The 57,671-nt window shown below is 52.9% G+C and carries 47 protein-coding genes (2 of these 47 running past the window's edge); 42 read left to right on the forward strand and 5 right to left on the reverse strand.

The window, feature by feature from the left end; genetic code table 11:
- Positions 1 to 1,362: the 5' portion of an Rqc2 family fibronectin-binding protein gene (locus PGRAT_RS12820; protein ID WP_025705663.1), read on the reverse strand. The gene continues 561 nt to the left of window position 1, outside the view; 1,362 of the gene's 1,923 nt are visible here — the first part of the coding sequence; its start codon is at positions 1,360 to 1,362; the stop codon falls past the left edge of the window.
- 192 nt (positions 1,363 to 1,554) lie between these two features.
- Between PGRAT_RS12820 and PGRAT_RS12825 the strand changes: the two genes are divergently transcribed.
- The 5 genes from PGRAT_RS12825 (at position 1,555) to PGRAT_RS12845 (ending at position 9,417) form a co-directional block, all read left to right on the forward strand.
- The gene (locus tag PGRAT_RS12825; protein ID WP_042266705.1) at positions 1,555 to 4,374 is read left to right on the forward strand and encodes a calcium-translocating P-type ATPase, SERCA-type; all 2,820 of its coding nucleotides are present in this window, start codon (positions 1,555 to 1,557) and stop codon (positions 4,372 to 4,374) included.
- A gap of 70 nt (positions 4,375 to 4,444) precedes the next feature.
- Positions 4,445 to 5,281, forward strand: coding sequence for a diaminopimelate epimerase (gene dapF, locus PGRAT_RS12830; RefSeq protein ID WP_025704308.1), 837 nt, complete (start codon positions 4,445 to 4,447; stop codon positions 5,279 to 5,281).
- A gap of 155 nt (positions 5,282 to 5,436) precedes the next feature.
- On the forward strand, positions 5,437 to 7,101 hold the full coding sequence (locus PGRAT_RS12835) for a spore germination protein (protein ID WP_025704309.1): 1,665 nt from the start codon (positions 5,437 to 5,439) through the stop codon (positions 7,099 to 7,101).
- Positions 7,091 to 8,296 carry a Ger(x)C family spore germination protein gene (locus PGRAT_RS12840; protein WP_025704310.1) on the forward strand — a complete coding sequence of 402 codons (1,206 nt, stop codon included), beginning with the start codon at positions 7,091 to 7,093 and terminating at the stop codon, positions 8,294 to 8,296. Before PGRAT_RS12835 ends, PGRAT_RS12840 begins: the two co-directional genes overlap by 11 nt.
- Positions 8,297 to 8,316: 20 nt before the next feature.
- A complete protein-coding gene (locus PGRAT_RS12845; protein ID WP_025704311.1) occupies positions 8,317 to 9,417 on the forward strand; it encodes a GerAB/ArcD/ProY family transporter in 1,101 nt (366 codons plus the stop codon).
- Here PGRAT_RS12845 and PGRAT_RS12850 read toward each other — a convergent pair.
- Positions 9,390 to 9,647 (reverse strand): hypothetical protein, encoded by a 258-nt coding sequence (locus PGRAT_RS12850; protein ID WP_025704312.1) that lies wholly within the window; start codon positions 9,645 to 9,647, stop codon positions 9,390 to 9,392. The two genes, PGRAT_RS12845 and PGRAT_RS12850, sit on opposite strands and share 28 nt — an antisense overlap.
- Before the next feature lie 168 nt (positions 9,648 to 9,815).
- On the opposite strand from PGRAT_RS12850, the gene PGRAT_RS12855 reads away from it, so the two are divergent.
- The 16 genes from PGRAT_RS12855 (at position 9,816) to spoVM (ending at position 27,428) form a co-directional block, all read left to right on the forward strand.
- Positions 9,816 to 11,690, forward strand: a complete 1,875-nt coding sequence (locus PGRAT_RS12855) for a bifunctional homocysteine S-methyltransferase/methylenetetrahydrofolate reductase (protein WP_025704313.1) — start codon at positions 9,816 to 9,818, stop codon at positions 11,688 to 11,690.
- A gap of 38 nt (positions 11,691 to 11,728) precedes the next feature.
- Positions 11,729 to 12,619, forward strand: coding sequence for a YicC/YloC family endoribonuclease (locus tag PGRAT_RS12860; protein ID WP_025704314.1), 891 nt, complete (start codon positions 11,729 to 11,731; stop codon positions 12,617 to 12,619).
- Positions 12,620 to 12,670: 51 nt separating this feature from the next.
- On the forward strand, positions 12,671 to 12,931 hold the full coding sequence (gene remA / locus PGRAT_RS12865) for an extracellular matrix/biofilm regulator RemA (RefSeq protein ID WP_006209218.1): 261 nt from the start codon (positions 12,671 to 12,673) through the stop codon (positions 12,929 to 12,931).
- An 18-nt stretch (positions 12,932 to 12,949) separates the two neighbouring features.
- Complete coding sequence (gene gmk, locus PGRAT_RS12870; RefSeq protein WP_025704315.1) at positions 12,950 to 13,519, forward strand: guanylate kinase; 570 nt, start codon at positions 12,950 to 12,952, stop codon at positions 13,517 to 13,519.
- Between the two features lie 54 nt (positions 13,520 to 13,573).
- Positions 13,574 to 13,774: a DNA-directed RNA polymerase subunit omega gene (rpoZ, locus tag PGRAT_RS12875; protein WP_025704316.1), complete on the forward strand. Its 201-nt coding sequence runs from the start codon at positions 13,574 to 13,576 to the stop codon at positions 13,772 to 13,774.
- Positions 13,775 to 14,076: 302 nt separating this feature from the next.
- Positions 14,077 to 15,309 carry a bifunctional phosphopantothenoylcysteine decarboxylase/phosphopantothenate--cysteine ligase CoaBC gene (coaBC, locus tag PGRAT_RS12880; protein ID WP_025704317.1) on the forward strand — a complete coding sequence of 411 codons (1,233 nt, stop codon included), beginning with the start codon at positions 14,077 to 14,079 and terminating at the stop codon, positions 15,307 to 15,309.
- Entirely contained in the window at positions 15,309 to 17,840 is a 2,532-nt protein-coding gene (priA, locus tag PGRAT_RS12885) for a primosomal protein N' (protein ID WP_042266708.1), read from the forward strand. The genes coaBC and priA overlap by 1 nt, the downstream gene beginning before the upstream one ends.
- Before the next feature lie 133 nt (positions 17,841 to 17,973).
- A complete protein-coding gene (gene def, locus PGRAT_RS12890; protein WP_025707141.1) occupies positions 17,974 to 18,459 on the forward strand; it encodes a peptide deformylase in 486 nt (161 codons plus the stop codon).
- Between the two features lie 5 nt (positions 18,460 to 18,464).
- Positions 18,465 to 19,403 (forward strand): methionyl-tRNA formyltransferase, encoded by a 939-nt coding sequence (gene fmt / locus PGRAT_RS12895; RefSeq protein ID WP_025707142.1) that lies wholly within the window; start codon positions 18,465 to 18,467, stop codon positions 19,401 to 19,403.
- 38 nt (positions 19,404 to 19,441) lie between these two features.
- Positions 19,442 to 20,911, forward strand: a complete 1,470-nt coding sequence (rsmB, locus tag PGRAT_RS12900) for a 16S rRNA (cytosine(967)-C(5))-methyltransferase RsmB (RefSeq protein ID WP_081954791.1) — start codon at positions 19,442 to 19,444, stop codon at positions 20,909 to 20,911.
- Between the two features lie 406 nt (positions 20,912 to 21,317).
- The gene (rlmN, locus tag PGRAT_RS12905) at positions 21,318 to 22,361 is read left to right on the forward strand and encodes a dual-specificity RNA methyltransferase RlmN (RefSeq protein ID WP_025708249.1); all 1,044 of its coding nucleotides are present in this window, start codon (positions 21,318 to 21,320) and stop codon (positions 22,359 to 22,361) included.
- A gap of 6 nt (positions 22,362 to 22,367) precedes the next feature.
- Positions 22,368 to 23,144, forward strand: a complete 777-nt coding sequence (locus tag PGRAT_RS12910; protein WP_025708250.1) for a Stp1/IreP family PP2C-type Ser/Thr phosphatase — start codon at positions 22,368 to 22,370, stop codon at positions 23,142 to 23,144.
- Entirely contained in the window at positions 23,141 to 25,372 is a 2,232-nt protein-coding gene (pknB, locus tag PGRAT_RS12915) for a Stk1 family PASTA domain-containing Ser/Thr kinase (protein ID WP_025708251.1), read from the forward strand. The genes PGRAT_RS12910 and pknB overlap by 4 nt, the downstream gene beginning before the upstream one ends.
- A gap of 119 nt (positions 25,373 to 25,491) precedes the next feature.
- Positions 25,492 to 26,397 carry a ribosome small subunit-dependent GTPase A gene (rsgA, locus tag PGRAT_RS12920; RefSeq protein WP_025708252.1) on the forward strand — a complete coding sequence of 302 codons (906 nt, stop codon included), beginning with the start codon at positions 25,492 to 25,494 and terminating at the stop codon, positions 26,395 to 26,397.
- 4 nt (positions 26,398 to 26,401) lie between these two features.
- Positions 26,402 to 27,070: a ribulose-phosphate 3-epimerase gene (rpe, locus tag PGRAT_RS12925; protein WP_025708253.1), complete on the forward strand. Its 669-nt coding sequence runs from the start codon at positions 26,402 to 26,404 to the stop codon at positions 27,068 to 27,070.
- Positions 27,071 to 27,347: 277 nt separating this feature from the next.
- Entirely contained in the window at positions 27,348 to 27,428 is an 81-nt protein-coding gene (gene spoVM, locus PGRAT_RS12930) for a stage V sporulation protein SpoVM (RefSeq protein WP_020431362.1), read from the forward strand.
- A gap of 199 nt (positions 27,429 to 27,627) precedes the next feature.
- Here spoVM and rpmB read toward each other — a convergent pair whose 3' ends face one another.
- Positions 27,628 to 27,816, reverse strand: coding sequence for a 50S ribosomal protein L28 (gene rpmB, locus PGRAT_RS12935; RefSeq protein WP_019911441.1), 189 nt, complete (start codon positions 27,814 to 27,816; stop codon positions 27,628 to 27,630).
- 191 nt (positions 27,817 to 28,007) lie between these two features.
- Between rpmB and PGRAT_RS12940 the strand changes: the two genes are divergently transcribed.
- From PGRAT_RS12940 to PGRAT_RS12960, 5 genes are all read left to right on the forward strand, one after another.
- Positions 28,008 to 29,795: a DAK2 domain-containing protein gene (locus tag PGRAT_RS12940; RefSeq protein WP_025708254.1), complete on the forward strand. Its 1,788-nt coding sequence runs from the start codon at positions 28,008 to 28,010 to the stop codon at positions 29,793 to 29,795.
- A gap of 105 nt (positions 29,796 to 29,900) precedes the next feature.
- Complete coding sequence (locus tag PGRAT_RS12945; RefSeq protein ID WP_025708255.1) at positions 29,901 to 30,761, forward strand: DegV family protein; 861 nt, start codon at positions 29,901 to 29,903, stop codon at positions 30,759 to 30,761.
- 13 nt (positions 30,762 to 30,774) lie between these two features.
- Complete coding sequence (gene recG / locus PGRAT_RS12950; RefSeq protein WP_025708256.1) at positions 30,775 to 32,826, forward strand: ATP-dependent DNA helicase RecG; 2,052 nt, start codon at positions 30,775 to 30,777, stop codon at positions 32,824 to 32,826.
- Between the two features lie 67 nt (positions 32,827 to 32,893).
- Positions 32,894 to 33,181: a stage VI sporulation protein F gene (locus PGRAT_RS12955; RefSeq protein WP_025708257.1), complete on the forward strand. Its 288-nt coding sequence runs from the start codon at positions 32,894 to 32,896 to the stop codon at positions 33,179 to 33,181.
- Positions 33,182 to 33,529: 348 nt separating this feature from the next.
- Complete coding sequence (locus PGRAT_RS12960) at positions 33,530 to 36,229, forward strand: cation-translocating P-type ATPase (protein ID WP_025708258.1); 2,700 nt, start codon at positions 33,530 to 33,532, stop codon at positions 36,227 to 36,229.
- A 136-nt stretch (positions 36,230 to 36,365) separates the two neighbouring features.
- On the opposite strand, the gene PGRAT_RS31605 is transcribed toward PGRAT_RS12960, so the two are convergent.
- Positions 36,366 to 37,316, reverse strand: coding sequence for a C40 family peptidase (locus tag PGRAT_RS31605; protein WP_025708259.1), 951 nt, complete (start codon positions 37,314 to 37,316; stop codon positions 36,366 to 36,368).
- 327 nt (positions 37,317 to 37,643) lie between these two features.
- On the opposite strand from PGRAT_RS31605, the gene PGRAT_RS12970 reads away from it, so the two are divergent.
- The 12 genes from PGRAT_RS12970 to PGRAT_RS13025 all read left to right on the forward strand — a co-directional run bounded on the left by PGRAT_RS12970 (position 37,644) and on the right by PGRAT_RS13025 (position 52,410).
- The gene (locus PGRAT_RS12970) at positions 37,644 to 38,666 is read left to right on the forward strand and encodes an ABC transporter substrate-binding protein (RefSeq protein WP_025708260.1); all 1,023 of its coding nucleotides are present in this window, start codon (positions 37,644 to 37,646) and stop codon (positions 38,664 to 38,666) included.
- Positions 38,667 to 38,734: 68 nt separating this feature from the next.
- A complete protein-coding gene (locus PGRAT_RS12975) occupies positions 38,735 to 39,661 on the forward strand; it encodes an ABC transporter permease (RefSeq protein WP_025708261.1) in 927 nt (308 codons plus the stop codon).
- Positions 39,648 to 40,442: an ABC transporter ATP-binding protein gene (locus tag PGRAT_RS12980; protein ID WP_042268047.1), complete on the forward strand. Its 795-nt coding sequence runs from the start codon at positions 39,648 to 39,650 to the stop codon at positions 40,440 to 40,442. Before PGRAT_RS12975 ends, PGRAT_RS12980 begins: the two co-directional genes overlap by 14 nt.
- A 220-nt stretch (positions 40,443 to 40,662) precedes the next feature.
- A complete protein-coding gene (locus PGRAT_RS12985; protein ID WP_036705359.1) occupies positions 40,663 to 42,459 on the forward strand; it encodes a sensor histidine kinase in 1,797 nt (598 codons plus the stop codon).
- On the forward strand, positions 42,434 to 43,993 hold the full coding sequence (locus PGRAT_RS12990) for a response regulator transcription factor (protein WP_025706185.1): 1,560 nt from the start codon (positions 42,434 to 42,436) through the stop codon (positions 43,991 to 43,993). Before PGRAT_RS12985 ends, PGRAT_RS12990 begins: the two co-directional genes overlap by 26 nt.
- A gap of 148 nt (positions 43,994 to 44,141) precedes the next feature.
- Positions 44,142 to 45,467, forward strand: coding sequence for an ABC transporter substrate-binding protein (locus tag PGRAT_RS12995; protein WP_025706186.1), 1,326 nt, complete (start codon positions 44,142 to 44,144; stop codon positions 45,465 to 45,467).
- Between the two features lie 114 nt (positions 45,468 to 45,581).
- Positions 45,582 to 46,478, forward strand: coding sequence for a carbohydrate ABC transporter permease (locus PGRAT_RS13000; protein WP_036705361.1), 897 nt, complete (start codon positions 45,582 to 45,584; stop codon positions 46,476 to 46,478).
- A gap of 3 nt (positions 46,479 to 46,481) precedes the next feature.
- Complete coding sequence (locus PGRAT_RS13005) at positions 46,482 to 47,321, forward strand: carbohydrate ABC transporter permease (protein WP_025706188.1); 840 nt, start codon at positions 46,482 to 46,484, stop codon at positions 47,319 to 47,321.
- Between the two features lie 156 nt (positions 47,322 to 47,477).
- Positions 47,478 to 48,269 (forward strand): SDR family oxidoreductase, encoded by a 792-nt coding sequence (locus PGRAT_RS13010; RefSeq protein WP_025706189.1) that lies wholly within the window; start codon positions 47,478 to 47,480, stop codon positions 48,267 to 48,269.
- 314 nt (positions 48,270 to 48,583) lie between these two features.
- The gene (locus PGRAT_RS13015; RefSeq protein WP_025706190.1) at positions 48,584 to 49,306 is read left to right on the forward strand and encodes an MgtC/SapB family protein; all 723 of its coding nucleotides are present in this window, start codon (positions 48,584 to 48,586) and stop codon (positions 49,304 to 49,306) included.
- An 83-nt stretch (positions 49,307 to 49,389) separates the two neighbouring features.
- A complete protein-coding gene (locus PGRAT_RS13020; RefSeq protein WP_025706191.1) occupies positions 49,390 to 50,379 on the forward strand; it encodes an aldose 1-epimerase in 990 nt (329 codons plus the stop codon).
- 225 nt (positions 50,380 to 50,604) lie between these two features.
- A complete protein-coding gene (locus PGRAT_RS13025) occupies positions 50,605 to 52,410 on the forward strand; it encodes an LTA synthase family protein (protein ID WP_025706192.1) in 1,806 nt (601 codons plus the stop codon).
- 155 nt (positions 52,411 to 52,565) lie between these two features.
- Here the strand turns inward: PGRAT_RS13025 and PGRAT_RS33205 are convergent, their stop codons facing one another.
- Positions 52,566 to 52,898: a hypothetical protein gene (locus PGRAT_RS33205; protein ID WP_156124065.1), complete on the reverse strand. Its 333-nt coding sequence runs from the start codon at positions 52,896 to 52,898 to the stop codon at positions 52,566 to 52,568.
- 173 nt (positions 52,899 to 53,071) lie between these two features.
- Between PGRAT_RS33205 and PGRAT_RS13035 the strand changes: the two genes are divergently transcribed.
- The 4 genes from PGRAT_RS13035 to chvE all read left to right on the forward strand — a co-directional run.
- The gene (locus PGRAT_RS13035) at positions 53,072 to 54,085 is read left to right on the forward strand and encodes a substrate-binding domain-containing protein (RefSeq protein WP_025706194.1); all 1,014 of its coding nucleotides are present in this window, start codon (positions 53,072 to 53,074) and stop codon (positions 54,083 to 54,085) included.
- Between the two features lie 24 nt (positions 54,086 to 54,109).
- Positions 54,110 to 55,972: a cache domain-containing sensor histidine kinase gene (locus PGRAT_RS13040; protein WP_042266715.1), complete on the forward strand. Its 1,863-nt coding sequence runs from the start codon at positions 54,110 to 54,112 to the stop codon at positions 55,970 to 55,972.
- Positions 55,973 to 55,999: 27 nt separating this feature from the next.
- Entirely contained in the window at positions 56,000 to 57,238 is a 1,239-nt protein-coding gene (locus PGRAT_RS13045; protein ID WP_025706881.1) for a response regulator, read from the forward strand.
- Positions 57,239 to 57,497: 259 nt separating this feature from the next.
- On the forward strand, positions 57,498 to 57,671 hold the 5' portion of the coding sequence (chvE, locus tag PGRAT_RS13050; protein WP_025706882.1) for a multiple monosaccharide ABC transporter substrate-binding protein. It continues 921 nt past the right edge of the window; the window shows 174 of its 1,095 coding nt (coding positions 1-174); it begins with the start codon at positions 57,498 to 57,500; its stop codon lies beyond the right edge, outside the window.

Genomic DNA, 57,671 nt, shown 5'->3' on the forward strand with positions numbered 1-57,671 from the left:
CAGGCTGTTTTTGTATTTGTTGTATTTTTTGAAATAGCGCTGCGCATTGTCCGATGGGTTAAGCAGCGGATCAAGCGGGATGGTGATTTCCGCCTGGTCCTCATCATAATAATTGACAAGCTTGGCTTGTTTGTCACCTTTGGATACGGCATGAAGGGAAGCGAACAGCAGCTCGCCCCAGATCCGGAATTGATCGGCATCCTGGGCTTCGTCCAGGTCCTTTTGCAGGTTGGCCAGCTTTTTGACGTTTTTGCTGCGTTCATTGCTGAGGAAGCGGATCAGGTCGCTGACCCGCTGCTTCACCGTATCGCGCTCGGCTTTATCCCCGTAATAATCCTCCAGACAGCTGCTGATGGAGCTATAGTGCTTCACATGCTCATCCGGAAGGGTCAGGGGAATCGCCGAGAAGACAGGCTTGCCTTTGGCATTTGCTCCGGATACCGGAGAGAATCTGCATTCCCGCACCGGTTCAAGCACCGTATTGAAGGCTTGCCATAATGACGCTATTTCTTCCGTCCAATGGTCAGTCAATACAGTGGAATCGGCTTGCCCGTTCCCTGAGAGCCCTTCGGACGTAACAGATCCGCCGCCGCGCTGCCGCACAATTTCTCCGGCGATCAGCGGACTCATTCCGCTGAAGGCATGGACCATCCAGCCGGCAGGGTCGGCTGAGGGCGCGGGACCGCCGGAGCCGTCCGCCTTCGGCTCCTCCAGCGACTTCAGGAGGTCGGCCAGCTCGCCCTCGATGATCTCCTCAGGCTCCTGCTCTTCGCCGGAGTCAGCCAGCAGCGCCGCTTCTTCTGCCGCCGCTGCAAGGCTCACAAAGGCCTCTTTTCCGATGTCAAGAGGGTTCAGCTTATGCTGCTGCGGCGGCTCGATATAGGCGATGCCGGGCATTACGTTCCGGTAGCTGCTGATCGTCGGAGTGACATGATGAATGCCGTCGATAATGGTGCCGGTCGCAAGCTCCGTCAGAATGATATTGCTGTGCCGGCCCATCAGCTCAATAATGATTTTTTTGGCGGATACATCTCCTAACTCATCCCGGGTCCGCACCTGGATATGAATGATGCGCTCCATGCCGACCTGGCTGATGCTCTCAATAGTTCCGCCTTCACAGTGCTTGCGCATCAGCATGCAGAACATCGGCGCTTCCGCCGGATTAATGCTGTTCCTGTCGGTCAGATGAACCCGGGGGTAGGTCGGATTGGCTGACAGCAGCAGCTTGCCGCCGCCGCCGGAGCCGCGCAGGATGAAGATCAAATCGTGTGTGCTGGGTTGATATATTTTGCCGATGCGTGCACCAATAAAGGGTTGAAGCTCATGCACGATCGCTCGGGTTACAATGCCGTCTAATGCCATGATCATGTTCTCCTGTCGCCTGATAATAATGTACTACTCTCTATGATGCCATACTTTGACACATTTGCGCAAAAGGAGAAGCCGGAGGGAGGTGATATTTTGGGACGACCATGAATACACTTGGACATGAACAGGTGGAAAAGCTGTGCGCCGCCGGAAGTCAAGAAACGACCGGGAGGGGAAAGAAGAAATATGGAACAAAAAAGTTGGCACCGGCTCGGTGCAGAGGAACTGCAGAAGATGTTCGGCGTTCATCCGGGATCGGGCCTAAGCGGAGAGGATGCCGCGCAGAGGCTGAAGGAGAAGGGCCACAATGAGCTGTCCGAAGGGAAGGCGATATCCCCGCTGACCCTGCTGCTGAACCAGTTCAAGGATTTTATGGTGCTGGTGCTGATGGGGGCGACACTGATATCCGGCCTGCTCGGTGAATATCTCGACGCGATAACGATTGTCGCCATCATTATCCTGAACGGGGTACTGGGATTTGTGCAGGAATTCCGCGCCGAGCGATCGCTTAGAGCGCTCAAGCAGCTCTCGGCACCGGCTGCGAAGGTGCTGCGCGATGGCAGGGTTGAGCACATTCCCGCCAAAATGCTCGTACCTGGCGACATCGTGCTGCTCGAGAGCGGTGACCGGATTCCGGCAGATGTCCGCTGGCTGCAGTGCAGTGCGCTGTACGCTGAGGAATCCGCCTTAACCGGGGAATCGCTGCCTGTCTCCAAGCATTCGGAAGTGATTCATACCGAGGAAATCCCGCTTGGCGACCAGAAAAATATCGGTTTCATGGGGACGATGGTCACCCGGGGGACTGGCCGGGCGATCGTGGTCAGAACAGGCATGGATACCGAGATGGGCAAAATCGCCGATCTGATTCTGAATACCGAATCTCAGGAAACCCCGCTGCAGCACCGGTTAGAGCAGCTCGGCAAAATTCTCATCTATGTCTCGCTGGGTCTGACCATTGTAGTTGTCATTGCAGGCATCCTGCACGGGCAGCCTGCGGCTGCCATGTTCCTGGCTGGCGTGAGCCTTGCCGTTGCGGCTATTCCGGAAGGGCTGCCGGCCATTGTGACCATTGCTCTTGCGCTCGGCGTCCAGCGGATGATCAAGCGGAAGGCGATTGTCCGCAAGCTGCCTTCAGTGGAAACCCTCGGCTGCGCATCGGTCATTTGCTCCGATAAGACGGGAACGCTGACCCAGAATAAGATGACGGTAACACGGCTGTGGAATGCCGGACGGATTCTGGAAGTCACTGGTGAAGGCTATGCCCCAAGCGGACATGTGCTGGAAAAAGGCAGGCCCATTGACCTGAAAAATGATCAAAATCTGCGGCGCATGCTCCAGATCGGTGCTTTGTGCAACAATGCCGAGATCATTGAGACGTTTCCCGGTGAGATGCGCGCCAAGCGCAAAGGGAAGGAAAAAGTAAGTGAGGCGGACAAGGATGTTGGCAGCCAGCCGGTCTGGGAACTGAAAGGTGATCCGACAGAAGGAGCGCTGGTCGCCTTATCCGCAAAAATGGGACTGACTGCGCAGTCGCTGGGTGTAACCTACGCAAGAGAGACGGAATTTCCGTTCGATTCCGAACGAAAGCTGATGTCTGTGGTTGTGAGCCATCCCGGGGGACGGATGATCTGCACCAAAGGCGCGCCGGATGTTCTCCTGAACAACTGTACCTACATGCTGTGGGAAGGTGCAGTCGTGCCTTGCACACCTACCTTGCGCCAGAAGGTCCTGGAGGCTAATGAAGCAATGGCGTCAGGCGCGCTGCGTGTGCTGGGGATGGCTTATCGTGATATGCGTTCAGGTGAGGTTGCGGGCAGCGAAAAGGAAGCGGAAAGCCAGCTGGTATTCGCTGGACTGGCCGGGATGATCGATCCGCCGCGGCGTGAGGTGCGTGATGCCATCAGCCTCACCCGCCGGGCTGGAATCAAGACCGTAATGATCACCGGGGATCATGGCACCACAGCGGAAGCGATTGCCCACCAGTTGGGCATTCTGCAGCGCGGCGGGACGGTGCTTACCGGCAGCCAGCTTACACGGATGGACGACGATGCTCTGGATAAGGTGTCGGATAATGTATACGTGTATGCCCGGGTCTCCCCTGAGCATAAACTGCGCATCGTCAAGTCCCTGCAGCGTCACGGGCATGTGGTGGCTATGACCGGCGACGGCGTTAACGATGCTCCGGCGATCAAAGCGGCGGATATCGGCATCTCCATGGGCATCACGGGCACGGATGTAACCAAGGAAGCGTCGGCGCTCATCCTGGGCGACGACAATTTCTCGACGATTGTAGCGGCCATTGAGGAGGGCCGGAACATTTACGAGAATATCCGTAAATTTATCCGTTACCTGCTCGCTTCCAACGTCGGAGAAATTTTGACGATGTTCTTCGCCATGATGCTCGGGCTGCCGCTGCCGCTGGTTCCGATCCAGATTCTCTGGGTTAATCTGGTAACCGACGGGCTGCCGGCAATGGCCCTGGGCGTGGACCAGGCTGAGAAGGATTTGATGGAACACAAGCCCCGCGGCGCCAAGGAGAACATCTTTGCCCGCCGCCTCGGCTGGAAAATCATCAGCCGCGGATTGCTGATCGGCCTGTGCACATTGGCCGCTTTCTGGATGACGCTCCGTATTGACCCAAGCAGCCCCGTGCAGTTGATCCGGGCGCAGTCGGTTGCTTTTGCCACATTAGTCATGGCCCAGCTGATTCATGTCTTCGACTGCCGTAGCTCCCGCTCGGTGTTTCACCGCAATCCGCTCCAGAACAAATATCTGGTGCTTGCTGTGCTCTCATCCATACTGCTGATGCTGGTTGTGATGTATCTGCCGGTTCTCCAGCCAATCTTCAAGACCGTACCGCTCAGTTTCCGCGAATGGTGTCTGGTGCTCGTCATGGCAGGCATCCCTACCTTCCTGATGGGGGCGGGCAGCGTATGGGGGGGCAAGAAGAACCGCAGCCGCAGCGGAGGGCGGACGATGATAAAAAGTACAAAAATTTCGGCATAAAATCAATAGCTTAAACCCATTCCTTAAGGTATGCTTGGTTCACAATACGTCCTTTAGGAGTGGAATCACAATGGAATTTACCAAAATGCACGGCCTGGGCAATGACTTTATTATTGTTTTCGGCGAGCAGGAGCTGCCGGGGAATGCCTCTGAGCTGGCAGTTACACTATGCAACCGGTTCTTTGGCATCGGTGCCGATGGACTGGTGTATATCCTTCCGTCGGAACGCGGCGATTATATGATGCGCATTATGAATTCAGACGGCTCCGAAGCAGAGCAATGCGGCAATGCGATCCGCTGTGTGTCCAAATATGTCTATGAGCACGGACTGGTCAGCTCAGAGCAGATAGTAATTGAAACGATTGGTGCGGGTGAACAGAAGGTAAGCTTGCAGGTGAAGGATGGAGTGGTGGAGACGGTTACGGTCGATATGGGCGAGCCTGTATTGTCGGGAACACAGATTCCTGTAGCCATTGATGCCGAGCCGGTGCTGGACCAGCCGATTGAGGCGGATGGAAGAGCGTTCAAATTCACTGCCGTATCCATGGGCAATCCCCACTGTGTAATCTATGTGGACGATGCCGTAGGTTTTGATCTGGCCACCTGGGGGCCGAAGCTCGAAGTCCACCCGTTGTTCCCGAGAAAAGTAAACGTTGAATTCGCCACCGTGCTGGACCGCAGCCATGTCGATATGCGTGTCTGGGAACGCGGAGCAGGGCCTACATTGGCCTGTGGAACCGGTGCTTGCGCCACGCTCGTTTCCTCTGTGCTGAACGGTCTGACTGACCGTTCAGCAACGATCAGCTTGAAGGGCGGCGATCTCTTTATTGAATGGAATGAACAAGACAATCATGTCTACATGACGGGTCCCGCACAGGTTGTTTATACGGGTTCTGTTGAGCTCTAAAGCTGTTACTTAGCGTATTGGGAATATTGAAATGGAAGCCCTGCGGCGAAATGCCTGCAGGGCTTCCTTGTGTTATGTCAAATGTGGAACCTCAGCCGAATAATGGCAGGACTTAATGCAAATAATACCACCCAGTACTGGATAGGGGGCCTGAGATGGAGACGAAGGGTCAATGGAAGCGCAGTGCCAAAGCGGCACATACGGATCAAACGGTATCTCAGACCGGAAGACTGTCGGGGCTGTGTTTAGAACTGTCCGAGAGCCTGGCGAGTATTCAGTCCGAGCTTGGGAACAGCCCTGACCTCATCATACGCCAGATCCAGCTAGGGGGTCCTCTCCGTATTCAGGCCGCTGCCGTCCACCTTAGCGGTCTGGCCGACACGACTGAAGTCAATCAGTTTGTAATCGGCTCGCTCCTTGGCAACACGGAAAGTCTGTTCATGGACAGCGAAGAAGGAGGCAGCCATGGAGGCCGGCTTCCAGCCATGATCCTGAGCCGGGCTTTGGAAATTGGAGAGGCGGAAATCAAGGAAGAGTGGAAAGAGATGATGCTTGCGGTTTTATCGGGCGATACGGCTATTCTGCTTGACGGGTATGCGGTCTCTATAGTTTGTGCTACGAGAGGAGGCGAATGGCGCACAGTCAGCGAGCCTACCTCCCAGCTGGTTGTCCGGGGCCCGAAGGATGGCTTTGTGGAGTCAGTGGCCACCAATATTTCCCTTATCCGCCGGAGAATCAAGTCTCCCAAGCTGCGTCTGGAGTACATGAAGATCGGAAGTGAAACCCAGACCCTTGTAGCGCTGATGTATGTAAAAGATATTGCGGGAGAAGATCTGATCAGTGAGGTGCGGGAACGGCTGGGCAAGATTGCTATGGATGAAGTCCTGGAATCCGGTTATGTCGAAGAGCTGATTCAGGACAAAACCTTCACCCCATTCCCGACGATTTATAATTCAGAGCGTCCCGATGTGGCTGCCGGCAATTTGCTGGAGGGGCGGGTAGTGATCATTGTCGACGGAACACCCTTTGTCCTAATTCTGCCGGCAGTGTTCACCCAATTTTTCCAATCGGCAGAGGACTATTCGCAGAGATTCGATATTACCATTTTGATGCGGCTCGTAAGGTATTTGAGTTTTATCGTTCTGATTTTGGGTCCTTCCGTGTATATCTCACTGACCACCTACCATTATGAAATGATTCCGACCACACTCCTGATTAATTTGCTGGCCCAGCGGGAGAATGTGCCGTTCCCGGCTTTTGTCGAGGCACTGCTGATGGAGGGTGCTTTTGAGATCCTCCGCGAAGCCGGTGTGCGCATGCCGCGTGTCATCGGACAGACCGTTTCGGTTGTGGGTGCCCTCATTCTGGGCTCGGCTGTGGTTGAGGCAGGCATTATCACACCGATAATGGTGATTGTCGTCGCATTGACCGGGATTGCCAGCTTTGCAATTCCAGCCTATAACATGGCGATTGCGGGAAGACTTATCCGCTTTGCATTTCTTCTGCTTGCGGGGTTGTTTGGCTTCTATGGGATCGTTCTGGGGCTGATTGTAATGGTGGCGCATATGAACAGCCTGCGTTCCTTCGGCATCCCCTATTTGTCGCCGTTTGTACCACTGTCTGTCAAAGGTCAGAAGGATACCTTTCTGCGACTCCCGGTCTGGCTGATGACTCCCCGCAAATCGCCGCGGCAAATGCGTGCCGAGCAGCCGGAGTTCATGCGTTTGACTACAGGGAATGAGGAACTGCTGGCCCCATTGATCGGCAAGGCGGACAACCCTCCTGAAACGGCGGAAGGGGACCGACCCGATGAACAATAAAAGTCTGGGACTCTCTCTCCTGATCGCCATGCAAATGCTGCTGCCCCTCGTTATAACCGGCTGCTGGGACAGTGTCGAGCTCAACCGGAGGGCGATCGTTTCCGGAGTTGGGATTGACAGGGGGCCGTCGGATGACCAGAAATATATGCTTTCCTTTCAGGTAATCGTTGCGGAGGAGATCTCCGGAGAACAGACCAGAAGCAGTTCGCCGGTGGCTTTATATTCCGGAAGCGGACGGACGATGTTTGAAGCGCTGGCGAATGCCTCGCGGCAAACTGCACGTTTTTTGTCGCTCGGGCATGTCCGAGTGGTGGTCATTTCCGAGGAATTCGCCCGTGAAGGCATTAAAGATATGCTGGATGTGCTGGAAAGGGAAAGCGACATGCGGCTGACCAGCCTGGTGTTTATCACTAAGGATCAGCCGGCCAGAGAAGTGATGTCGACCATGACTGTATTCAGCAAGATTCCTGCCAACGATCTGGTTGAAAAGCTGAACACTACCTCGAAGCAGTTTGGCTACAATTACAAAATGGAAGTGGATGATGTAATCAGAGGCATCCAGGTCAGGGGAGGGGGGCCGGTTATTAATGGTGTTTTCACGATCGGAGGCAGAGAACGCGCGGATTCCAATGACAACTTGAAAACGATCACTCCGCATACGATACTGAGGATTTCCAGATTGGCCGTATTTAAGGATGATAAGCTCAAAGGCTGGCTTGAAGGAAAAACCGCATTCGGTACAGTGCTTCTGCTTAACAAGCTTAAAGAATTTCCCGTAGTAATAAAAAATGATAACGGCTATTTGGCATTCAATGTGTATCTATCTCAAGTATCGGTTGGTGCAGCGGCTAAGGATCCTGAACATCCTGTGATCAACATTAAAATCACCCAACAAGCGGCGCTCAAGGAATCTCCAAATTCGCTTGACCTTACCTCGCCCAAAGTCCTGGAGAAGCTGTCGGAGCAGTTAACGCAGGAGGCCCGCAGCCAAATCCAGGGGGCGATTGCCGCTGCCCGGAAGCTGGAAAGTGATTATATCGGCTTCGGAGAGGCCGTTGAACGGAAAAATCCACACGGCTGGAAGAAGGTCAAGGATCACTGGGAGGATATTTTTGCGGCTTGCGAGATCAAAATCGATGCGGACACCGTAATCAGACATACGGATATGCGGGGGAATTCCTTCCAGGTGTATTGACTAGATGGAGGTGTGAGGGAATGGGAACGGTTAAAATCGGGCTGATCCAGTTTTTCAGCATCACCCTTCTGTTTGAACTGGGAACGGCGCTGGTCGTTAATCTGGGCATGGCAGCAGGCAGGGATGCATGGCTCTCTATCCTTATTGGCTGTGCGGGCGGTATAGGCTTGTTCGCAGGATACGCTTATTTGTACAGAAAATACCCTGGGCTGCCTTTTACAGCCTATACCCGAAAGCTGCTGGGTAAATATATCGGTACCCCCGTAGGGTTGATCTATGTTATTTTTTATATCAATCTGGCCGCCCGCGATTTGCGGGACGGCAGTACAATGCTCGCGATGGCTACCATGCATAACACCCCGTTGTTCATTCTCAGTATGCTGATGATTCTTTCAAGCGCCTATGTTCTGCACAAAGGTGTTGAAGTTCTAACCCGGACATCCATGGTTTTTCTGATCCTTGTTCTGCTGATCGGCATATTCAGTACCCTTATGCTGATGTTCTCGGGATCTATTAATCTGAACCGGCTTCTTCCGATGCTGGAGAATGGGGTAGAACCTGTGATCCGTTCAGTGCTGCATCAGAACTATATGTTCCCCTTTGGCGAAATGATTGCTTTTACCATGCTCATGCCCTTTCTCTCTAATGTAAAAAAAGGACCATGGGTCATTGCTGGAGCGATGCTGGTTTCCGCTCTGATGCTAAGTTTTACGATGGCTCTGAACATCTCTGTGCTCGGGGCGGATATTGTGGAGCGTTCGCCTCTGCCGCTGATGCCTACGATCAGCAAAATATCGATTTCAGACTTTATTCAACGTGTGGATATTTTTGTGGTCATGGTGTTGATTATCGGTGTGTTTTTTAAAATTTCGGTGTTTTTTGCTGCGGCGCTGATCGGCATTTCTGACCTCTTCGGCATACCTTACCGAAAAATGCTTTATCCCTGCACGCTGATTATTTTGTTTATCTCTATGCTGGATGCCCGCAGCTTTACCGAGCATCTGGATGAGGGAGGGAAATTGCTGTATACCGTGTATCCGCTCTTCATGATAGCCATACCGGCTGTTCTGATCCTCATCTCGGTATTAAAAAGCTATTTCTCGGCTTCCCGGCCGGGCTGAGTGCCGCGAATGAAGTACACGGCGTCCGGGATAATGAGACTCAGCAGCATAAGGGCTGCAACCAGCTTTTCCGAAGCAGTGTACAATAAGTAGTTCATAATGTAGCTGATATTCTCCAGCCCATAACCGAAGATCCAGTCCCCCAGATATAAATAAAGCAGGGATAGTGCAGCCAGCAGCACAATTACCGTATATTTTTTCAGCAGCCGCTTTCTGATTTTTTTCTTCATGAAACCTGGCCTCCCACCGGTGTTTTCAGCTAGTATGAATCATTTCCCCCGCAGCCATGCAAATGCTGTTGTACCCTGGCTCTGCTTTTGTCCACGAAAGCTTATCATCCATCCCGTTTTATGTTACATTAGTATGAAACTATGGACTGATTAGGGGAGGTTCTTGCGGTGAAGCCGGATTTACGCTCTGCATGGAAGAATAACGTGTTGGTCGGAGACGGGGCGATGGGAACCTTTTTATATCAAAAAGGCTTTCCGGTCGGCATCTCCTATGAAGAATTAAATCTCACCTCTCCGGAGGTTATTGAGGATGTGCACCGCAGTTATATTGGAGCGGGAGCGGTGCTGCTGGAGAGCAATACGTACTCAGCCAATTATGACAAGCTGTCGAAGTTCGGGCTGGAGGCCAAGGTCGGTGATATCAACCGTGCCGGTGTGCGGATTGCGCGGCGTGCCGCAGGTGATTCCGGTTATGTTGTCGGTGCGGTGGGCTCGATCCGCGCCGGCAAACGGGCAAATCTGTCCAGCACGGAGCTGAAGCGGTTTTATGCCGAGCAATTTTCGGCGCTGCTGGAAGAGCAGCCTGACGGCATCCTGCTGGAAACCTTCTATGATGTGGAGGAGCTGCATTTGGCGCTGAGATCCGTGCGCAAACTCAGCGACCTGCCGGTGATCTGCCAGCTTGCTGTGGATGAGACTGCGCGTACCCTCGACGGATTAACGCTGCCGGAGGCTTTTCATATTCTGGAGCAGGACGGGGCGGATATTATCGGCTTCAACTGCCGGACTGGTCCCAACGGCATTAAGCGGGCGCTGAAATCGCTGCAGGGAAATCTCAGGCTCCCCGCTTCCATATACCCCAATGCCGGTATCGCCGATTATGTGGACGGGCAGTACCGCTATGGCGCATCGCCGGAATATTTCGGCCAGATGGCTCCGGTTTTTGCGGATATGGGTGCCCGGATTATCGGCGGCTGCTGTGGTACAACGCCACAGCATATTGCCGAAATCTCTGCTGCGCTGCGTGACTATACTCCGCAGCCCCTGCCCGAACCAACGGGGCAGAGAAATTCCGAGCGCCTGATGGTCCAGGAGCATCTGGCAGAGGATGAGGAACGTGACGGCAGAGAGCCGACACTGGTTGATCTGGTCAAGGAACGCCATACGGTGATCGTGGAGCTTGATCCGCCGCGTGATCTCGATATTGCAAAGTTCATGCGGGGTGCGGAAGCACTGCGCAAGGCAGGTGCAGATGCGCTGACCCTGGCGGACAATTCGCTGGCCGTAACCCGGATGAGCAACATGGCGCTGGGACACCTGGTGCAGGCCCGCACAGGGCTTCGGCCCCTGGTCCACGTTGCCTGCCGGGACCGCAATCTGATCGGAACCCAGTCCCATCTTATGGGGTTCGATGCGCTGGGGATTGATCATGTGCTCGCAGTAACAGGTGACCCGGCCCGTTTCGGGGATTTGCCGGGCTCGAGTTCCATTTATGATCTGACCTCATTTGAGATTATACGGATGATCAAGCAGCTCAATGACGGCATCGCTTTTTCCGGCAAGCCGCTGAAGCAAAACGCAAATTTTGTAATCGGGGCTGCATTTAACCCTAACGTCAAGCATTTGGACAAGGCTGTTGAACGGCTGGAGAAAAAAATTGCTTCCGGTGCAGATTATATTATGACCCAGCCCGTATATGATCCGGAGCTGATTGCACGGATTGCGAAGGCTACGGAGCATCTGGAAATTCCTATTTTTATCGGCATTATGCCGCTGGCCAGCGGACGCAATGCCGAATATCTGCACAATGAGGTGCCCGGCATTCAACTCTCCGCAGAGGTTCGCACCCGTATGCAGGGACTTGAAGGCGAGGCAGGGCGTGCAGAGGGAGTGCGGATCGCCAAAGAGCTGCTGGATGCGGCCACTGCGCATTTTAACGGCATATACCTGATGACGCCATTCATGTTCTATGATATGAGTGTGCAGCTTCTGGAGTACGTGTGGGCAAAACAAGGACGCAAATTGTCCCCCTTGTTTCGCTAGTAATAATCAATTACAATAGTGTAATGGATGTGATTCCGTTGTCATTTAGCATGACCGGATACGGTCAATCATCCCTGCAATTCGGCGGTTACAAGATAACGTTCGAAGTCAAATCGGTGAATAACCGTTACTGCGAAGTTGTGCTGCGGATGCCCCGGGATTGGACGGTTTATGAGGATATGCTGCGAAGACAAGTGCAAGCTCATATCAAACGGGGACGGGTCGATGTCATCATTAACAGGGAGCATGCCGATGAGGCCGATTCCGCACAGGTGCTGAACCGCTCGGCGGTACGTTCTTATTTGAAGTCGGCACAGCAGCTGAGTAGAGAATTTGGAATCGGCGGTGAGCTTCAGCTCCGCGACATCCTCGCTCTTCCGGGTGTAATGGAACTCAAGGAAGATGTACATGCATTAGCCTCATCCCAGGACCTCAAGGATACCCTTGAGCAGGGGCTGAACGGGAGTCTGGAAGCCCTGATGGATATGCGCGCCCGTGAAGGCGGATTTCTTGCCGCTGACCTGCTGGGGAGGCTGAATCATTTGGAGGAGATCCATGCTGAAATGGCTGGACTGGCTCCTGTTGTGGTTAGCGAGTACCGCGAGAGACTGCGGCAGCGGCTAACCTTGCTGAATGACGGTACGTTCCCTTTTGAAGAGCATAAATTCGGAATGGAAATGGCTATCTTTGCCGACCGCTGTAATATTGATGAAGAGCTTACCCGGCTGTATAGTCATTTTGAACAATGCAAGGCTGTGCTGAAGAGCAGTGAGCCTGCAGGACGCAAGCTGGATTTTCTCATTCAGGAGATGAACAGGGAGACGAATACTATAGGGTCCAAATGCAATTATCTCACTCTGGTGAACCTGACGCTGGATATGAAGGCCGAGCTGGAGAAGATACGTGAGCAAGCAGCGAACCTGGAATGACAGCTGCCTGAAGTAAGCGAAGATGTAACCTATGGGGGGAACAACCGGAACATGGCAATTAAATTAATCAACATCGGCTTTGGAAATATTGTATCGGCCAACCGTATTATTTCCATTGTCAGCCCGGAATCAGCACCAATTAAACGTATTATCCAAGAGGCAAGAGACCGGCATATGCTGATCGATGCCACTTACGGCCGCCGGACGCGGGCCGTCATCATCACGGACAGCGATCATGTCATTCTCTCGGCTGTGCAGCCTGAGACAGTGGCGCACCGCCTGTCCAGTAAAGATGACGATAATGACGAATAACAACAAATGGAGTGTACTATGTCTAGAGGATTGCTGATCATTTTATCCGGCCCTTCCGGTGTTGGTAAAGGAACCGTATGCACCGCACTGCGGCCGAAGATGCCCGAGCTTGTCTATTCTGTTTCAGCGACTACACGCTTACCGCGTGAAGGTGAAGAGAACGGAGTCAACTATTTTTTTAAGACCAGAGAGCAGTTTGCGGCCATGATCGAAGCCGACCAGCTGCTTGAATATGCGGAGTACGTAGGCAATTATTACGGTACTCCGCGTGACTTTGTGGAGAGAACTCTCGACAGCGGAAGAGATATTATTCTGGAAATCGAGGTTCAGGGAGCACTCAAGGTCAAGGAGAAATTTCCCGAAGGCATCTTTGTATTCCTGCTTCCCCCGTCTATGGACGAGTTAAAGGACCGTATTCGCGGGCGCGGTACAGAACATCCTGATGTCATCAGCCACCGTATGTCCGTGGCGGAAGATGAGATCAGCCTGATCCGGCATTACGATTATGCAGTAGTGAATGATGAGATAGATCTGGCCTGCAAGCGAATAGAAAGCATCATTATCGCCGAACATTGTAAGGTGAGATGACAGGCACAACAGAACTTAAGCTCATATTACAGAAAAGATAAAGAGGTGTCTTACGTGCTATATCCATCCATTGATGAAATGATGACCAAAGTAGACAGCAAGTATTCCCTGGTGGTTGCTGCAGCCCGCCGGGCGAGAGTGCTCCGTGAAGGCGGCAGGACTGATATCAAAGTTCCAAGATCGCACAAGTTCGTTGGTGTTGCGCTGGAGGAAATTTATGAAGACCGTATCGTGGTAACCCGCGGCGAAGAGTAGCCGAAGGTGCCCTGCTAGGCCATTACAGAAACGGACGCTGCCTTTTATAAATAGAAGAATTTATAGGCTTCGCGCTATAAATTATCCTTCTATTTCTCGCTGAAACGGGTACCGTCCTTTTAAGGGCGGTTTATCCGATTCTGCTTGGGGCTGCTGCCGTTTCTTCTTGGGTTAGGGGTCTGTAGTTTGAACGTAGTTCTTAATAGCCCGGACCGGGCGGTATCTGACAACCGGAAGGTTGTTATTTTTTTCTCAAAAACTGAGGATTTTTCAGGTGACAAGGGAACAGGGGGGAGATTACGTTGAAGAGCTTACAGGGCAAAACGATTATTTTGGGGATAACCGGAGGGATTGCTGCCTATAAAGGCGCGGCTTTGACCAGCAAGCTTACACAAAAAGGGGCCACGGTGCATGTGATCATGACCGCTTCGGCCAAGCAGTTCATTACAGAGCTGACACTGCAGTCCTTATCCAAGCAGCGTGTTTACAGCGATACCTTTCAGGAGCGCGATCCGTCTTCGATTTCGCATATCGACCTGGCGGATTCCGCCGATCTTGTATTGGTTGCACCGGCAACCGCCAATATTATTGCCAAAATGGCACACGGCCTGGCGGATGACATGCTGTCTACCACCCTGCTTGCGGCCACAGCCCCGGTGATGGTGGCACCGGCGATGAATGTGCACATGTATCAGCATCCTGCGGTGATTGACAACATCAACACGCTGCATAAGCGGGGAGTGAAATTCATAGAGCCGGGTGAAGGACAGCTGGCTTGCGGTTATGTAGGAAAAGGGCGGCTGGAGGAGCCGGAAGAGATTGTAAAGGTGGTAGAACAATTTTTTGCGCTGCAGGACAGTGCAGCGAATGGGCCGCTCGCCGGTAAAAAAGTGGTAATAACTGCAGGCGGAACGATTGAGCGCATTGACCCGGTCCGCTATATTACCAATGATTCCTCCGGCAAAATGGGTTTTGCCCTATCCAGGGCTGCACGTGTTATGGGAGCAGAGGTCACCCTCATTGCTGCGCGCACTGATGAGGCGCCTCCGCAGGATCCGGAGATTCGTGTGGTCCGGGTTGAATCGGCTGCGGATATGTACGATGCAGTACTGGACGCCTGGAAAGATTGCGATATCCTGGTCAAAGCTGCGGCTGTGTCGGATTACCGTCCGCGGCAGAGCGCGGAATCCAAGATTAAGAAGAGCGGGGATACGCTGAACCTTGAGCTGGTAAAAACAACAGACATTCTGGAGAATCTGGGGAAACACAAGGATAAGCAGTTTCTTATCGGTTTTGCAGCCGAAACAGGCAATACCGAATTTTATGCCAAAGACAAGCTGGTCCGCAAAAATCTGGATTTGATTGTTGCCAACGATGTTACCCTGGAAGGTGCCGGATTCGGTTCGGACACCAATATTGTAGCCGTCTATGATGCAGAAGGGCTGGTGCTTAATCTGCCGCAGACTTCCAAGGATGAAGTAGCACGGCAGCTGCTGCAGCTGGCGGTTAAGCGTATTTCCGGAGCACAATCATAATGGAGATAGCCAAGGTCATTGTCGATGTTCCTGTGCGCAGCACTGACCGGCCGTTTGATTATTTGATACCAGACTCGCTTAAATTATGGATTGAGGTGGGAAGCCGGGTAGCAGTGCCCTTTGGACACCGTACGGTGCAGGGTTTTGTAGTATCCCTGGAATCCGGGGAGACAGGTACAGTATCCGGTATGAAGCCGATACAGGAAGTGCTGGATCTGCTTCCCCCGCTGTCTCCGGAGCTGGTTGAGCTGGGGGATTGGATGAGCCAAAGATACGCCTGCAGGCGGATATCCGCACTTCAGGCGATGCTCCCTACGGCTCTAAAAGGCAAGGCTGAACGGCTGATAACGCTCGGCGATGCAGCGGATGAGGGGGACAGTACGGCTGACGAGCTGTTTCCGATGTTCCTGGAGACTGATGAGGAGGAAAACCGGATTTCAGAATTTGTCGGACGCCATGGAGAAGTCTCCATGAAGCTGCTGACCCGGACCTTCCCCCAGGCTGCGGAGACGGTAAAGTTTATGCTCCGCCGCGGCGTATTGGCCGAGAGCCAGTCAATCAAGGACAAGATGGGCAAAAAGAAGCTCAAGGCGGTTGATTTGGCCATAGGGCTCTCGGCAGCCCGCGAATCCCTTGCCGGATTTCCGGCGCGTTCCGCCCGCCAAAAAGAAGTGCTGTCTTTCCTGATTGACATGGAGGCTATGCTTCCGATGCCGATGAAGGATATATTGTCAATTCTGCAGGTTACGGCGGGGACAGTAAAAGCCCTGGAGGATAAGGGGTTTATTGAGATCAGCGAGATTGAGGTATACCGGGACCCTTACCGGGGGCGTGATTTCAAGCCCAGCACACCGCTGCCGTTGACGAAAGAGCAGGAAGCTGTATATAACAGAATTGCCGCAACTGTGGATGAGCAGCGCCATGAAGTGTTTTTGCTGCATGGAGTTACCGGAAGCGGCAAGACAGAAATCTATCTTCAGTGTATACAGCGCTGCGTGGATCAAGGGCGGCAGGCGGTTGTGCTTGTGCCTGAGATTGCTCTCACACCGCAGATGGTCGAGCGGTTCAAAGGCCGCTTTGGGAGTGGTGTCGCCGTGATGCACAGCCGTTTGTCTGTGGGCGAGCGGTATGATGAATGGCGCAAAATCCGTGAAGGGAAAGCATCGGTGGCTGTAGGCGCCCGTTCCGCGGTTTTTGCTCCGTTCATGAGTCTGGGTCTCATTATTATGGATGAAGAGCATGAATCCTCCTATAAGCAGGAGGAGAATCCGAAATACCATGCCCGGGATGTTGCGGTCCGCCGTGCAGAGCAGGGGGGAGCTGCGGTTATCCTTGGCTCCGCTACACCTTCGCTGGAGAGCTATCATGCGGCCAGGTCGCAGAGCGATATTCATTTCTCGCCAGTCCTGCTGCACATGCCCAGCCGTGCACTTGGCAATGAATTGCCCAAGGTGCATGTGACGGATATGCGGGAGGAGCTGAAGGAAGGGAACCGTTCGATGTTCAGCCGCCGGCTCCATACGGCTCTGGAGAGCCGGCTGGAACGTGGGGAGCAAACGGTGCTCCTGCTGAACCGCAGAGGGTTTTCCACCTTTGTGATGTGCCGCAGCTGCGGTTATGTGGCGGGCTGTCCCGACTGTGACATCTCGCTGACCTACCACAGCCGCAGTGATAATCTCCGCTGCCACTACTGCGGCCACGCCGAACCGGCGCCCAAGCTGTGCCCGGAATGCGGAAGCGAGCATATCCGTTTCTTTGGCACCGGCACCCAGCGGGTTGAGGAAGAGCTCGGCAAGCTGTTTCCCGGCATCCGTGTCATTCGTATGGATGTAGACACTACCACGGAGAAGGGTTCGCATGAGAAGCTGCTGAACCAGTTCAGGGACAAAAAAGCCGATGTGCTGCTGGGCACGCAAATGGTAGCCAAAGGGCTGGACTTTCCAGACGTTACCCTGGTGGGAGTGATTACCGCCGATTCCGCGCTGAACCTGCCTGATTTCCGGGCGGCAGAAAAAACTTTCCAGCTGCTGACACAGGTTGCCGGCAGGGCAGGACGCCATCAGCTTCCAGGCGAAGTGGTTGTGCAGTCCTATACGCCGGAGCATTATTCCATCGTTCATGCCAGCGGGCATGATTACCACTCTTTTGTACGTGAAGAACTGAAGCACCGCCGGGAACTGCATTACCCTCCTTATTGCAGGCTGATTCTTGTCACGCTTTCTCATGAACAGCTGCCGGTGCTGCTGCGTTTGGCGGAGAATTATGCGCTGAACCTGCAGGGCAAAGCGCGGCAGCTGCGCTGGTTCGGCAGTCTGGACAAGCTGTCCTCCGATGCGCTTGATCTGCTGGGTCCTGTCGCATCCCCGCTTCCCCGGCTAAAAGGCCGGTACCGGTTCCAATGTATCATCAAATGGCGCGGCTCTATTGATGCCATCGGACTGGCCCGTGAAGTGGCGGAAGAGCTGGAGGATTCGGTTCGTGATACCGGACTGCAGATCAGCCTGGATGTAGATCCGCAAATGTTGATGTAATCAGCAGGCGTGATACAATAAGTACGCATTGCAGAAAATTCATTAATGTGCAGGATATAAAGTTGAAGAAAGCTTATATAGAGAGTTCAGAATTAGCTATACTATAGAAATGTTCAAGGATGGTGTGTTTGTAATGGCTATAAGGCTGATCGTGAAAGAACCGGATGAAGTGCTGCATAAGACAGCTAAGACGGTGACCAAGGTAACCCCCAATGTTCAAAAGCTGCTGGATGACATGGCGGATACCATGTACGACGCGGAAGGCGTTGGACTGGCCGCCCCGCAGGTCGGTATCCTGAAACGGCTGATCGTCGTGGATGCCGATGAAGAGCATGGATTGATTAAGCTGATCAATCCGGAAATTGTCAGCATGGAAGGTGAACAATTCGGACCGGAGGGATGTCTTAGTATTCCGGGCCTGAATGGTGATGTGCGCCGTGCTGAGACGGTAACCGTGCGTGGACTTGACCGTGAAGGCAACGAAGTGACGATTACCGGAAGCGGCCTGCTGGCCCGGGCGTTTCAGCACGAGATTGACCATCTTAACGGGGTGCTGTTCACGGATATTGCCGAGAAGGTATACGAGTATACCGCTGAGCGCAGCGAAACTGGGGAGTGAATGGAATGAAGATAGTGTTCATGGGGACTCCGGCATTTGCGGTGCCTTCCCTGCAAATGCTGCTGGAGGAGGGGTATGAGGTAGTTGCAGTCGTCACCCAGCCGGACCGGCCGCAGGGACGAAAAAAGACACTGACCCCTTCTCCGGTCAAAGCGGCAGCCCTGTCTCTGGGACTGCCTGTGCTGCAGCCTGAACGGATGCGGCGTCCTGAAGCCGTAGCTGAGCTGGCTGCCTATGAGCCGGATCTGATTGTTACGGCAGCTTACGGACAGATTCTCCCCAAAGCGGTGCTGGAGCTTCCGCAGTACGGTTGTGTGAATGTTCACGGCTCGCTGCTGCCGAAATACCGGGGCGGTGCGCCGATTCAGCGCTGTATTATCAATGGCGAGAAGCTTACCGGGGTTACCCTGATGTATATGGCGGAAGGCCTGGACACCGGAGACATGATCTCACGGGTAGAGGTTCCAATCGAAGAGGAGGACACTTCGGGAATTCTGTTCGAGAAGCTTAGCGTGGCGGGATGTGAGCTTCTCAAGGCGGAAATGCCCCGGCTGGCAAAAGGGCGCGTGCAGGCAACTCCGCAGGATGACAGCGAAGCCACCTACGCGCCGAATCTCACCAGGGAAGATGAACGGATTGATTGGAGCGTAAGCTCGCAAGAAATTTATAACCGCATTCGCGGACTGGTGCCGTTCTCTGGCGCTTTTACCCTCTGGAACGGGGAAACGTTCAAGGTGTGGGCAGCGCAGAAACCTGCTGCGGACGGCGGAGGCAGCGGGGCTGTGCCCGGTACGGTCATTGAGGTGAGCGGCGATGGCGTAAAGGTGAAGACAGGCAATGGCAGCCTGTCCCTTACTATGGTTCAGCCAGCCGGCAAAAAGGCTATGACCGCAGCTGATTTCAGCCGGGGCGCTGCGATGAAGCCCGGGACGGTGCTGGGTTGAGCGCGGGCAGCGGCGGCGCGGACCGCAAGAGGCCGCTTATGCAGCCGGACGGCGGCAGGAACGGCGCAGGAGCATCTGGAGCAAGCCCGGCAGGCGGCAGTAAAAGAAAAGGAACGGCAGGCAAACCTGCTCGGTCGGGTGCCGCAGATACCCGGGCAGCCGAATCTGCCCGGGAAGTGGCGCTCGATATTCTTGTCCGTGTTGAGCAGCAGGGAGCCTACAGCAATCTGCTGCTGAACAGCAGCTTGCAGAAATCTGCGCTCAGCCGTGAGGATGCTGGGCTTGCCACGGAACTGGTATACGGCAGCATATCCCGGCTCCTTACCCTGGATTTTGTATTGGACGGGTTCGTCAGCAAAGGCATTGCCAAACTTCAGCCCTGGGTACGCAATTTGCTGCGCTTAAGCTTGTATCAGATCATGTATCTGGACCGGATTCCCTCACATGCAGCCGTTAACGAGGCGGTAAATATCGCCAAGAAACGCGGTCATCAGGGAATATCGGGAATGGTGAATGGGGTACTTCGGAGCGTGCTGCGTGCCGAGGAGCTTCCGGTATTGCCGGAGAATCTCAGCCCTGAGCAGCGGATTTCTATCCTCCATTCCCATCCCTTGTGGATGGTGAAGCAATGGGCTGCGGAGTATGGACTGGATACCGCTGAAGCAATGTGCGCTGCGAACAATGAGCCGCCTGCGGCCAGTGTGCGTGTGAATCTTACAATGATCAGCCGCGATGCGCTGCTGGAACAGATGCTTGAAGCGGGACTTGCAGCTTCGCCTTCCCGGGTCAGCCCCTACGGCATTGTAGTCAGGGGCGGCGGCAATCTGGCTTTGACCTCCTGGTACCGGGACGGTTACTTGTCTGTACAGGATGAGAGCTCCATGCTTGTGGCTGAAGCGGTGGCGCCGGAGCCGGGCATGAGGGTGCTTGACTGCTGCGCCGCACCGGGCGGCAAAAGCGCCCACATGGGCGAACTGATGAAAGACGAAGGTTATATCTACGCAAATGATCTGCATTCCCACAAAGCCCAGCTGATTGCAGATCAGGCGCAGCGGCTTGGCCTGGACTGTATTGCCACAGGCAGCACTGACGCACTCCTGCTGGCCCGGTCGCTTGAACCGGAATCATTTGACCGGATTCTGCTTGATGCACCCTGCTCGGGTCTTGGGGTCATCCGCCGCAAGCCCGATTTGAAATGGCGCAAACAACCGGAGGATGTAGCCAGTGTGGCTGCTCTTCAGGCTGAGCTGCTGCAATCGGTATCCCGGCTGCTTAAGCCCGGCGGTATTCTGGTGTATAGCACCTGCACTACAGAGCAGGAAGAGAACAGCAGCGTAATCGCTGAATTCCTCGGGAACAATCCCGGGTTTACTTCGGCAACCTTTACTTCGCCGGTGTGGCAAAGAGTGCAGGGAACCGCACTGGCGGCAGGAGAAGGGCTTCAGCTGTTGCCACAGCATTACGGCAGTGACGGCTTCTACATTTCCAGGCTGCAAAGAATCTTGTAACATAGCAGTTTCTAAAGGCATTTACCGGTTTCCCGCCCGCGGGTCTTTATGCGTGGCGGGCTTTTCTTTTACCGGCTCTGATATTTGTGTTAAAATAGGAAGAATGAGAAATAATACGCATAACCTTAACTGTATAAGATGAACTTAAAAATCATAAAAGGGTAGGAGTGCGGAGGGGAAGTTTGGAACTGGAAGAGCGAATGCGTCCGCCTTTGTCACCGGATTTCAACCGTTAAAAGATGTTCAATTAAGAAATCTGGGGACAACAGCGGCTGGAAGTCCAAACATTCCCCGCAGTTACGACCATACCAACAATGTAAAACTAAAGTTCAACTTATATAGAACTGATTGGTGAGCGTATGCTGATAAATTTCTATATCTTAAGAAAGTACAGGTGCTAATTCTAATGAAACCTTTAATATATGATTTTTCTCTGGAAGAGTTGCAGCAGTGGGCCAAGGACAACGGAGAGCCCGCTTTTCGCGGGGGGCAGATTTTTGACTGGCTGTATGTCAAGCGGGTCAATGATTTCGAATCGATGAGCAATTTGTCCAAGGCGCTGCGCGCCAAGCTGGATGAACAGTTCCGCATAGCGGCGCTGACGGAAATTACAAAGCTGGAGTCCAAGGACGGCACAGTGAAATTCCTGTTCGGTCTGCATGATGATCATGCGATCGAGACCGTTATTATGAAGCATAATTATGGCAACAGCGTCTGTGTAACGACACAGGTAGGCTGCCGGATCGGGTGCACCTTCTGCGCCTCAACTCTCGGCGGTCTTAAACGCGATCTGACTGCTGGCGAGATTGTGGCCCAGGTGGTTCGCTCCCAGCAGATTCTAGATGCCCGCGGTGAGCGGGTCAGCAGCATTGTAATCATGGGCACGGGTGAACCCTTTGAGAATTATGACGCGACTATGCGGTTTCTGCGTCTGATGATTCATGAGAAAGGCCTGAATATTGGACAACGGCATATCACGGTATCCACCAGCGGAATTGTGCCGAACATCTATAAATTTGCTGATGAGGATACCCAGATCAATCTGGCGATCTCCATCCACGCACCTAATGATGCGCTGCGCTCCAAGCTGATGCCGGTTAACCGGCGGTATCCTTTTGATGATGTGATTGAGTCCCTGCGGTACTATCAGGCTAAGACGGGCCGCCGGATCAGCTTTGAATATGCTCTGATTGGCGGTGTCAATGACCAGAAGGAACATGCGGAAGAGCTCGCCGGGGTGCTTAAGACCATGCTCTGCCACGTGAATCTGATTCCCGTGAATCATGTGCCTGAGCGCAAGTATGTACGGACTTCCCGCAATGATATTTTTGAATTTCAGCGTATTCTGGCCGACCATGGCGTAAATGTTACCATCCGCCGTGAGCAGGGCCATGATATAGCGGCCGCATGCGGACAGCTGCGTGCCAAACACATGGAGAAGTTGGGGTGAGGATATTTGATCAGAACAGTTCATGCCAGCGACATTGGCCGGGTACGTACCGTCAATGAGGATTCAGTCTGGATCGGCGTGACACAAAACGGCTATACCCTCGGCATTATCGCCGATGGAATGGGCGGACATCTGGCTGGCGATACCGCAAGCCGTCTTGCTCTGGAAACCATGAAGAATGCCCTGTACGGGCTTCAGCCTGATCTGCCGGAGGAAGAACTGCAGCATGCGCTGTCTGCCGCCATATACGAAGCTAACCATGCGGTCCACAATGAGGCATCAAGCGACGAGAAATACCATAATATGGGTACAACGGTCGTTGCTGTGCTGCTTAAGGGGGAGGCCGGGTATATCGGCCATATCGGTGACAGCCGAGCCTATTTGATCAAGGATGGTGCAGCCGTCCAGTTAACCGAGGATCATACGCTGGTCAATGAGCTGTTCAAGAACGGCCAGATCAGCCTCGAGGAGCTTGATAACCATCCGCGCCGCAATGTTCTGACCAGGGCGCTGGGGACGGATGCCGAGGTAACGGCTGATCTGGCGCCTGTACGTCTGGAACTGGGGGAGCTTCTGCTTCTATGCAGTGACGGCCTCAGCAATTTCGTCAGCCAGGAGCATTTGGGGAAAGTGGCAGGGATACAGGAAATATCCTTAGAGGAACGAGCGGACCGTTTACTTCAGTTGGCTTTGCTGGCAGGCGGCGGCGATAATATAAGTGTCGCTATGTTAGAACATCAAGGAGAGGCCGCTGTGCCCGAGACAAAGGAGTGGGAAAGATGATCGGTCACGAATTGGGCGGCCGTTACCAAGTGATTGAACGCATCGGAGGAGGTGGCATGGCGCTCGTCTACAGAGCCCATGACATTCTGCTTAACCGGAACGTTGCTATCAAGGTTTTGCGAAATCAGTTTGTGCATGATGAGGAATTTATCCGCCGTTTCCGGCGGGAGGCGCAGTCCGCTGCGTCGTTGTCACATCCAAATGTGGTTAGTATATATGATGTGGGACAGGAAGATGAAATTCATTATATTGTCATGGAGTATGTAGAAGGCAAGAATCTGAATGAGATTATCAAAGAACGGGCTCCACTGCAGGTGGATGAAGCCGTACGTATTGCCTCCCAGATCTGTGATGCGCTGGATCATGCCCATCAGAATCAGATCATACACCGGGACATCAAGCCGCATAATATCCTGATCGGGCGCAATGGAAGAGTTAAGGTGACGGATTTTGGGATCGCCAGGGCCGTCACTTCCACAACGATAACCCAGACGGGCTCAGTAGTCGGATCGGTGCATTATTTTTCGCCGGAGCATGCCAAAGGGGTGACGACGGGGGAGAAGTCTGACCTTTATTCCTTGGGGATTGTGCTTTACCAAATGCTTACCGGAGTGCTTCCTTTTTTGGGCGAAAGTCCGATCAGCGTAGCCTTGAAGCATTTGCAGGAGGAATTTGAAGAGCCTCGGCTGCTGAATCCGCTGATTCCGCAAAGCGTTGAAAATGTCATTTTAAGATCCATGCGCAAAAATCCTGAGGAACGATATCAGTCAGCGAAGGAAATGCTGCAGGATCTGGAGACCTGTCTGCTTCCGGAACGGCGCAGTGAAACCAAAACGCAGTTCCATGATGAGGAAGACGAGGACAGAACCCGCATTATTCCGGCAATCAGGCCCATGCAGCGGGGGCTCGGCAGCCGCGCTGGCAGCGGAGAAGAGCGGATGAGGCGGGATGAAGAGGAGGAGCCCCGCAGTCCGGGCAAGCGCAAGTCGGGGCGTGCTGTGCTGTGGATCAGCCTCACATTGCTGGTGCTGCTTGCTATGGGCGGAGTGGTCTGGTACGTAAATGCCAAGCTTGCCGTAGATGAAGTAGCGGTCCCCAAGGTGACCGGTATGTCTTTTGAAGCAGCGAAAGCGGAGCTTGCCAAGGTCGGGCTCGTTGCCGACGAACCGCCTACGGGGGAATACAATGCAAATTTCGAGCCTGATGTAGTATGGAAGCAGAGTAAAGAGCCGGATACTATGGTCAAGGAAGACACGCATATCGCTCTTACAGTAAACATTGCCAAGCCACTTACTAAGATGATTCCTTTAGCGGGCAAGACTGAAGAAGAAGCGATTAAGCTGCTGATCGCTGAAGGTGTGGATCAGAGCCGGATTACCCCGGACCAGCGCTACAGCGAGGATTTCCCTGAAGGGCAGGTTATCGGCACAGAGCCAGCCGTGGACAGCGAGTATGATCCGGCGACGGCGACGATCAAGCTGATTGTGAGCCAAGGGAAAGAGACCGCTGATGTGCCTGATCTTACTAACAAGCCGCAGGGAGAGGCGAAGAGCCTGCTTGAAGCGGCAGGTCTTGTCCTCGGTGAAGTCAAGGAGGAATCCAGCTTCTCCGTCGAGAAAGGCATCGTTATGGAGCAATGGCCTTATGAAAAAGGCGATACCGCTTCGCCAGGTGAAAAGATTAACATTACCGTTAGTAAAGGTTACCCTCCTGAAGCGTTGGAATATACATTCAATGTACCGGTAGCCCCTTCGGTTGAAGGTACCAAGACCAAAATCCGCATTATTTATGCCGATGCCCGCAAGGACGGCGAGAACCAGGAATGGGGAACGCGCACGATTGCCAAAAGCCAAAGGCTGTCTGTGAAATTGCTGCTGGCCCCTAATAAGGACGGTTCCGTTTCTGTCTACCAGGATGGTGATTTTGTGGCCACCTATTCGATTAAATATGCGGATGCCAAAAATGGAACGGTGCCTGATCCGGAACCTCCGGTCCAGCACACTCCTGAGCCGACTCAGGCACCAACAGAACCGCCGCCGGCTTCTGCCGATCCAACGGTAGAACCTGAGATTCTGCCTCCATCTACTGAAGAAGGCACAACTACAGGTTCAGTGAATCAGACAGGATATGTAGCCAGCAATGACGGCAATGGGCAGACAGCGGACAATAAAGTCAATGACAAAGATAAAGGAAACAGCAAGGAAAAAGGCAATAACAAAGACAAATAAAAGAGACAAACTGAGCTGCCCGGGAGAAATCCCCGAGCGGCTGCAGTCAGCAGAATGACCCGGGTAGCCTGTTAACTTGGGTCATTTGTGCAAAATCAGGAGAGGATGGCTCATGATGTATGCCTGAAGGAATTATCATCAAAGCATTAAGCGGTTATTATTACGTCAAACCGCTCCGCGATGGATTGATTGCTGCCGAGGAAGAAGCTGTACAGTGCCGGGGAAGGGGAATTCTGAAGAAGAAAGGGATCGCTCCGCTTGTTGGCGACCGTATTAAATACGTCCTGACTGAAAATGGGGAAGGCATGGTTGATGAGCTGCTTCCCAGGGAGTCCGAGCTGATCCGCCCGCAGGTAGCCAACGTCAAACTGGCTGTGCTGCTGTTCTCTGTACGCGAGCCGGATATGAATCTGAATCTGCTGGATAAATTTCTGGTTCACATTGAGCATTCCGGCCTGGAGACACTGATTGTGCTGACGAAGCAGGATTTGGCCGAGGACGACGGCGAAGCCACGAATCAGGTCAAAGAACTGTACGAGCACATCGGATATGAAGTGATGGTCACAAGTTCGCTTACCGGCTCCGGCAGCCAGGAGCTGCGGGAACGTCTGGCCGGAATCATCAGTGTCTTCTCCGGACAGTCCGGTGTGGGTAAGTCCACACTGCTGAACCGCCTTGTGCCCGGCCTTGGGCTGGAGACGGGGGAGATCAGCCTCCGCTTGGGCCGGGGACGTCATACGACCCGGCATGTCGAACTGATGGATATTGGGGGAGGCGGCTTTGTGGCCGATACTCCGGGCTTCAGCCAACTTGATTTTCTGGAATTGGGTGTGGAAGAGCTGTCCGCCTGCTTCCGTGAGTTTTCCTCCTATGCCGAAAACTGTAAATTCCGCGGGTGCAGCCATATTCATGAACCGGGCTGCCATGTCATTGAGGCTGTGAATTCAGGAGCGATCGCAGACAGCCGATATGAGCATTACAAGCTGTTTTACAATGAAATGAAAGATAAAAAGCGGAGGTACTAACATTATGATCACAATCGCACCATCGATATTGTCAGCTGATTTTGCTGCGCTTGGCGCTGAAGTTGCACAGGCGGAAGCCAGTGGCGGAGACTGGATTCATGTAGACGTTATGGACGGCCATTTTGTACCGAATATTACGCTCGGACCGCCGATTGTAAAGGCTGTGAAGGCTCATACCTCTTTGCCGCTTGATGTTCATTTGATGATTGAGAACCCTGAACGCTATATCCCTGAGTTTGCAGCTTCGGGGGCCAGCGTCATTACAGTTCATGCCGAGGCTTGTGTACATCTTCACCGCGTGGTGCATCAGATCAAGGAGCTGGGTCTTCTTGCAGGAGTAGCAATCAATCCGGGTACACCCGCTTCGGCGGTGCGCGAGGTGCTGGAGGATGTCGATATGGTGCTGGTAATGACTGTGAACCCGGGCTTTGGCGGACAGTCGTTTATCCCGCACACGCTGAAGAAAATCCGCCAGATCCGCGAGTGGGCCCGGGAAGTCAATCATACCTCCCTGCGTATTGAAGTTGACGGAGGCATCGCTGAAGCAACTGCCCCGCTGGTCGCTGAAGCGGGAGCAGACGTTTTGGTGGCCGGAAATGCCGTGTTCGGACGCAGTGACCGCGCAGCGGCCATCAAGGCGATCCGTGAAGCGGCAGAAGCGGCCCTGCGCTAATCGTAAGCACACGTTCGAACTAATGGTATAGGCCAAGTTGCTGACGCATAAATATGGTTACATGAGCAGAAATCTCATGTAGCCTTTTTTTGAGTAGAATACTTTATATGAGCGCTATAAAGTATCTTTCTATTTCTCGCTGAAACGGAAGCCGCCTCTTCCAGAGTACGGCACAGCCGGTTCTGCTAGGTTCAATAAGGGAGGTCTGCATTCGTTACGTTAGCGCACGACAGGAAAGTCTCCTACCGTACGGCATGAATTGATGGGAGGGTTAATGATGAAATTTTATACGTTCAAGCTGCCAAGATTTTTGGGAGGTTTTGTTAAAGCGATTTTGAACACTTTTCAGAAAAGCTGAAGGCGGAATAGAACAGAAAACATGAAAAAAGCACCTTACATATGTAAAGGGTGCTTTTTGCTTCAAATATAAGACTTTATAAGCTCTGCGCTATAAAGTATCCTTCTATTTCTCGCTGAAACGGATACCGTCTATTTAAGGACGGCATGGCCGTTTCCACTTGATATGAGATATCGCTAGGTCTCAGAGTAATCCAAGACTAAACGCGTTCAACTTTGCCGGCTTTCAAAGCACGGGTGCTGACGTACACGCGTTTCGGTTTGCCGTTCACGAGGATACGGACCTTCTGAACGTTAACTCCCCAAGAGCGACGGTTGCGGTTATTCGCATGGGATACATGGTTGCCGCTGCCCGGTTTCTTGCCAGTTACAGTACATTTGCGGGACATAGATTACACCTCCTTGTTACTTACACCTGCGTAAAACAATACTTAAATATAATATCACAGCAAAATTTGCTTCGTCAACCGCTTCAAAAACATTTATTTCTTTTGGCTCTTATAGTACAATATAGATTAGTGTATTATGTCCAGTTAATCATAGCATTGATTAGGCATGAAGTTAGGAAGGGGAATCCTCATTGAGTAAGCGTTCTATAAACGGAACAGATTTTACCGCAATGGTACTCGCCGGAGCGGAGAAGCTGCAGCAGCATGCAGAGCACGTCAATTCCCTCAATGTATTTCCGGTTCCGGATGGAGACACGGGTACAAACATGAATTTGACGATGACCGCAGGCGCGAACGAATTGAAAAAAAATAATACCGCCTCTGTGGGCCAATGTGCAGGAGTATTATCCAAAGGTCTCTTGATGGGGGCACGGGGGAACTCCGGCGTTATTTTGTCACAGCTGTTCAGGGGCCTTGGACGGTATGCAGCCCAATATGATGAGTTGAACACGCAGCAATTCGCAGCAGCGCTGCAGACCGGAGTGGATACAGCCTACAAAGCGGTGGTCAAGCCGGTAGAGGGAACAATACTTACCGTCGCCAAGGAAGCTGCCAGACATGCAGTCTACTATGCGCGGCGTACTACGGATGTTACAGAGCTGATGACTGAAGTCCTGGCTAGGGCCAAAGAAGCGCTCGCTAACACACCGGAGCTTCTGCCTGTGCTCAAACAAGTGGGCGTTGTAGACTCCGGCGGTCAGGGTTTGGTTTACATTTATGAGGGCTTCCATCATTATCTGACCTGCAGCACCGGGACAGCAGTGCCAGTACCTGTACAAGGACAAGCCACTGCTTCCGCTCCTGCGGCATCGCCCTCAGCGGTGTTAACCAAACATGAGAACGTATTGTCCTCCGTGCAGTCATCCGCGCAATCACAGCTGTCTACGGAAGACATCGAATTTCTATACGACATGGAATTTTTTATTAACCGGCTGCTTGGCAGTCCCGCCAAAGCGGAATTTGATGAGGAATCGTTTCGGAAAGCGTTGTCAGTTAATGGAGATTCCATTATTGTCATTTCGGATGATGAGACCATCAAGGTCCATGTTCATTCCAAGACTCCGGGCGAGGTCCTGAATCTGGCGCTGCAATATGGCGAAATTACGCAGATCCATATTCTTAACATGCGGGAGCAGCATCGCGATCTGCTGACCGCCGGCATGGATATCGCACCTATGCCGGATCTGTTTGCGGATATTCCGCAGGAAGAGAGCAGCGTGCAGGCACCGGCGGTTCCACCTGCAGATGACATGGCACAATACGGATTTATTGCTGTATCGTCCGGTGAGGGCATCTCAGATATTTTCCGCAGCCTCGGTGTGGATGCCATTCTGTCCGGCGGACAGACGATGAATCCCAGCACGGAGGATTTCGTTAACGCGATCTCGTCTATTTCGGCGAAGCATATCTATCTTCTGCCTAACAACTCGAACATTGTGCTTGCGGCTCAGCAGGCCAAGGAGCTGCTGGAAGGCGAACGTGAGATAACCGTTATTCCAAGCAAAAGCATCCCGCAGGGAATTGCCGCCGCTTTTGCCTTCCAGGAAGACGATGCGGTCGACACGAATACCAGCAACATGCTGGAGGCGATCTCCCAGGTTAAATCGGGACAGATTACCAATGCGGTCCGTGATACGGTTATTGAGGACCTGGAGATTAAATCCGGGCAGTATATCGGAATAGCCAATTCGAAGATTGTATCCGCTGCGGATGATCTGCTGGCGGCCAGCCAGGCGCTCTTAAAAAGCATGCTGGAGAATGGTGATGAGATTGTTACAGTATTGACGGGTGCTGAATCTGAGGATTATGTCACTGAAGCACTGGAAAACTGGCTTGAAGAAGCCTATCCTCAGGTGGAAGTAGAGATTCATAAGGGCGGCCAGCCGCTGTATTATTATCTTTTTTCCGTTGAATCCTAGGTAGACACTTTACTCCTTATATAGTCTCACGCAGAAGCGCTGCGGTGTTCCTGACCAAGTGATCATCCGGCGCTTCTGTCCAATCATAGTTAGGGGAGGTATACCATGAATCGTACCGTAATCGTCACCGACAGCACTTCCGATATCCCGCCGTCCATGGCTGAAGCTTTGGGCATTGAGGTCGTTCCGTTGACCCTGATGTTCGGCGAGGAAGCATTCCGGGATAATGTGGATATGACACCGGAGCAATTCTATGAACGTCTTCCCCGTTCCACTTCGCTGCCGACTACCTCTCAGCCGTCACCGGTTGAGTATATGAATGTATACCAGGGGATTCTGGAACGTTATCCGGGATGCCGCATCCTTTCTTTTCATATTTCCTCAGGTCTCAGCGGCACGTACCAATCGGCTGTTCTGGCTAAATCCATGCTGGAAGAGAAGGGGGAATCTATCACCGTTGTGGATTCGCTTTCGGCTTCCTATGGATTCGGTTTTATGGTGGTCGAAGCGGCACGGCTGGCTGCGGAAGGACATAGCCCGGAGGATATCCTGGCACAGGCAGAGCGTCTCCGCCAGTCCCGCAAGCTGTATTTTCTGGTCGATACGCTGGAATATCTGCAAAAGGGCGGCAGAATAGGCAAAGCCTCCGCTTTTCTGGGAACGCTGCTGAACATCAAACCCATTCTTTCTATTGATGCGGAAGGAATCATCTACGCAGTCGAGAAGGTTAGGGGGCGCAAAAAGGCAGTAGCCCGCATGATCGAGCTGTTCAAACAGGATCTGCCGGGTGTGGACAAAATCAATGTGGCCGTGGGTCATACGGCTGAACCGGCTTCCGGCGAAGAGTTCCTTAAGGAATTGGCCGGACACTTCACCCTGGAAGAGAAAGTGCTGACGAACGTGGGCCCTGTAGTAGGGAGCCATGTCGGCAACGGTACTTTAGCCGTATTCATCTGGCCCGCGTAAATAGGGGATGAACATGGGGATTTCTTTGGATTCAATCGAGGTAAAACAAATAAATGGCGTGAGCGCTCAAAAGCAAAACGAGCTTCACGCCTTTGGCGTCTTTACAGTCAAGGATCTGCTGGAGTATTATCCATTCCGCTATGATGATTTCCGGCCCCGCAGCTTAAGCGAAATCAAACATGGCGACAAAGCGACTCTTGTTGCGAAGGTGATTGGCATCCCGGTATTGCAGCGCTTTGGGGGCAAATCCCGGTTGAGCTGCAAAATGGTAGCCGAACCGTGGATGTTCACCGCAACCTGGTTCAACCAGCACTATGTGCGGGAGCAGCTGACGGCCCAGCGCGAAATTGTGATTACCGGCAAATGGGATCAAAAGCGGAATGCCATCACCGTGACGGATTATGAATTTACGGACCGGGGAGAAGGTAAGATCGGCACCTTGCAGCCGGTCTATTCCGTTGGGGGCAAGATCACGCAAACCTGGATACGCAAAATAATCCATCAAGGGCTGCAGCAATACGGCGAGCTGATTCCGGAAATTCTTCCGCATTCCATTATACGAAAATATGAGTTCATGTCCCGCAAACGGGCCATTGCTACGATTCATCGCCCGGAGGATACACGAGAGGGCCAGCAGGGGCGGCGCCGGATGGTCTATGAGGAGCTTTTTTTATTCCAGCTCAAGGTACAGGCCTTCCGTGTGCTGAACCGCGGCAGGATGGACGGTGTGGTGCATACGGTTGACAACGCTACGGTCAGGCAGTTTGTCCGCAGCCTGCCTTTTGAGCTGACGGATGCCCAGAAACGCGTGGAGCTCGAAATTCTGCAGGATATGCGATCACCGTATTGCATGAACCGTCTTTTGCAGGGCGATGTGGGTTCCGGCAAAACCGTACTTGCGGCAATTGCCCTCTATGCCACCGTGAAATCCGGATTTCAGGGGGCACTGATGGTGCCCACCGAGATTCTCGCGGAGCAGCATATGCGATCGCTCACCAAGATGTTTGAACCGTTCGGAATTACCGTAGGCCTTCTGACGGGAAGTGTGACCGGCCGCAAACGCAAGGATCTGCTGGCCTCGCTGCAAATGGGAATGCTCGATATTGTAGTCGGTACGCATGCCTTGATTCAGGAGGATGTGTTTTTCCGCGGGCTGGGAATGGTTGTTACAGATGAGCAGCACCGTTTCGGCGTCAACCAGCGCAGTATTCTGCGCCGCAAGGGCTATAACCCGGATGTGCTGACCATGACAGCAACGCCTATTCCGCGTACGCTGGCGATTACTGTCTTCGGCGATATGGATGTATCCACACTTTCGGAGCGGCCTAAAGGACGCGTGCCGATCATGACCTACTGGGTCAAACCTGATCTGATGGAACGGGTGCTGAAGCTGGTCAACCGCGAGGTCGACCAAGGCAGGCAGGCGTATCTGATTTGTCCGCTGATTGAGGAATCGGAAAAGCTGGATGTACAGAATGCGATTGATTTGCATATCCAAATGTCGCAGGCTTTTCCCCATTACAAGGTGGGGCTGCTTCACGGGCGGATGACCCCCGGGGAAAAAGATGAGGTTATGCGCGCCTTCTACAGCAACGAGATTCAGCTGCTCGTCTCCACGACGGTTGTCGAGGTCGGTGTGGATGTTCCCAATGCCACGCTGATGATCATTATGGACGCGGACCGCTTTGGATTGTCTCAGCTGCATCAGCTGCGCGGCCGGGTTGGGCGCGGCCAGCACGCTTCCTTCTGTGTGCTTGTAGCGGATCCGAAGTCCGAGATCGGGCGTGAGCGGATGACAGCGATGACCGATACGGATGACGGCTTCGAGGTATCGCGCAGAGACTTGGAGCTGCGGGGGCCTGGAGATTTCTTCGGGACCAAGCAGAGCGGGCTGCCGGAGTTCAGGCTGGCGGACATGACCGCCGATTTTGAGGTGCTGGAGCAAGCCAGGGACGATGCGGCAGAGCTGCTCAAGGATACAGACTTTTGGACATCCGCTGATTATGCGCCGCTGCGGAACTATCTGCAGAACGAGCAAATTTTTCAAGGGGATATCATCGATTAATTAGGCACATGCACCGGCTTTCCCTCATATACTGTGAATGATTGGAATATGACAGGAGGTGCTGCGCGTGGGCTATCAGCAATTTGGAATCAGTCCCCAGCTGGTGGATCGCATCAAGCTGAAGATGAAGAATCCGGCTGTTAAAGAACGAGTTAAGAATATGATTAACGGAATCTCCAAGCAGGAGCTTCAGGATACTGCGGTGGTGCGCAGGCTGGTGCGCAATGCTTCTGCAGTACTGGGGGAGAAGCTGACCTCGGCACAGGAAGAACAAATTGTGAAATTTGTGATTGCCCAGAAGATAGACCCCAATAATACGTTTCATTTGATCCGGTTGTGGGGGATGTTCCGGTAGAGGGCTGCAGCTCATGCCATAGGAATGGCGCAAGCCGGTGTTCCTTAAAAAGCGTTCCCGCTAAATCCTGCGGGAGCGCTTTTTGCCTGTTGTATGGGAAACGATAGAGTCAAAACGGTATCAATTTACAGAGGAAGAGTTGAATTTGAACGGATGGAGCAATTTTAACGCTTTTGGTGATTTCCAGCAGCGCAGCGGATTTCAGAGCTTTATACATGTTCAAAGGGTTTGTGCGCTGAAAACTTTGATATTTCTCCATATGTTCTCAGAATTCTCCGGATATTTTTGGGTAAAACTCCATATAACGAGGAAAGCCTATATTGTGATATAGGGGAAGGAGCTGCCAAATTGAATCCAGATTCTGCAAAAGCACAGGTTAAAGACAGCGTCGCGTACCACACACTAGATACAGCTGAAGTAATGAAAAGACTAAACACCCGGGAACAGGGATTGTCTCCGGATGAAGCCGCACAGCTGCTGGAGCGCCATGGCCGAAATGTGCTGAAGGAAACCCAGACGAAATCGCTGCTGGCCAAATTTATTGAGCAGTTCAAAAATGTAATGATATTTATACTGCTGGCCGCAGCTGTCTTATCGGGAATTCTGGGCGAATGGACAGATACAGTCATCATATTGCTGGTTGTTATCTTGAATGCGGTGCTGGGTGTCATTCAGGAAAATAAGGCTGAACAGGCGCTGGAAGCGCTCAAAAGCATGTCATCGCCGCTGGCCAGAGTCCGCCGGGGAGGGCAGGTTGCCGAGATCAAAAGTGAAGAGCTGGTGCCGGGGGATATTGTTCTGCTTGAAGCCGGTAATGTAGTCCCAGCCGACGTAAGACTGCTGGAGACGGCTTCACTGCAGACGGAGGAGGCTGCGCTGACCGGAGAGTCTCTGCCGTCGGATAAACAGGCTGGCGAGCTAGAGGGCGAGGATCTGGTGCTGGGCGACCGGACGAATATGGCTTATATGAGCAGCAGCGTGACCTATGGCCGGGGTGTCGGCGTGGTGACAGCGACGGGGATGGAGACAGAGGTTGGAAGAATCGCCGGATTCATCTCGGAGGCGGACTCCGATGTCACCCCCTTGCAAAAGAAACTGGATGAGCTGGGGAAATATTTCACCTTCATCATTCTGGGAGTTTGTGTAGTTATTTTTGCCGTTGGTTTGCTGGAAGGCCGGGAGCTGCTGGATATGCTGCTCACATCTATATCACTTGCAGTAGCTGCTATTCCTGAAGGGCTGCCGGCAATCGTAACCATTATTCTGGCGCTTGGTGTGCAGCGGATGGCCAAACGCAAAGCGATTATCCGCAAGCTTCCGGCGGTAGAGACGCTGGGCAGCACGGAAATCATCTGCTCCGACAAGACCGGAACGCTTACACTGAACAAAATGACGGTGGAGAAGCTGTATGTAGACGGGCAAAAGGCCGATGCCGGCTCGTCTATAGCCGGGCTTCCCGGCAGTGAACGGCTGGTTCAGGCGATGACGCTCTGCAATGACTCCAGCATCGACGAAGGCAAAGAGACGGAACAGACCAAAAGCGGCAAAGCTATCCTCGGCGACCCGACAGAAACCGCGCTTGTGGACTATGCGCTTAGCATAGGTACGGACAAAAGGGAGCTGGAGAAAAAATATCCGCGCAAGGGCGAGCTGCCCTTCGATTCGGACCGCAAGCTCATGACAACAATCCATGAGGTGGAAGACGGCCGGTTCCGGGTGCTGACCAAAGGCGCTCCCGATGTGCTCCTCTCCAGATGCAGCCACATCTATGCAGACGGAGAAGTGATTCCGCTGACGGAAGAGCACTCCCGCCGGATTACGGAGAACAACAAAGCACTGGCCGATGAAGCGCTGCGGGTGCTGGCCTTTGCCTTCCGGGATCATGACCGGCTGCCGGCTGAGATATCTACCGAGAAGACCGAACGTGAGCTGGTGTTTGCGGGACTTGTCGGCATGATCGATCCGCCGCGCGAAGAAGTGCGCGATGCTGTAGCGGTCTGCCGCAAGGCGGGAATACGTCCGGTAATGATTACCGGTGACCACCGCGATACCGCTGCCTCCATTGCCATCAGGCTGGGGATTATCGAGGATGATAAGGCTGTACTCACGGGGCGCGAGCTGGATCAGATCAGCGAGGGGGATTTTGCCGGGAAGGTCAGTGATTACTCTGTCTACGCCCGGGTCTCCCCGGAACATAAGGTGCGGATTGTCAAAGCGTGGAGACAGAAGGGTAAAATCGTGGCGATGACCGGTGACGGTGTCAATGATGCGCCAGCACTCAAGGCAGCAGACATCGGGGTCGGCATGGGAATCACGGGGACCGATGTCGCCAAGGGAGTATCCGACATGGTGCTGGCTGATGATAACTTCACGACCATTGTGGTGGCGGTTGAAGAAGGCCGCAAGGTATACAGCAACATCCGCAAATCGATCCAGTTCCTGCTCTCCGCCAATCTGGGCGAGGTGCTTACCCTGTTTATTGCCACCATGATTGGCTGGCGCATCCTGGAGCCGATCCATATTCTCTGGATCAATCTGGTGACAGATACCCTGCCTGCGCTGGCACTGGGTCTGGAAAAGGCGGGAAGCGATGTGATGGCGCGAAAACCCCGCAAATCCAGCAGCAGTATTTTTGCCGGAGGGGTCGGGTCGGGGATTATCTATCAGGGGATCATTGAAGCGGCTTTGACACTGCTTGTCTATTATTGGGCCCATACCCATTACAACGAAGGTGTTGCGGTTACTATGGCTTTTGCAACCCTGGGCCTGCTGCAGATTACCCATGCGTTCAATGTCAGATCAAACACCAAGTCACTGTTCCAGATCGGCTGGTTCACGAACCCTTATATGCTTGGCGCTTCTGTAATTTCCGGCCTTCTACTGGTGCTGGTCATTATCATTCCGGGACTGAATGAATGGTTCGGTGTAAGTCATCTGAGCGGTTTGCAGTGGGGGATTGTCTGTGGTGCTGCCGCAGCGATTATAGTCATTGTAGAACTGGTGAAGATCGGGCTGCGAATCAGCGGGAAAAGCAAAACTTGGGACTGATCTGGCTGAATCACATGATCGCGATATTTGCGTGAAGCTAAAGTTCGTAATATTTAAAAAATGCAAGGAGATTCTGACTTCGGTTGTCCGAAGACTTGAATCTCCTTGCATTGTTGTTAGGGGCAAGCTGCGGCGGTTACAGCACTCTCTGCATATGCAGGATGACATTGCTCCAATAGCCGCTGTCCAGGTCGCTGATCTGTACGCCCGGATCACCCCAGGTGTGAATGAACTTGCCGTCGCCGATGTAGATGCCGACATGTCCCGGAACCGCATCACTCTCGAAACGCCCGGGCACTGTGAAGAAGATAAGGTCGCCAATTTCAAGTTCACTGCGGATGACCCGTCTGCCCAGATTATCCTGGTCTTTGGCTAGACGGGGCAGATCCACCCCGAATTTTTTGAAGACATGCCGGGTGAACGAGGAACAGTCGAACCGGTGGGTCTCTTCGTACGGGCCTGCACCGAATTCATAAGGGACGCCCAGGTACTTTTTGGCGTAGGCAACGAGTTCGCTGCTGTCCCCAGCAGACAGGCTCTGAATATGCAGGGACTTTGGCTGTTCAGCTGTTCCTGAATTCATCCCGGTACTTGTCCCGGTAGTTCCATTGTCCTTATGATCCGAAGGGGAAGCGACGTTGATCTCACCCGTACTAGGATTCCAGCCGACCTCCGTTTGCAGCAGCTTGGATAATGCAGTGGGAGTTATATAAATCTGGCCATTCCTGCGCACCGGGGCATCCGGCAGTGTTATCTTCTGTCCCAGGGAGAACACCTGGGTTGAATCCGGCTGAAGCATAAACATAACATCGGTATAACCGATTTTGGCATAACCGCCGCTGGTGGTATCATCCTTCATCCGGTAGCCAATGGACGCTGCTGCAGGTTTCAAAGGAATCCAGTATTTTCCCTGGCTGTCGGTGAAGGAGGATTTTTCATAGTAGCTCCCCGAAAGGGAACCGGCAGGGGTCATTGAATTGACCTTTGGCTTCTGGTCGGTTTTATTGTAGCTGCAAGCGGTGACAGATACCATGGCCGAAGCCAGCAAAACAGCGGCAGCTATGGATTTTACAGGTTTCAAGGTCATTTTGGCACGCTCCATGTTCAAACTGTAATTAAAGTTTGCGCGCACGCAGTTTTTTTTATGTAGAAGGAATGTAGGCAATCTATGTCAAAGGAACGCTGCTGAAGCTGTTCATTGTCCATCTTTGTGCGTTTATTGTAAATTGTGGTGGTACCATAATGATTGACGGAAAATCAACCTTTATATAAGATAAGTTTATTATAGTTACGATTTGGCGGGTTTCGCGGGAGCTTTTTGCTTTAACGCTTTTATAGATAAAAGCAATAATGCTGAGTCGCTACTACCGGGGCACGCGCTGAATCCGTAAAAAGAAGAAGAGGGGTTTATAGGATGAAAACAAAAAAAATATGGCTTGGTCTAAGCCTAAGTCTGATGCTGGCGGCTACCGCCTGCGGTACAAACAATAAAACGGCAGACTCGGGAAGCTCTGACACGAAGTCCTACAAAATTGCCATCTCCCAGTACGTGGAGCACCCTTCGCTGGATGCAACCAGAGAAGGATTCCTGGCAGCGCTGAAAGACGCCGGAATCGTGGAAGGCGAGAATCTGAAGGTAGATCTGGAGAATGCCCAGGCAGACGCATCCAATAACCTGTCCATCGCCCAAAAGATTGCCGCAGACAAAAATGACCTCGTGCTGGGGATCGCCACACCTTCGGCACAAGCTTTAGTACAGGCGGGAGGCAAGGACACACCGGTTCTGTTCGCGGCTGTAACCGATCCGATCGACGCCAAGATCGTAACGGATCTTGAGCATCCCGGCGGCAATGTATCCGGAGCTTCAGACACTAACCCGGAGGCAACCACCCGCCTGATGACGTTTATTTCCGAACAGTTCCCAAATGTCAAAAAGCTGGGCCTGATCATCAATGAAGGGGAACCGAATGCGGTGGTTATGGCTGATACTGCCAAAAAAGAGCTGGACAAGCATGGCATCGAGCTGGTAAAGGCTGCTATCACTAACACTTCAGAAGTAAAGCAGGCGGCGGAGTCGCTTGTTGGCCGTGTGGACGCTCTGTATATCACGCTGGACAACTCGGTCGTTAGCGCAGTTGACACGATCATTCAGACGGCTAATGACAACAAAATCCCATTTTTCTCCGCAGACCGTGATACGGTGGAGAAGGGGGCTTTTGCAACTGTGGGCTTCAAATATTATGATCATGGCTACCAGGTAGGCCAAATGGCTGTAGAGGTGCTGAAGAACGGTGCCAAGCCGGGCGACATGAAGGTGGCTATGCAGGAGAAGCTGGATCTTATCATTAACTTAAAAGCAGCTGCGGCGCAAGGTGTTGAAGTGACGGATGCCATGAAGGCGGAAGTCTCCGATCCAGACAACAATATTATTCAATAAATTATAGACATTATAATGGGGTGCTTCCGCAAGGAACGCCCCTTGCCGCTTGAGGGAGGAAGTCAGCGATGGTTGATTCAATACTTGGAGCCGTGGAAATGGGCTTGCTGTATGCTTTTATGGCTTTAGGGGTATATATTACATTCCGTATTCTTGATTTTCCGGATTTGACTGTGGATGGAAGCTTTACGACTGGCGGAGCAATTGCCGCAGTGATGATCACGCATGGCTATTCACCTTGGCTGGCGACGATCTGTGCGCTTGCCGGCGGAATGGCAGCAGGGATGTGTACCGGACTGCTGCACACCAAGGGTAGAATTAATGGTCTGCTGTCCGGGATTCTGATGATGATTGCACTCTATTCCATTAACCTGCGGATTCTGGTGAAGCCCAATGTGTCACTCATGGGTGAGGATTCTTTATTTACCTCCATGAACCCGCTGCTGGTGATGCCGTTTGTGATGATTGCCGTCAAAATCCTGATGGATCTGTTCCTGCGTACCGATCTGGGTCTGGCCCTGCGGGCAACCGGAGACAATGCACGGATGATCCGCAGCTTCGGTGTTAACACGGATACGACAACCATTCTTGGAATCAGCCTGTCCAATGGGATGGTGGCATTATCGGGTGCCCTGATCGCGCAATATTCTTCCTTTGCCGATTCCACAATGGGGATAGGCATGATCGTCATCGGGCTGGCTTCGGTCATTATCGGCGAGGCGATTTTTGGAGCGGGGAATGTGTTCCGGGCAACCCTGGCAGTCGTCCTGGGCTCCATCGTCTACCGTATCGTTGTAGCGCTGGCCCTGCGGGTACCTTGGCTGCAGGCTTCGGATCTGAAGCTTATTACCGCAATCATCGTTATTATTGCACTGGTCTTCCCGTCCATCCAGCGTTTCATGAAGCAGAACCGTTTGGCGCGCAGACGCAGCATGGAGCTTGCGAATCAGGCACTGACCAGCAAGAAAGGGGGGGCAGCCGATGCTAAAGCTTGACCATGTCTCCAAGCTGTTCAATCCGGGCACCCCGGATGAGAAAATCGCGCTGCTCGGTATTGACCTCGAGCTGCGGGCCGGAGATTTCGTAACCGTTATCGGCAGCAATGGTGCCGGCAAGTCCACACTGATGAATGTGATTTCCGGCGTAATGAAACCTGATCTTGGGGAAGTGCGCATTGAAGGCAATCCGATCAGCGGGCAGTCCGAATTCCAGCGGGCCCGCTGGATCGGCCGGGTCTTTCAAGATCCAATGGCCGGAACGGCTCCCCATATGACGATCGAGGAGAATCTGGCGATGGCCTACAAGCGGGGCCAGGGCCGGGGCTTGTCCTTCGGCGTCTCGGCTGCACGCCGGGCCCTGTTCCGGGAGCAGCTGAGCCGGCTTGGCATCGGCCTGGAGAACCGGCTGCGGGCCAAGGTAGGCCTGCTCTCCGGTGGAGAGCGGCAGGCGCTGAGCCTGCTTATGGCGACCTTCACCCAGCCGCAGATTCTGCTGCTGGATGAGCACACGGCAGCGCTTGATCCCGCGCGCGCAGAACTGATCACCCGGTTAACCGAGTCCATTGTCCGCGAGCTGAAGCTGACAACACTGATGGTTACCCATAACATGGAGCAGGCCATCCGCCTTGGAAACCGGCTGATTATGATGGACAAGGGCAGCATTATTCTGGATATCGATGAAGACCGCAAGCAGGATCTTACGGTAGAGCGGCTGCTCGGTGAATTCGAGGGCATCAGCGGACATAAGCTGGCAGATGACCGGATGATGCTCGGGTAAGTATTGCTTGGCCTAGAGATCAATCAAAAACTTGGAATGCAGTCGAAGGTGACTGCTTTTCCAAGTTTTTTTGGTTTATATTTCCATGGAGGGCACTTTGGATTAAGATATAATCAAATGTAATAGTTCACATTATGCTTTACCATTTTAGTTTTTGCTGAAACACTTAAGTCCATCGTTATACGTTTGAAGAATCCACAGAGAATGCAGAGGGAGCGGGATGTTGTTGGATAAAAATAAGAGCGCTTTCAAAAATCCGGGAATCTTTAAGAAAATGATTATGCTGATTTCGTTTTTGCTGCTGCTGTCTTTTTTGTTCTCGTTAATCTTTCTCCAATACGTCTACCGCATTTATGACCACCAGATTTACGGGAAGGCATCGGAGGTGCTGGGGATGTCCTCGGTCAGTATCGAAAACGGGCTGAAGGAGCTGGAACAGCTGTCATTTGCGGTGGTGTCGGATGAACAAATTCAGAACTGCCTGCGGCAGCTTTTGGACCATCCTTCGCCTTACGAGAGGCAGCTGCTGCACAACAAGATTATTAACCGGCTGGTAGCCTTTGCGGGTGCAGAGAAATATGTATATTCGATGATTCTAATGGATACCAATGACGGTGTCATGACGGCCGGCAACCGGGAGTGGCTGTCTGAAACCCTGCAGGATCAGCTCAAACCGCTCGCCATCGCAGGTGCCGGCAGCAACATTTGGTTCACACAGGGGAGCAAGAACTCACTGCTCGCAGTGCGGCAGATTAAATCGTATACCGGGTCCGCCTTCACCCTGGATAATCTGGGAACCCTGGTCATCCGTATCCGCGTCGAGCGGATTATTGCTGACAGCACCAGCTTCGCCGAGGATGGCGGACAGCTGATTGTGGTGGATAAGGGAACCGGGCGATCCGTTTATCCCGGAGAACCGCTGCTGCTCCCCAAGGAGCTGGCCAGGGAAGTACAGCGCCCTGAAGCGTATAGGACCGTCCGCTACAGCACGGGCACGTATTTTGTAACCAAGACAAATTCCTCTTACATGGACTGGACCTATATCAATGCTACTCCATTCAATGAAATGTTCAGGCAAATCACGTTTGTCAAAAGGCTGGTTGTGATTAGCTTTGGCTGCATCCTGCTGCTGGGTCTTCTGCTGGGGTACAGGCTAGCACGGAGCATAGTGCGCCCCATCTCCAAGCTGACGGAGAAGATGCAGCGGATCGAGAAGGGGGACCTCGACAATCTGGAGGAGCAGGCGCTGGGGTTTGTCTCGCAGACTGCGCAGGATGAAGTGAGCCAGCTGAACCGGACCTTCAAAATGATGATCCGCCGCATCCGGGAGCTGATCGATGAGAATTATGCCAAGCAGCTGGTGATCCGGGAGACTGAATTGAAAGCGCTTCAGGCACAGATCAATCCCCACTTTCTGTACAACACGCTGGAATCCATCAATTGGCTGGCGAAGGTCAACAGGCAGAAGCAGATATCAGAAATGGTCGAGGCGCTGGGCTTCCTGCTTCGCAGCTCCATCGGACTGAAAGATCCGCTCATTTCCTTGGAAAAGGAGCTGAACATCGTCCGCAGCTATGTGATTATCCAGCAGACGCGCTTTGAGGAACGGCTTGATTTCCGGCTGGATGTGCCGGATGGCCTGCTTGATGCGCTGATTCCCAAGCTTACACTGCAGCCGCTGGTGGAGAACGCGATCCGTTATGCGCTGGAGCCGAACATCGAGCCGTGCATCATTTCCATTTCCATTTCCCGCAGGGAGGATGGTCTGGATCTGCGGGTCAGTGACAACGGGCCGGGCATGAGCGCTGAATTCATCCGCGAGCTGAAGGAGGGCCGGATTCAGACACGGGGCGAGGGTATTGGACTGGCGAATATCACGGAGCGCATCCAGATTGTTTTTGGACAGGAATGGGGAACAGAGATTGAGAGCAGACCGGGCGGAGGCACGGCGATTCTGGTGCATATCCCGTATGTGAGAGGAGAATACAGACATGTACAAATTACTGCTGGTAGATGATGAACGCCTGATTCTGGAAGGGATTTCCCAAGTGGTGGATTGGGCCCGGGCGGGCACGGAGCTGGCGGGTACGGCACGCAACGGGATCGAAGCGCTGGAACAAATCGATCGGCTTAGCCCGGACATTATAATCACTGATATTTCCATGCCCGGGCTGGATGGGCTTGGGCTTGTGGAGCGTTGCAGTGTTAGGTATCCCGGGATCAAGTTTGTAATGCTGACCGGATACAAGGATTTCGATTATGCCTGCAGTGCGATGCAGCACGGAGTGAGGCATTATCTGTTGAAGCCCTGCAATGAGCAGCAGATTCATGAGGCGCTGACCGAGCTGGTGCAGGAGCTGAACGAACGCCATAGCAGGGAGCAATTCATTACCGAGACGAAGCATCGGCTGATCAAGGTGCTCCCGCATGTCAAAGCGCAGTTTCTGAAGGAATGGATATCCAACAAAACCTATGGCAGTCATGACCTGGACTACTACCAGGAATTGTTCGGCATGGAGCTTGGAGGAAAAAATGTGCGGCTGATCCTGTTCAGACTGGAGGAATCCTTTGAGTATGAGCATTTGTTCGCCCTGCAAAATATTGCCGGGGATATGCTGAGCGAAGTGCTTCTCAGCACGACTATCGGCTCACAGCTGCTGATCCTGCTCGAACAAACGGAAAACGCGGGCAATCAGTGTGATCTGCTGGAACGGATTGCCGGGGTGAAGGAGACCTTTTATAACTTTTACAAAATCCATGCAACGATCGCCGTCAGCGACAAGGGACGGATGACCCAATCGCGCAGTCTCTACCGGCAGACGCTTCAGTGTATGAATCACCGCTTTTATCTGGAAGAAGGCAGTCTGATTACCGGAAGCGACATTCCTGCAGATGAACTCAGCGGACGCCATGAAATGGATCTCGGAGAGGAACAGATTTGTCTGCTGATCAAGGCCGGGGATCAAAGTGCTGTGAAGAAAGAGCTGGAGCGGTTATTCAACGAACTTAGGGACCAGCGGTTTGATATCAATGTGACCCGTTCCTATGTGCTCCAGCTGTATTCAGCCCTGATCCGGCTCTGCAGTCCAGGTGAACGAAGCAGGTTTACATCAGGACTCGCAGAGCTGGCAGGGCTAGGTACACTGGGGAGTCTCAAGGAGAGTGTCATGAAGGCGGCAGAACGCCTGACGGCTATGTATGACCGCCATTTCGTCAGCCGCCAATCTTCCATTGTGGATGCAATGCTGCGGATCATTGAGGCGGATTACGGCAACTCGGAGCTGTCGCTCGGCTCGGTGGCTGCGGAGATGCTGTACATGAATCCCGATTACCTCGGGAAGATTTTCAAAAAAGTGACCGGCGAGAAGTTCTCCAATTACGTCACCAACTACCGCATCGGCAAAGCCTCCGAGCATATTCTGCACAGCGGCGATGTGAAGGTGTTTGAGCTGGCCGAGCTGTATGGCTTTGGCGGGAACGCCCAGTATTTCAGCCAGGTGTTCAAGAAGGTTACCGGAAAGACACCAACGGATTTTATGAAGCCGCAGTAGGGACAATCCCGTTTGAACCTGATTATTGAACAAAGATGACGGTTTTTTGTATTCAAGAAAGCGGCGGAATTTGCGAAAATTTACATATGGAAGCGTTGCCAGTAATACTGGACTTCCTGCTCATCATTCGAAAAGGGGAGATATCCAATTGAAAAAAAGATTCGCATTATTGGCTGTTCCGATGCTGCTGTCCATGCTTGCCGGATGCGGCGGCAACAATAACAGCACCCGCGATACCGCATCAACCCATGCAGCCGCCAACCAGCCAGCTTCGGCAACGGCGGCAAGTTCTTCGGACCCTGTAACGCTGCGCATCGCCTGGTGGGGCGGGGATACACGCCATTCGTATACACAGCAGGTCATTGATATGTATGAAGCCCAGAATCCCAATGTCAAGATCGAGCCGGAATATGCATCGTTTGATGACTACTGGAAAAAGCTTGCTCCCCAGGCAGCGGCCAACCGCCTCCCCGACATTGTGCAGATGGACGTGTCCTATATTAATCAATATGGCTCTAACGGCCAGCTGGAAGATATGACACCATACTTGAATCAAACGGTTCAGGTGGGGGATGTCAATGAAAACGTGCTGGGTACCGGCAAAATTGACGGCAAGCAGTACGGCATCCCGCTGGGCGTCAACGTGCTGGGCTTTCATTATGATCCCGCGCTGCTGAAGAAAGCCGGCGCAGACTCGATTCCTGACAACTGGACCTGGGACCAATACAAGGAGATTGCTATGAAAGCCAAGGCCGCCGGGCTCTATATGGACTCCTCGATGGCGGCGGATATTTTTTTTAACTACTATCTGCGCACCAAAGGACTGTCGCTCTACAACACTGACGGCTCCGCGCTAGGATATGATGACGATGCGCAGTTCAGTGACTTTTTTGGCATGCTCTCTGATCTGATTGCCCAAGGAGCTGTACCTTCACAGGACAAACTGAGCCAGAACAAGGGGGTTATTGAAGAGGCGGATGTTGTGAAGGGAACCGGAATCGGCATCTGGCAGTGGTCGAACCAGTATGTGGCGCTGCAAATCGCAGTAAACCGTCCGATGGAGCTGGCCCCAATGCCTGGACCGGATATGGAAAAAGGCCTGTATATGCAGCCAAGCATGTACTGGTCGGTCACAGCCAACTCCAAAAACAAGGAGGAAGCCGCCAAATTCATTGACTTCTGGACCAACAACGTTGAAGCCAACAAGCTGATCAAGGGTGAGCGCGGCGTGCCGATTTCGGGCAAAATCAAAGATTCCCTGGCTGCGGAATTAACCGAATCCGGCAAGCAGGTGTTCAAGTTCGTCGCCGATATGGAGCCAAAAACCTCTCCGATGAGTCCTCCTGTTGGCTCGCCTGAAGTCGTTGCCCTGCTGACCGACCTTGCGGAGCAGATGAACTTCGGGCAGATCACGCCGGATGCAGCAGCCGTGCAGTTCCGTAAAGAAGCCAGCGAGATTCTTGCGAACCGCTAAAGATTTTAATGGGGCATACCATACTGTGAATTCTAACTGGATTGGAGTTGGAGAACCTTGGGTTTAAGCAATCCTACTACGACGAGTCCACGCGCCTGCAGAACGAAGAAACCGCTGGGCCAGCGGCTGCGCAAGAATCTGACGGGCTACGCCTTTATCAGTCCGTTCATTATCGGCTTTCTCTGCTTTACACTGGTGCCGATGGCCATATCCCTTTATCTGTCTTTTACCAAATATAATCTGTTCGCTCCGCCGTGCTCGATCGGGTTCGACAACTATATCAAAATGTTTACCGGTGATCCTAAATATGTGCATTCTCTGAAAGTCACGTTGCTGTATGTGTTCATCGGTGTGCCGCTCCGGCTGGGCTTCGCCTTGTTCGTAGCCATGATTCTGAATACCAGGTCCAGGATGGTGGGAGCGTACCGCACGGTATATTACCTCCCTTCCATCATCGGGGGCAGCGTGGCTGTCTCCATCATGTGGCGCAATATTTTTAGTGATACCGGAATTATCAACGGCATGCTGGGTTTCTTCGGCCTGGGCCCTGTAAGCTGGTTCGGCAACCCGAATGCTGCGCTGTTCATGCTGATTACGCTGTCTGTCTGGCAGTTCGGGTCCTCCATGCTGATTTTCCTGGCTGGTCTGAAGAATATTCCGGGCGAGATGTATGAGGCAGCAAGTGTGGATGGGGCAGGCTTTTTCCGTAAATTCTTCAAAATCACCCTGCCGCTGCTCAGCTCCGTCATCCTGTTCAATATGGTCATGCAGACCATCAGCGCATTTATGACCTTTGTGCCTGCTTATATCATTTCCAAAGGCGAGGGCGGTCCCATGGACGGAACAATGCTCTACTCCTTGTATTTATTCCGCCAGGCCTTCATGTTCAACAACATGGGATATGCCTCGGCCATGGCCTGGGTGATGCTGCTGCTGGTTGGCATTATGACCGGCATTCTGTTCAAAACATCCAAAGCGTGGGTCTTCTACGAATCGGGAGGTGGAAAGTGAGCCATGGCTAAGATTAAACTTAAATGGCCTATCTATCATATTCTCATCGGCGGACTCGCTATTATCATGCTGTACCCGATACTTTGGATGGTCCTGAGCTCCTTCAAGGAGAGCCGTCTTGTATTTGTGACCGCGCAGACCCTGCTTCCGCATCCCTGGGAATGGGGCAATTACGCCAAGGGCTGGGAAGGGGTAGCCGGATACTCCTTCGGTGTCTTTATCAAGAACTCCTTTGTTATCGTTATCGTGGCTACGTTCGGCGCGGTTTTCTCATCATCGCTGGTGGCGTTCGGCTTTGCCCGCAACAAATTTATCGGCCATGGCCTCTGGTTCGGGATCATGATGATGACGCTGATGCTGCCTGCAGACGTCGTGCTGGTTCCGCAATATATTATTTATACGAAGCTGAACTGGCTCGACAGTATCCGGCCCATTGTCATTCCGCAATTCTTCGGAGTTCCGTTCTTTATCTTTCTGATGCTGCAGTTCATCCGCACCATTCCCGCCGAGCTGGATGAAGCGGCAACGATCGACGGCTGCGGCAAATTCAGGCTCTACTATAAAATCATTCTTCCGCTGATCCGCCCGTCAATGGCAACGGCGGCGATCTTCTCCTTTTACTGGCGCTGGGAGGATCTGCTGGGACCTGTGCTGTATCTCAATTCACCTTCCAAATATACCGTGTCCATGGGGCTTAAAATGTTCCTCGACAGTGAGTCCGTATCCAACTGGGGTCCGATGTTCGCTATGTCCGTCCTGAGCCTTACACCGGTCATACTGATTTTCTTCATCTTCCAGAAGCAGATTGTAGAGGGTATCAGCACCAGCGGTCTGAAGGGCTAGCCGGTCCTGAGCGTGGATTCTTGGCCGGAGGACAGCTAGAAGCGGTTCATTTGAAGTTATCAGCCATGCTGCCGATTCACTTCCTGGTATGCGAGGTAAAGGTTAGGGAAACAACTTAACTTGAAACTGTAATAACTATAGGGAGGGACTTCGAGCATGGCAGATAAAAAGTTGGAAGGCAAAGTGGCAATCGTCAGCGGCGGCGGGTCGGGCATCGGACGGGCGTCCGTACTGGCTTTTGCCCGCAGCGGGGCAAAGGTCGCAATGCTTGACCGGACAGTCGAGAATGCCGAGAAGGTTCGCAAGCAGGTGGAGGATGAAGGCGGTGAGGCAGTCGTCATCGAATGTGACATTGCTGAGCCGCAGCAGGTCGAAGCCGCTGTGAAGCAGGCCGCTGAAAAATGGGGCAGGCTCGACATTGTTTTCGCCAATGCCGGTATTAATGGAGCAATGACCCCCATTGAAACCATGGACATTGAGTCTTGGGACCAGACCATGAACATCAACCTGCGCGGTACCTTTGCCACTGTCAAATATGCGATTCCATATTTAAAAGAAAACGGCGGGAGCATCCTGATCAACAGCTCGATTAACGGCAACCGCGTCTTTTCGAATATCGGCTTTTCGGCCTACAGTACGACTAAAGCCGGACAGACCGCTTTTATGAAGATGGCTGCCCTGGAGCTCGCACAATACAAAATCCGCGTCAATGCCATCTGTCCGGGTGCGATTAGAACGAATATCGACGACAACACCTATCCGTCCGAAGATTTGAAGGAAGTACAGATTACCGTGGAATTCCCGGATGGCGGGGAGCCGCTGGAGAAGGGGCCGGGCCGGCCCGACCAGGTCGCCAGGCTGGCATTGTTCCTGGCTTCCGATGATTCAGATCACATTACAGGCACAGAAATCTATTGTGATGGCGCCGAGTCGCTGCTGCACGGGTAACCTCTTCTAAGCACGTGTAAGGAAGCATATCTTTAATTTAAAGGTCGGCCCAAAGAAACGGATTCCGTCCCCTGCGCCATGCACAGCCTATCAGGCTGGAAAGCATCTGCAGAGGGCGGGGATGCCGTTTTTTTGTTCTAATTATATGAGACTTATTTGCAGCATTTTAAAAATATGTTGAATTTATATGCTTCACGCAACAAATATCCCTTGTATTTCTCGATGAACGGTACCGTCCTTAAAAAGGACGACAAAGCCGTTTCCACTTGAGGTATACTTATCCTATCGTCTTAGAAGAGAGGGCACTTATGAACATGGATTTTAACCTGCATATGGAATCAATTGTTAAGCTGCTTGTGGCCATGCTGTTCGGGCTGTTCATCGGGATTGACCGGCAGTTGAAGCAGAAGCCGCTGGGGATCCGGACCAGTATGGTCATCAGTATTGCGAGCTGTCTGGTTACACTCGTCTCCATTCATGCCTACGACAAATTCGGCGGGCCGGATCATCCGAATATGGACCCGATGCGTCTTGCGGCTCAGATTGTCAGCGGGATCGGGTTCCTGGGTGCGGGTGTCATTCTCCGCCGGGGCGGGGACGCTATTTCGGGACTCACTTCCGCGGCGCTGATCTGGACGGCGTCCGGTATCGGAATCGCAGTTGGGGCAGGTTTTTATGTGGAGGCAGGGTACGCGGTAGTGCTGCTGATGTTCGCTGTTAATGCCGTTCCGCATCTGATCAAGCTCATTGGACCTGAGGTGCTGAACAAGCATGAAATCTCCGTCAAAATCATTATGGAACACAATTATGTGCTCACCGATGTCATTCAAAAAATTGAAGAGCGCCATGCCGTGGAATCCCCGAAATCGAAGAAGAACGGAAGAACGATCCGGCGGATGAAAATTAAGGATCTGGATGACGGGAGACAAATGATCGATATGGTGATTTCCGCACCTGACCGGGATTATGCAACCGAAATCTATTATGATGTGAAGAAGATTGAGCATGTAATGAGCGTAGAAGTTGAACAGTTGTAAAAATGCCATATTCCCTCCTGGACAGATGTGGTAATCTATCTAGGAGAGAGTCATTTTGAGATTATGGAAGGGAGAAACATAAAATGTCAATTACTGCTTACGAAGGTCTATACGAAGGAGAGGCCGCGGTCTGGCTGAAGGCCGGCCGGTACGAAGCGGCCATCCTGCCCGGCATCGGCGGCAATCTGATCTGCTTCCGCGATACCGAAAACGGTTACCGTTTTCTGCATGAGCCGGGTGCCGAAGAAATGGAAGCGTTTAAGGCCAACCCAGGGATTCACGGCATTCCGGTGCTGTTTCCGCCGAACCGTTACGAGGACGGAGAGTTCCCGTGGAATGGACAAACCTACCGCTTCCCGGTAAATGAAGAAGCTACAGGCAATCATCTGCACGGGTTCCTGCATACAGCGGCATGGGAGGTTGTGGAATTCGGCAGCAGTGTAAGCGAAAGCTTCGTCACGGTTGCCATTAAGGTGGATGAGAACCATCCGTCCTATCAATACCTGCCGTTCAAATATACAGTCAAGCTGCGCTACAGCCTGGGGGAAGCCGGTTTGTCCCAGCAGCTGCTGGTGCATAATGAGGGTGAGGAGCTTATGCCTTGCCTGCTTGCTTTTCACACTGCGATTAACGCACCCTTCGCGCCGGGAAGCACAGCACAGGATTACCGCGTAAAGCTGACCATCGGCAACCGCTGGGAGCTCAGCGACCGCATGCTGCCGACAGGCTCGTTTCAGGAGCTGACTGCAGACGAGATTGCGCTGCGTGATGAAGGCTTGTATCCATTCTATGCGCCCATGGACAACCATTACACCGCTGCCGCCCGGAACGGTCGCAACCGCATGGAGCTTACGGACAGCAAAGCCGGAGTTACTCTTGTATACGATGTAGGCACTTCCTATAAGCAATGGATGATCTGGAACAATGGCGCAACCGAAGGTTTCTTCTGTCCGGAGCCGCAAATCAATCTGGTCAATGCACCGAAGGTGGATCTTCCCGCCGACGAGATCGGCTTGTTCGGCCTTGAGCCGGGCGAATATTGGGAAGAAACCAGCCGTATTTATGTAAAATAAACTGCTGGACCGGCAGGGTTCAGCCAGTATAATTGCGAATGGGGTGCAGCGAAAGTGGCTGCGCCCTTTTTTTTGCACTGGTCCACAAGAGCGAACTCGGAAAGTCACCAAAAGGACAAAATTTTAAGTTCAATTTACATAGGGTTAATTTTGTGAGTATATTTTAATGCTCCTTTAAGCTAGGAGGCGTATACTGTACGTTTAGTACAGATAGGGGTGAAAGCAATGCGTTATTTTAAGCCTTCCAAAAAATTGGGATATCTGCTGCTCGGCTTGCTGCTGGGCGGGTTTGTGCTGAACTTTTTTATTCAAGCTGCTTCACTGGATATGAATTTCATGAGTGTGCTGAATTGGATCGGAAAGTCTTATTGGCTGTATGTGGGCGGCAGCTTGTTTTTTTTCTTTGTGCTGCTGGCTTTTTCGGCAATATTGCCCAATCTGTACCTGGGGCCGGCGGTTGGATTTCTGCTGGTGCTTCTGCTCGGCATCGCCAACTACAAGAAGCAAAGCACTACAGGAGAGCCGCTGTTTCCCTGGGATCTGATGCTGGTGAAGAACGCCGGAGAAATGAGTAAAATCACCAAAGGCATGATTTCGCCGCTGGCGGTTGGACTGGCAGTGCTGGTGGTTGCGGCCATAATCTGGCTGCTGCTCAAGCTGCCACGGATCAGAGTTCAGCTGCCGCTTCGGCTGCTGCTTACTGCGGTGTCTGCCGGGATGATTGCCGGTTTTATTGTGATGGTCAGCGGGCAGACCACGTTCGCCTCTTCTCTGAATTACCAGAATATTTTCTGGAATCAGAAGGTCAATTACTCGCAGAATGGGTTTGTGTTCGCTTTTACCGGGAATCTGCGCCAGAATCTGCTGGAGCAGCCGGAGGGTTACAGCCGGGAGTCGGTAGAAGCCATTGCAGCTAAATACAGCGCTTTGCCGGAAACGTCCTCTGCGCAGACAATGGTGGAACAGCCGAACATCCTGTTCATGATGGATGAAGCCTTTTTTGATCCCACCCGGCTGCCCGGCATTACCCTTAGTGATGATCCGCTAAAATTCATTCATCAAGCGGAAGGCGCCACACCGTCAGGTTACCTGCTCTCCCCCGAGTTTGGCGGCAATACGGCGAATGTGGAATTTGAGGCGCTGACGGGCCTGTCGATGTATTTTCTGGGGGACGGTTCGATTCCTTACCAGCAGCGGGTAGTCAAAATGTCCTCGCTTCCCTCGATCGTCAGCATTCTGAAAGAGAGGGGTTATCAGGCGCTCGCCGTGCATCCGTTCGATGAGACCTTCTATAACCGCAACAGGGTCTATCCGGTGCTGGGGTTTGACCGCTTCACGAGCGAGAAGGATCTGCAGGATGCCGAGCGGATCACACCGGATGGTTATATATCAGACAAAGCCGCTGTACAGGAGGCTATCCGTGAGCTGAAGGCGGCAGACACACCAACTTTTTTGCATATGGTCACAATGCAGAACCATTTCCCGTTCACCAAAGGCCGGAACGGCCCGAATACCATCACTGCGCAAGGTGTGCAGGCCGCCTGGAAGGATGAGCTGGAAACCTATGTACAGGATACCAAGCTGACAGACGAAGCGCTGTCTTATCTGCAGCAGGAGCTGAAGACCATTGAGCAGCCTACAATTGCTGTCTTCTGGGGAGACCATCTCCCGGCGCTGCCTGCGGGAATCTATACAGATGCGGGCTGGGATCAGCAGCTGCGGCTGAAGCATGAGACCAAGCTGATGATCCTCGCCAATTTTGATATCGGCCATAACCCGCTGGGGACGCTCAGCCCCGCTTACCTTGGACCTGCCGTGTTTAAGCTGTCAGGCCAAAAGCTGCCGACTTACTATAAAATGCTGGAACAAGTACGCGCGCAGCTTCCCGGCCTGAGTAAAAATGTGCTGGTCGGCGCTTCCGGCGAACTCGTTAGTTTGACTCCTGAGCAGCAGGCGCTGCTGGAGGATTACCGGATGGTAGAGTATGACCTGCTGGAAGGCGAAGGTTATGCTGCAGATCTGATGTTCTGACCGGAAGGGAATCCGCTTAGGAAGATGCGTTAAATAGAAATGATGCTCCATACATGAGGACTCTGCTGCGAATGGCGGAGTTCTTTTTTTGTAGTTTGGGAATTATAAGTTTTTCTGCTGTAGGAAAGTTGAGTATAGGAATAAGGGGCATTTGACTAAAGGACGAATGTGGACGGATTCACCAGCAGAAATGCCGTTGCTGGAGCACGAACGGCTGGTTTGTCTGGAAACAACGGCAGAAATGCCGTTGTTGGAGCACTGACGGCTGGTTTGCCCGCAAACAACGGCAGAAATGCCGTTGCTGGAGCACGAACGGCTGGCTCGCCCGGAAACACCGGCAGAAATGCCGTTGTTGGAGCACGAACGGCTGGTTTGCCCGCAAACACCGGCAGAAATGCCGTTGCTGGAGCACGAACGGCTGGTTTGCCCAGAAACAACGGCAGAAATGCCGTTGTTGGAGCACTGACGGCTGGTTTGCCCGCAAGCAACGGCAGAAATGCCGTTGTTGAAGAGCCGGAGGCTGGTTTGTTCTATCTCTTGGTCCGGCAGGAAGGTTCTGGTACTATCATTGACGGAATAAGCAACTGGTCTTAACATATGAGGGTAGGCACCGACCTTGAAGAATGTAGTGGTTATCCTTAGTTATGAAAGGGGTTACATGTTGAAAAAGCTGGGGCTTGTCTATGTGCTGCTGATTGGCCTTTTCCTGATTTATGTGTTGAATTATAAGCTGCACCCTGATCCTGCAGACCCATGGGAAACCGCCGGCCTGCGCGGCAATATTGAAGATAAATACGTGATGGTTACGTTCCAGAGCGGCATCGATTACTGGAAAAGCGTGCTGAAAGGCTTTGAGGATGCGGCAGAGGAGCTGAACGTATCTGTCGAATACCACGGCTCTACCCAGCATAATGCCAGTGAGCAGATGACGGTGCTGGAGCAGACAATTGCCAAAAAGCCTGCGGGAATCGCTATTTCAGCGGTGAATTCCAAGCTGCTGACGGCGACGATCAACAAAGCGGTGGAGAGCGGGATTCCGGTGGTGCTGTTTGACTCAGGGGCCCCGGACAGCAAAGCTTATTCTTTTCTGGGTACGGATAACTTCAATGCCGGGGCCGAAGCAGCGCGTAAAATGGCTGAGCTCACCGGCGGCAAAGGTAGCGTAGCCATCATTACAACCCCTGACCAGCATAACCATCAGGAACGCACCGGTGGATTCAGCCACACGATCCGCAGTGAATTTCCGGAAATGAAGCTGGTTTCGGTCAAGGACGGCCACGGAGACCAGGTGGCTTCCAGGCAGGCGGCAGAGGAGCTGTTGTCCCAGTATCCTAAGCTAGAAGGGATTTTTGCCACGGAGTCAAATGGCGGAATAGGCGTGGCCGAAGCGGTGCAGGCGCAGAAGGGGAGCGGTTCAACGCTGCAGATCATCAGCTTCGATACGGATAAGGGGACCCTCGACCTTGTAAAAGAAGGCAGAATTGCCGCGACTATGGCGCAAGGCACCTGGAATATGGGCTATTGGTCCCTGACCGAGCTGTTCCGTTTGCACCGTGATTTACAGGAAGATCCTGACGCCTATGAAGGCAGCAAGCCGCTGCCGGTGCCGGACAAGGTAGATACAGGGATTGATGTGGTGACCCGGGCTAATGTGGACAATTACTATGCCAAGTAGAGAGCCTATGGGAAGGAGCAGCAGATGCGCAAGAGTGGCCTGAACATGGAGAAGCTGAAGCTGAACAACCTGCCGATCCGCTATAAGCTGATTATTCATTTTCTGTTGATCAGCATTCTTCCTTCGATCGGACTTGGGCTGCTGATTGGCTGGACGGTCGACCGGAATGTGGAAGAGCGGACTAATGAGAACACGGTGCAGCTGATCGGCAAAGTCAACGCCGCACTGGAGAATGAGGTGGAGAATCTGCAGAAGATCACCTATCTGATCTCTTTTGATCCCGGGGTGCAGGCCTTTCTGAACGGCTCCATCCAAGATCCGGTGCAGGCTGTCAAATGGGCCGCTGGCGGAGAGCCGGCGGAATATAACATCCGCAAATTTCTTCAGGGCTTCACTACACTCAGCTCTGAGATTGCCGGAATCATGCTGGTGAACCGGGAAGGCGATTTTATCAGCAATGAGATGTACACCCGGCCCGGTACCCTTGTAACAGACGAAGCCTGGTACAGGGAAGCAGCAGCCAATAAAGGGATCTTCAAAATCATCGGCCACCCTTATGGACGTGCGGTAATGTCGCATGTGGACTATAAGGAAAGCGAGGTTGTATCTGCCGTAAGAGCCATTATTGATCCGGAGACGCAGGTGGTTCAAGGGGTCGTGCTGGTCGATTTGAAGCTGCGGGTGATTGCCGAAACGGCCAGAGATGTTACGCTGGGCAAAACCGGCTATCTGACCGTCGTTGATGGCAGCGGGGAGATGATCTATGCTCCGCAGCATCCGATTATGAAAACGATCCCGGAGGGATTGTTCACCGAAACCTCCGGCATTACCTCAGGGACTGTAGCGGGACGCAAGCTGCAGTTGATCTACAGAACCTCGCCTTTTACGGGTTGGACCACGATGGGTGTCTTCCCGATGGAGGAATCGGCGTTTGGGGTACGGGAGATTACCTTTAATGTGGTTACCTTTGTATTTATCGTCTGCATGCTGGGGATGACGGCCTCGTTCTATCTGGCCTATTCGATATCCCGCCCGATCGGCCAATTGGCCTCCTTTATGAGCAAGGCGCAGTCCGGTGATCTGACGATCCGCTACTGGGGCAGCCGCTCCGACGAAATCGGCCTGCTCGGACGCAGCTTCAATTCGATGCTGGCCCAGATTGCCCGGCTGCTCTCGCTGACCGAGCTGCAGGCCCGGCAGAAACGGGAAGCGGAGCTGCGCAGCCTCCAGGCTCATATCAAGCCCCATTTTCTCTATAACACGCTGGATACGATTCACTGGATGGCCCGCAGCAAAGGGGCGGAGGATATTGCCGAGGTGGTTCAATCCTTATCCAAGCTGTTCCGGCTGGGGCTTAGTAAAGGGAGCGATCTTGTTCCGCTGTCCGATGAGCTTGAACATATGGTAAGTTACCTGAAAATCCAGCAGGTCCGGTACAGCAGCAAGCTGGCCTACAGCATTGAAGTGGAGCCGCAGCTTCACGAACTGTACGTGCTCAAGCTGCTGCTGCAGCCGATTGTGGAGAATGCGATCTATCACGGCATCAAGGAGCGGCGGGGTCCAGGGCATATTTCCATTGAGGTGGTCCAGCAGGAGGGAGACTTATGCTTAACGGTTCGCGATGATGGGGCAGGGATAACACCGGAACGGCTCTCTATTCTGAAAGAGCGTCTTGCCGCCGTCGGCAGGAATACCGGTGAGGCTGCAGAAATAGAACAGCCCATGCCGGGAAGTGCGGGCAGCGGCTATGGGATTCTGAATGTGCAGGCCCGCATCAGACTCACTTACGGCGAACCCTATGGACTCGAAATTGAAAGTGAGCGCGGAGCGGGAACGGTAGTGACTGTACGGCACCCGGTTGTTCATAACAGCTATCCGGATAATTAATTGGAACCGAAAGGAGCCACTGAAACCATGGATTCCTGGAAAGTCATAATTGCCGATGACGAAGCGATTATCCGTGACGGAATTAGGCAATGTGTGGACTGGAAAAGCTTAGGCCTGCAGGTTGCAGCCGAAGCGGAGGACGGCGAGGAAGCGCTGGAACTGGCTGTCCAGCATGAAGTACACATCGCGCTGGTCGATTTGAACATGCCGATCATGCATGGCATTGAACTGATGAAGCGGCTCCGGGAACAGCTTCCTGACTGTAAAATCATCGTCATCACCGGCCATGATGAATTCTCCTATGCCCAGGAATCGATCCGTCTGCAGGTGAATGATTATATTCTCAAGCCTGCCGAGCCGAAACAGCTGATGCAGGTGCTTCGCGGAGTAAGGGATCAGCTGATAGCGGAGAAGCAGAAGAATCAGCACCTCCAGCAGGCTTCCCGGCAGATACTGAAGAACTTTCCGCTGCTGCGGGAACGCTTCTGCCAGGAATGGCTGGACGGTAATTTGAGCCGGAGTGAGATCATGGAGCAGCTCCGCTTCCTGCGGCTGCCGGCGGAGTGCCCGGAGCTGGTCGGCATGATCCGCTGGAGATGGGAAGCGCAGCACTCCGGGCTGCAGGAGAAGGAGCGGCAGCTGTTTCTTTTTGCCATAGAGAATATGGTGACAGAGCTGCTTCAGGATTATCCTGAAGTCATCTTCAGGGATGCCGCCGGTCTGATCGTCATTCTCCTGTGGGATGCGGCCGGGGAAGCGGTGCTGGCCGGGGTTGAAGCCGTGGTGCGAAGCCATCTCAAGATCGCTGTGGAAGTCGGCACCCAAGCCGTTGAAGGCGATGTCACCGGGCTGGCAGCCGCCTACCGCAAATGCAGAGTGAACCTGTCCAGAGAACAGCCATTGTCTCCGCTGGTCCGCAGAGCAAGGCAATATGTGCTGGAGCATTTTAACGAATACGGGCTTACGCTTGAATCCATTGCCGGCAATCTTCAGGCCTCGCCGGTCTACCTCAGCCGCCTGTTCAAGCAGGAGCTGGGAGCATCCTTTGGCACGTATCTGACTCAGACCCGCATCCGCAAGGCGGCGCAGCTGCTGCATTCCACAGAGCTTAGTATGAGCGAAGTTGCTGAACGCACAGGCTACGAGACCCAGCATTATTTCAGTACAGCCTTCAAGAAGCAGACGGGTGTATCCCCGCTGCAATTCCGCAAAGGGGTGCTGCCCGGCGAGGAGGGCCGTGGAGCCCGTAACGAAGAACGCGATTGAAACTCATATTCTGCCAAAGAAACCGCATGCGGATAATTCCGTATGTGGTTTCTTTTTGCAGGGACACCTCTTAAATCCGCATATAGGTTAAATTTGGACAATTAAATTACAATTTCTGAAAACGCTGACAAAAGTTCTGATTTTATAAAAACAGTAGCTTGAGTGTAAATACGGCCCCCTGTCCCCCTTGCTATACTCAACTTGTCAAACGGGCGGAGCCGCCCGGGACACCAGAAAAGTTCAGGGGGTAGCGCAGATGATGAAAAAATATTCATGGATTATGCTGGCATTGGCACTTGTACTGATTTTATCCGCATGCGGCAATAATGGCGGAAACAGTTCCGGCGGAAGCACGGATGGGGCGAACGGGAAAGTGGGTATCGCGATGCCGACCAAGTCCTCGGAACGCTGGGTGAATGACGGCAACAATATG

Origin of the sequence: Paenibacillus graminis, assembly GCF_000758705.1 — a bacterium.
Lineage (GTDB): Bacteria > Bacillota > Bacilli > Paenibacillales > Paenibacillaceae > Paenibacillus_AQ > Paenibacillus_AQ graminis.

What these genes read in the sequence shown, in the direction of transcription:
- PGRAT_RS13045 (WP_025706881.1), top strand. Translation starts at nt 56,000, where the DNA reads ATGGATTCCTGGAAAGTCATAATTGCCGATGACGAAGCGATTATCCGT.
- PGRAT_RS13005 (WP_025706188.1), top strand. Translation starts at nt 46,482, where the DNA reads ATGGCTAAGATTAAACTTAAATGGCCTATCTATCATATTCTCATCGGC.
- PGRAT_RS13015 (WP_025706190.1), top strand. Translation starts at nt 48,584, where the DNA reads ATGGATTTTAACCTGCATATGGAATCAATTGTTAAGCTGCTTGTGGCC.
- PGRAT_RS12945 (WP_025708255.1), top strand. Translation starts at nt 29,901, where the DNA reads ATGAATCGTACCGTAATCGTCACCGACAGCACTTCCGATATCCCGCCG.
- rlmN (WP_025708249.1), top strand. Translation starts at nt 21,318, where the DNA reads ATGAAACCTTTAATATATGATTTTTCTCTGGAAGAGTTGCAGCAGTGG.
- dapF (WP_025704308.1), top strand. Translation starts at nt 4,445, where the DNA reads ATGGAATTTACCAAAATGCACGGCCTGGGCAATGACTTTATTATTGTT.
- rpmB (WP_019911441.1), bottom strand. Translation starts at nt 27,816, where the DNA reads ATGTCCCGCAAATGTACTGTAACTGGCAAGAAACCGGGCAGCGGCAAC.
- PGRAT_RS12845 (WP_025704311.1), top strand. Translation starts at nt 8,317, where the DNA reads ATGGGAACGGTTAAAATCGGGCTGATCCAGTTTTTCAGCATCACCCTT.
- gmk (WP_025704315.1), top strand. Translation starts at nt 12,950, where the DNA reads ATGTCTAGAGGATTGCTGATCATTTTATCCGGCCCTTCCGGTGTTGGT.
- PGRAT_RS31605 (WP_025708259.1), bottom strand. Translation starts at nt 37,316, where the DNA reads ATGACCTTGAAACCTGTAAAATCCATAGCTGCCGCTGTTTTGCTGGCT.
- rsmB (WP_081954791.1), top strand. Translation starts at nt 19,442, where the DNA reads ATGCAGCCGGACGGCGGCAGGAACGGCGCAGGAGCATCTGGAGCAAGC.
- PGRAT_RS12825 (WP_042266705.1), top strand. Translation starts at nt 1,555, where the DNA reads ATGGAACAAAAAAGTTGGCACCGGCTCGGTGCAGAGGAACTGCAGAAG.
- spoVM (WP_020431362.1), top strand. Translation starts at nt 27,348, where the DNA reads ATGAAATTTTATACGTTCAAGCTGCCAAGATTTTTGGGAGGTTTTGTT.
- recG (WP_025708256.1), top strand. Translation starts at nt 30,775, where the DNA reads ATGGGGATTTCTTTGGATTCAATCGAGGTAAAACAAATAAATGGCGTG.
- PGRAT_RS12980 (WP_042268047.1), top strand. Translation starts at nt 39,648, where the DNA reads ATGCTAAAGCTTGACCATGTCTCCAAGCTGTTCAATCCGGGCACCCCG.
- PGRAT_RS13040 (WP_042266715.1), top strand. Translation starts at nt 54,110, where the DNA reads ATGCGCAAGAGTGGCCTGAACATGGAGAAGCTGAAGCTGAACAACCTG.
- PGRAT_RS12835 (WP_025704309.1), top strand. Translation starts at nt 5,437, where the DNA reads ATGGAGACGAAGGGTCAATGGAAGCGCAGTGCCAAAGCGGCACATACG.
- PGRAT_RS13025 (WP_025706192.1), top strand. Translation starts at nt 50,605, where the DNA reads ATGCGTTATTTTAAGCCTTCCAAAAAATTGGGATATCTGCTGCTCGGC.
- PGRAT_RS12840 (WP_025704310.1), top strand. Translation starts at nt 7,091, where the DNA reads ATGAACAATAAAAGTCTGGGACTCTCTCTCCTGATCGCCATGCAAATG.
- remA (WP_006209218.1), top strand. Translation starts at nt 12,671, where the DNA reads ATGGCAATTAAATTAATCAACATCGGCTTTGGAAATATTGTATCGGCC.
- PGRAT_RS12850 (WP_025704312.1), bottom strand. Translation starts at nt 9,647, where the DNA reads ATGAAGAAAAAAATCAGAAAGCGGCTGCTGAAAAAATATACGGTAATT.
- def (WP_025707141.1), top strand. Translation starts at nt 17,974, where the DNA reads ATGGCTATAAGGCTGATCGTGAAAGAACCGGATGAAGTGCTGCATAAG.
- pknB (WP_025708251.1), top strand. Translation starts at nt 23,141, where the DNA reads ATGATCGGTCACGAATTGGGCGGCCGTTACCAAGTGATTGAACGCATC.
- PGRAT_RS12970 (WP_025708260.1), top strand. Translation starts at nt 37,644, where the DNA reads ATGAAAACAAAAAAAATATGGCTTGGTCTAAGCCTAAGTCTGATGCTG.
- PGRAT_RS12990 (WP_025706185.1), top strand. Translation starts at nt 42,434, where the DNA reads ATGTACAAATTACTGCTGGTAGATGATGAACGCCTGATTCTGGAAGGG.
- PGRAT_RS13010 (WP_025706189.1), top strand. Translation starts at nt 47,478, where the DNA reads ATGGCAGATAAAAAGTTGGAAGGCAAAGTGGCAATCGTCAGCGGCGGC.
- PGRAT_RS13020 (WP_025706191.1), top strand. Translation starts at nt 49,390, where the DNA reads ATGTCAATTACTGCTTACGAAGGTCTATACGAAGGAGAGGCCGCGGTC.
- fmt (WP_025707142.1), top strand. Translation starts at nt 18,465, where the DNA reads ATGAAGATAGTGTTCATGGGGACTCCGGCATTTGCGGTGCCTTCCCTG.
- rpe (WP_025708253.1), top strand. Translation starts at nt 26,402, where the DNA reads ATGATCACAATCGCACCATCGATATTGTCAGCTGATTTTGCTGCGCTT.
- PGRAT_RS12985 (WP_036705359.1), top strand. Translation starts at nt 40,663, where the DNA reads ATGTTGTTGGATAAAAATAAGAGCGCTTTCAAAAATCCGGGAATCTTT.
- rsgA (WP_025708252.1), top strand. Translation starts at nt 25,492, where the DNA reads ATGCCTGAAGGAATTATCATCAAAGCATTAAGCGGTTATTATTACGTC.
- priA (WP_042266708.1), top strand. Translation starts at nt 15,309, where the DNA reads ATGGAGATAGCCAAGGTCATTGTCGATGTTCCTGTGCGCAGCACTGAC.
- PGRAT_RS12975 (WP_025708261.1), top strand. Translation starts at nt 38,735, where the DNA reads ATGGTTGATTCAATACTTGGAGCCGTGGAAATGGGCTTGCTGTATGCT.